The sequence below is a fragment of the Acinetobacter sp. YH01007 genome (assembly GCF_013420425.1).
GTDB lineage: Bacteria > Pseudomonadota > Gammaproteobacteria > Pseudomonadales > Moraxellaceae > Acinetobacter > Acinetobacter towneri.
Genome location: NZ_VOYC01000022.1, coordinates 1 through 50,250, shown reverse-complemented (window position 1 = coordinate 50,250; position 50,250 = coordinate 1). Strand labels below are relative to the sequence as shown.

Sequence of the window (50,250 nt, the reverse complement as noted above, 5' to 3'; positions counted from 1 at the left end):
CGGTTCTAATGCGTTTAGGTTTACCTCGCCATTCAATGAGCTGATCAAGTCCTCTCAGCACACGTTCTGCTGGCAACGAAAAGTCAATCAATATATCCAATGACTCGCGATTATAGTCATCAATCACATTGTGAACTCGATAACTACGTCCATCACTGAGTTGATCATACATAAAGTCCATTGACCATGATTCATTCTTAGCTGTCGGTACTGCAAGGGTTTCAGGCTGTTCTCGTTTAATCCGCTTATTAGGCTTGATTCTTAAATTAAGCTCAAGCTCCTTATAAATGCGATAGACACGTTTGTGGTTCCACTGATAGTTTTTGATATTACGTAGATACAAAAAGCAGAGTTTGAAGCCCCAAGTCTTATGTTCATTGGTCAGTTTAATCAGCCAATCTGCGATTTGAATATTCTCCTGATCCGAACGAGCTTTATAGCGATAACACGTTTGACTGACTTTAAAAATTAAGCAGGCCATGCTGATTGAAATCTTAAATTGCTCAGTAGGTTGCTGAGCAAGTGACTTTAGCCGCTCATCAGCATACATGCGTTTTAAACGGGCATTTTCAGCCTCAAGTTCTTTAAGCCGCGTCATCATTGAAAGATCCATGCCGCCATATTTGGACTTCCACTTGTAGAATGTAGCAGAGCTCATACCATGTTCGCGGCACAAGTTCGGTATGGGTGTTCCTGCTTCAGCTTGCTTCAAGATACTCATGATCAAGCTGTCTGAATACTTAGATGTTTTCATAGAAAATCTCCTTAAATCAAGGTTATTCGATTTTCTACTTTTAAACGCAATTATTTTTAGGGGGGGATTACCTGAGGATGGCTAAAATTGAGAGATGTCCCCAAAAAAAATTTAAGGCATTTAGACATTTGATAAAAGCTTCCCCATACAAATCGTTAATTATTTGGGTGATATTTTATAAATTTTTTCATAGATATACATAAAAGATGATTGAAAAATTAGAATTTTTATTTTTCAATCAAATGCTTATAGAGATATTGATCTATAAGATGTTCATCCATACGTATGTTTAATCCATTTCCAACCCAAACAATCACTTCTTTTTGTTCCGTCACTGCAAGTAAAGAAGTTGCTGGACCTAGACTTCCAACTCTGTAATACATTTTGGGTAAGTGTTGTGATTTTTGATAGGAACGAAAGACAACGCCATTACAAGTTTCAAAGTCATTCAATCGACATTGTTTTGCTGCATATTCAGATATTGAAAAAATATCTAAAACTGAGTTGTTTAACATATTCTTAACCAATATTGCTAAATTTTCCGCACTTCCAGTTAAGCCACCAACTGCAGATAAAGCATAAAAATCCATTTTTTGTATAAATTTTTCATTCAGAAAATAGCTATTTGAGTAATCATAATCCACTTCGTCAGAAAACGATTTTCCATTCGAAAATTTTATTTTGTATTCATTCAAACCATAATGGCGAATTAGAAATTCACGAAATGGGTCACCTGTTACCCGCTCTATTAGTACACCCAGTAAACATGAATTTCTATTATCATAACTATATCTAGCATCAGGATTAAAATCCAATACTATATCTTTTAAATACTCAATATTATAAGGACACCATGATGATTGGTGTAAATCAAAAAAAGGGTCTGGGCTTTTTTTTTGATCAAACCCAGATCGATGTTGCAATAAGTCAATAACTTTAATTTTTTGAATTCGCGGATCTTTAAAATTACTGAGTTCAGGAAAATATTGAATAAAATTTTCTTCCAAGTTAATTTTTTTTTGCTTGACTAAGTCCAAAATTGCATGATGCGTAAGCACTTTAGTGAGACTTGCATATTTAAATCGGGTGTTATGTTGAATCCTTTTTGCTCCAAATGCGGGACTACCACTGATACAATGATACTTATTTCCCTGTTGATCGATATACATAAGCTGATTCGACAAAATATCGTCATCATGGATAATATGTTGCAATAACTGATGCATCCAATCCGGAGCAGAATCGCTACAGTTAATACCTGTTTCTGCAAATTTAGCCATAATAGTTCGCGCAAATGTTCTATCACCTATTTTTGTAATAAAAATGATTAAATACAAAAATACGATTAACAGAACAATGAAAAATAATTGGTTTTTTAGCGAATTTTTAACCATTTTTTTACTTTTGCAAAAAAGCCGTGTTCTTCTACCCATGCATGGTACTGCTGATATTCAGGAAAACATAACAAATGTTTTTCTTCCGTTTTCGCTCTAAAATAGTAAATTAGACTAATAGCTGCCATCGCTAAAAAATTATGAATTAAATCAAAACCCATTACACCAAAAAAAGGTACAGTATATGCCCACCAATAAATATTCTTAAACAGATAAGCAGGATGTCTAAAATATCTATACAAACCGGTATTTACTAAACCACGCCAAGTTAAATTAGAAAATTTAAAACCAAAATGTGCATGCGAAAACCAGTAAAGAAGCCAGGTTGAAATAATTAAAAATAGCCACGGGTAATAGTACCATTGGCCTTTAGCCCAATCCCCCCAAGTATAGTCATCTATTTGTGATAATAACATTTTATATAAATACAAAAAAGGAGGATAGCAAATAATGCAGATCAACCAACCAGATAAACTTTCATCAACACTTTTCACTTCGTTGTTAAACCAATGAGATACAAAAGTATAGCCAAATAGTGCAATAATCACATCTGCTGTTAAACCTATTAAGTAAAAATAGTAATCAAGTTGCTGAATATTAATTTTTTCTATAGTTAAAATTTCTGTTAAGCAAATACAAACAGAACCATAAATAAATGTAAGAAAAAATATTTTAACCATCATTTTTAATAATAATAATTTCTTATTTCCATAATAAATCAAGTCATTCTTTTTCTTATAACCGAATACAACAAGAATCAAATAACTTATAATGATTACAGGTGAGAATAATAAAACATTTGAGAAGTAATAAGAAAATATCGTTTGACCAAAATATTCACTCATTAACATAGCATAAAGCAATGAAATGAGCAGAAAAACTATAAACTCAATAAAGGCAATTTTTATAAAACTATAGTTTAGGTTGATTTTAAATTGATGTTTTTTTACAAAAATTAAAATAACAGTTAAAAATGATAAAATAGGAATTAAAGCCACTATAATTTCTAAGTTAAGAAAGTTATCAAGTTTTTTAAGCAAAAAACAATAAAACAAAAATATAATTATCACTGTCAAACTTTCTTTCATTATAAAATCCTGCATTTATCAATAAAAAAGGTCACTCATAAGAGTAACCTTTTTAATAACTAAAATTTAGTTAATTAACCACCAGCAGCAGCAGCAGCAGCAGCAGCAGCAGGAGCAGCAGTACCTAGTGTGCAAGTACCTGTACCAGCATTACAAGTTGTTGCTCTTAATTCTGAAGCTGCCCCGCGTGCTCTAGGTGTAAATGTTAAACTTGCACCAGAAGCATAGTTTGCTGTTGTTACACTTTGACCTGATTCGCAAGCATTGCCAGATGTGAATGTTGGAGGTGTATCGCCATTTGCGGCTAAGCCAATAGCTGAGCCAACGTAAGCTTTAGCTTCAGCTAAACACGCACTGTTTGCAGAGCGTTGCGTATAGTTTTGATAAGCAGGAAGTGCAATCGCAGCCAAAATACCAATAATAGCGACCACAATCATGAGTTCGATGAGCGTGAAGCCCTTTTGCATTGTATTCATAACATTCTCCACAAATGTTTGTTAATTTATTTATAAGCTTTGCAAGCTAATTTATATTTAGCACTAAACGTGCCAACTTTTATTATAGACAATTTACACAGAAAAACAGCATCTTATACATAAAAAAATTCAGATTATAAATTTTGCTGTATATTTTTGTTAAAAAGTGACAATTATTGTCAGGTTTGATTTTGTACTTTGGACAAATATTGTCATTGTGTGACTTTTATCACACTTTTATGGTGCTAGTTTTTACTTTAACTGTATTAAGGATTCGTACATTGACTTAGCAAAGAAAAGAGCCTGAGCCATACATTGAATTATTATATATAACGCAAGTTTTGCTACTGTTTGACAAGATCTCATTTAATGAGTTTAGGTGGTTCTAATTTTTATAAAATTTAAATTAAATTATTTTAATTTAACTCATTTATAGAATTGGCTAAAATACTTAAAAATGGATATTTTTACTACAAATTGAACCCTTTAGTTTGAGTTTTAAACTTTTAGCAACCATATTGTATATCGTATATGTGAGTGGAAAATAATGAATAAAAATAAAGGCTTTACTCTAATTGAGCTGATGATTGTGGTCGCTATTATGGGTATTCTGGCTGCGATCGCACTGCCTGCTTATCAGCATTATGTGCGTAGTTCTTCTGAAAAATCCTGCTTAATGGAACTAAAAAACTATGCCAATCACACATTTTATGCAATCAACGATTCTGATAATAACACCAGTCCTGTTGTGCCTGTAGCTTCTGCCTGTCAGCAAATAACAGATGCATCTGCATGGACTATAGATACTGCGGATAAAACCTTAATCGGTATTCCTAAATATAGTGGTGCCAAAAACTCACAATGTGATTTAAATAGCGCTCCGAGCTGTGCGCTTGTGCCTTAATTTATCATTCCAATTAAACTTGCCACACAAAGCACTATCATCTTGCCTAAAAAAATATAAGATAGAGCCAGTTTTTTGGTCTATTTTTTCTATGAAATCTGCATTGCTACTTTTAGCTGCCATACTCATCTCCCTTGCATGGTTATTGCCCATTCACTACCGTCCGTGGGTCACCTATACAGGTGAACTTTACGCATTTTTTGCCTTGTTTGCTCTCGCAGCCTGTCTATTCAAAGAAAAATTACAGATACCAAAAATCAGCCTGCCCTTACTAGCACTGTGCAGTGTTCCACTCATTCAGTGGGGCTTTGGCTTAGTCTACTTCTTTGACAAAGCCTTGCTCAGCAGTGTGTATATCTTCAGTTTTTGGTTAGCAATCATTTTTGGCTACAACCTCACGCAAAATAACAGCGAACGTGAACGCATCTTTACAGGTTTTAGTTATGTGTTGCTTGGCGTGGGAAGTATGACCGCATTCATGGCAATTTGCCAGTGGCTGACACTGGATCAATACCTGCCAATGATGGTGGATATAAAAATTGGACAACGCCCATATGCCAATTTCGCCCAACCCAATAACATGGCGACCTTTTTGGTAATGTCACTCATGGCATGCCTCTATTTATACGAAAAACAAAAACTTAAAACCGTGTGGATTGTGGTTGCTGCTGCCATGATTTTGGTCGGTGTGGTATTGAGTCAATCACGGACTTCATGGTTGGCGTCGCTGTGTCTCTTGATCTATTTGGGCTATCAACAATACCGTGGTGTGATGCGGATTAAATGGCGCTATAGCTTACTGTGGTTTGCCGCATTTATCGGGTTAATTTTTATTGCGCCTTCTTTCAGTCAATTACTCGCGCAAAGTGCAGAACTTTCGGTGCAATCTCGTGATGTGGTGCAACGTGCTACAGGCGATATGTCGCGTTTGGCGATTTGGCAGCAAATGCTCGCTGCAATTGAACATCAACCGTGGTGGGGCTATGGTTGGCATCAAACCAGCGTGGCGTATGTTAGTATTAGTGAATTTGTGCAAGGTCCTGTGTGGATTCGCAGCGCACACAATTTCATTTTGGACTTTTTACTTTGGAATGGTGTGTTGCTGGGCGTGCCATTTTTGGCGTATTTGGGCTATTGGGGCTACCAGTTGCATAAATATACCCAGTCGGTTGAATCGGTTGTTGGTATTTTGATGGTTGGTGCATTTAGTGTGCATGCCATGCTGGAATTTCCACAAAACTATGCCTACTTCTTGCTACCTGTAGGTTTTATTATCGGCATGGTTCAGTCACAACGTGTGGTAAAAAGCTTCACTTTATCTGCAATTTATTTACGCACGACTTTTGTGATTGGCGGATTGTTGTTGATGCTGATTTATCGTGATTATGAAGTGATGGTGCCAAAACTGAATCAGTCGGTACGCTATGAACAAACGCCTGAAAAAATTACCCATCAAGACCGTATTTTTGTACTGGAAGAATTTAACCGCCGCATTGAGTGGATTCGTTTAAATCCATATAGCCAACAAACGCCTGAACAATTGCAGGATATTCATGAAATTGTGTTGAATTATCCAACCACCTACGATTTATTGAAATATGCACGAGTATTGGCGTTTAACGGTTATGAAGCAGAAGCCAAAAAGCAATTGTGGTTGTTAAGTACTTTGCGTAAGGTCAATGTGGATTATGCGACTTTATTGGATGAGGCCGCGTCACGCTGATTTAAGTATTCTATTTAAAAAAATATGCTTGTGTGGCTTCCCCCTTTGAAAAAGGTGAGCCATATATGGCGCAAGGAGGGGGATTCAAAAAATATAAGCCAAATATGGTGAAAATCCCTCCTAACCTCCCTTTAAAAAAGGGAGGAACATTCATCATAAAATTTATTTATTGTGCAAACATGCTTTTCAAGCTTCCCCCTTTATCAAAGGGGGATTGAGGGGGATTGAGGGGGATTTGAAAAAGGTGAGCCATGTATGGTGCAAGGAGGCGGATTCAAAAACTCATACCTCAAGAAGAAGTCCTGCTTGTAGATGAGAGTTCAGAGCATAAACTAAATTTCTGAAAAATTCGTGATTTTTACTGTGCCATCGGGAAAGCGTGCAATCACTTCTAATTGACCTCCCATTGCTTCAATATGGCTGCGTAAAGTAGAAACATACATATCGGTACGCTTTTCTAATTTTGCAATTGCAGGTTGTTGAACGTTCAGTAAATCGGCCATGACTTTTTGTGATAGCCCGCGTGCTTGACGTAGTTCTTGCAAAGGCATTTCACTCATTTGCTGTTGAGCAAGTTGGTGTGCTTGTTGTTGGGAGTCGGCAGACATTTTTGCACGTAGAGCAGTAAATTTTTTTGCCATTAGATTAAACCCTCTTTTTTCAATTGATTAAGATGATCATCATATAGATGCTCTGCAATAGGGATATTGATCTCATACCAACGGTCATCGCCAGTTTTATCACCAGCAATCAGTAAAATTGCGGTACGTCTTGGGTCAAAAGCGTACAAGGTACGAAGTGGGCGACCTTGATGTTGCGTTCTTAATTCTCTCAGGTGATCGTACTTTTGCGTACCATGAATTCCACTGCTATGTGGGAATTTTAGATTTGGACCAAAAGTTTCAAGAAGTTCTACTGAAGCAGCAATTGATATTTGCTCTTGCTCTGTCAGAGTTTCCCACCATTGTTCAAACTCATCGGTATATTCGACATCCCACATGATTTATTATACTCTTTATATTCCATTGATGGAATGTTGTTGTGTTAGATAAAAGACAATTTCAACTCAGCCTGATTTTGAATCATCTTGCTGTGGTAAATGGTTGATTTTTTTGTATAAATATTTGTTTTACATTGTTTTTATTTATTTTCTTGAAATATAGATATTACCAAGCTCATGCAGACTTATAAGAAGAACTCAGCCTGACGACTATACAAAAATTATATTAACAAGCGCGTTAAATATCGTCAATTGACTAAGGCATCGCTAAGGTTGAAGATACCAATGTTGAAAATCTCTCCCAAGCTCTCTTTAAAAAAGAGAGGGGTATTCATTATGAAATTGATTTCATGTGTGAAATTGAAGTAGCGTTGAAATTTTGCTCTTGCTCGCAGGTGGAGATAAATCTACACAGCAAAATGATATTCGTACAGCACTGAAACTGGCAAAAGAAATACGAGGTGAAGCATGATTGTTGAGTTAAAAAAATGGGACATACAGGATCATCTTAAAACTGATGAAGATAGACAGGCTTATCTTGAAGCGGCTTTAGAAGAGGCGGGGGATGATCCTGTATATATTGCGCATATTTTGGGTGATATTGCTAAATCGTATGGCATGACTAAACATGCACAAGAAACGGGTTTAAGCCGCGAAGGGCTATATAAGTCTTTTGGAAAACAGGGAAATCCTAGTTTTGTGACGGTGAGTAAAGTGGCAAATGCATTGGGTTTAAAATTGACGTTCCAGCAAATATCATAAGTTCAAAGAATCCCAGCGGATGAATCTTTATCTCTTACTTTAAAAGCATGATTCAATCATGACCTAGATGAACTAAAAACCTCTACCAAACCCTAAAAACAAAAGACTGGAAAAACCAGTCTTTTGGGCGATCTAAACTAGATGAATTTTAGAGTTGGCTTTGAATATAATTTTCAATGCCTACAGTTTCAACCAAATCAAGCTGTGTAGTTGCCCAGTCTAGGTACTCTTCTTCTTTCTCTAAAATTTCCTGAACCAAATCGCGAGTTACATAGTCCAGTTGTTGCTCTGCTAAAACCACCGCTTTTTGAATCGCTTCAATATTTTCTTGGACTTTACGCACATCGCAATTCAGCACTTCAACTGTATGCTGACCGATATATAATTTGCCCAAATGTTGTAAATTTGGCAGACCTTCTAAAAATAAAATACGTTCAATAATTTTGTCAGCATGCTTCATTTGGCGAATCGACTCTTTATATTCAGCCGAGCCGAGTTGTTCAATGCCCCAATCATTAAACATACGTGAATGTAAAAAATATTGGTTAATCGCAGTCAGGTGATGATACAAAACTTGGTTGAGTTGATTAATCACATCACGATTGCCTTTCATTGCAGCACTCCATCAACAATTTCTGCCTTAAACCGCTTAAGGCAATCTATATTTCTATCTTAAACAAGACTGGGCAAAATGGCGAGTGATTTATAGAACGGCAAATGAAAATCGCAATCAAAAACAATTAGCTAGGCGGTGTTAAGAAATGTAAGACAAGAAAAACCCGCTGTAGTCGAAAGCGGGAGAGGAAACACCGAGTAAAAATTATAATACATAAATGCGGGAGAACAATAAAACGTCAGCTTTAGGCAGCAACAGCAAGACGAGACGCAATTTGTGCAATTTCATCGCTAATGATGGCGCGAGTTTCAGGCGCACAGCGACCACAGCAAGTGCCTAAGTCAAACATATCGCGAATTTCACGATAGCTGTCTGCACCATTGGCAACGGCTTCTTTGATGTCTTGATCTGTAATACCACGGCATAAGCAAACGTACATGAATGCAACCACAATAATGAAATAAGATAAGAGTTATTATTGATAATTATTATCGTTTGTCAATAAAAATCATTTGAAAAGTCATTTATTGTAATTGGGTTTTTGAATTAAAAAATGCCACTTAATAGGTGGCATCGTTTATTTGTTTTTAAGTATCTGAATGATAATGACTTATGGGTTGATAATCATCACACCATCCATTTCAACCAAAGCACCTTTAGGCAAGCTAGCCACACCTAAGGCTGCACGCGCAGGGTAAGGTTGTGCAAAATATTCACCCATAATCTGATTGACCAATTGGAAGTGTGATAAATCCGTCAGGAAAATATTGAGCTTGGCAATATCGGCCAAAGAGCCACCCGCCGCTTCGCAAACGGCTTTTAAGTTATCAAATACGCGGCGAATTTGCGCTTCAATGCCTTCTACCAATTCCATGCTGTATGGGTCTAAACCAATTTGACCTGATAAATAAACAGTATTGCCCACTAAAATGGCTTGAGAGTAAGTACCAATTGCTGCAGGTGCATTTTCAGTATGGATGACTTGGCGAGACATTGATTTCTCCTAAAATAATGTACGAACATCATAGACCATCAGACTGCATCACAGTAGTCTTATTGGTAAATAATGCGAAAAGTAGTGTCTGTACTGTGTAGGCGAATTGCCTTGCCAAGCCTTAACAGGCTTTGGCTTCTTCGGCAATGCTGATGGGGCGCGCTAAACGGCTAATCCGTGGGAAACCGTAGTGCATACGCAAATCACGAATAATTTTGGCAATTTGCTTACGGTTATTGACCACAATATTCACATAGGTTTTGCCATCGTGGCTGCGTACCATCTCTACACCCGTTTTGGCCTTACGACATTGATAGATCAAATCGGAAATTTGTTCGTCATTCATATCCATATCAATGCTGAGGTAAGCGGTAAAACTCACGTCATCGACATCTTCTGAAGTCCATTGTAGTGGCATGATGTTTTCAGGATGTTGATGCTGCTCATGCAGTAAGTTGTTGCAGCGCGCACGATGCACAATCAAACCACGACGTGACAAGTTGCCCTGAATCGGGTCGCCTAGCACAGGGTTGCAACAGTGTGCATATTTCACATCAATGCCTTCTGTGCCTTGAATTAGACGGTCAGAATGTTCGTTGCTGTCCTGATCAAGTGCGTAAATGTGGTTCGCCACCAACTGCGGCAATAAATCACCCACTGCAATTTGCTCAAATAAACGGTCTTTGGAGTCGATATGACGCCATTGCAACACATTCAACCAATCTGCTTCGGTCAAGTCTTGAATCGAGTGATTAAACAATTTCAGCGCACGGTTCAGGGCTTGCTGCCCCACCAAACGCTGTTCTTCAATATCCTGATCACGCAGAATGTTTTGTAAGGCACGACGGGCTTTTTGGGTATTAATAAAACTCAGCCAGTCTGGGTTTGGTGTGGCTAAAACATCGGTGATGATTTCGACCACTTGCCCGCTAATCAGTGGCGTCGACAGTGGTTTGCTTTCACCATTAATTTTTGTACCGACTGCGTGGTTACCTAAGAACAAACTGGCTGCATAGGCAAAATCAACAGCGGTGGCACCTTGCGGCAATTCATGTAAATGTCCGTGTGGGGTATAAACATGAATTTTCTCTTGGTGCAGATAATCCAGTAAATCGCTAAATGTAGTTTTGGCACATTCACCATCAATCAACACATTCAAGCTTTTCATAGAGGCTTGAATGGCAGAACGACAAGCTTGTGGTGCGTTTTCACCCAAGACCACACCAAAACGTGCGGCTTTACGCATTAATTCGGTTTGAATGGTGAGTGATAAGGTAGTTTGCTCACCTTTTAGACGCATCATCAGCGATTGGTTGCCACCTGGTAGTGGGCGACGGATATGGTCTTCGTAATGCAAGACCTGAAAGCTGTCACGTAAAATATCGGCCAAACGGTCACAGTCAGCAATACTTTGTAAAATAATTTCGAAGGCGTGGCTGTGGGTCAGTTCTTGTAGATCAATATCGTTTTTAACAAAGTGACGCAGTAATTCAATATTGTTATTTTTCTTTTTAATCCGACCGGTAATTTGATTGTCTTGCAGTAGGTCGGCAAGGTTTTGTTCCCATTTGGACTGGTATTCACAGCGTTTTGGCTTGGTGTGCAAAAGGGCGGCTTGCACATCGTTATACATATCTAAATCAAGGTTTTGATAACACAGATGTTCAAGGTTATCTGCCATTTCATTCATACCCACGATACGTGCCATGGGTACAAATACATCAAAGGTTTCTTGAGCGATGCGTGCGCGTTTATCTGGTCGCAGCGCATCTAATGTGGTCATGTTGTGATAGCGGTCTGCTAGTTTCACAATAATGACACGTGGATCCTGTAAGGTCGCTTGCAGAATTTTACGGAACGATGCGGCTTTGTTGTATTCCTTGTCGCTGGAATGGCTGAGTTTGGTTACACCATCGACCAGCTCGGCAACGGTACGTCCAAATTTCTCTGTGATGTCATCTTTGCTGTAGTCAGTATCTTCAATGACGTCATGCAATAGGGCAGCAATGAGCGTGTCGGCATCCAAACGCATGTGCGCCAAAATACAACTGACCGCAATCGGGTGTAACACATACGGTTCACCACTTTTACGGGTAACGCCATCATGCGCATGCTCGGCATAATCGCAAGCCGTAAGCACCTGTTCGACTTCACTTACGCTAAGGTAAGGTTCGATCATGGCTTGAAGCTGTTGTTTGGCTTGGCTGACCATCGTGCCTGGCATATAACACCCTTTAAAATACAAGTGATAACGAATCTACAGTTAGACCTTATAATGAAAAGCATATTGCATGACTTGTCAATTTTTTTCATGCCAAAATAGTGATAAATTTGGCACTAAATTAGGGTCTGTTGACACTTCGTCTATGTTTGCGACGTGAGAGATATATCTCGCAAGATTTTTTAGCTGATATAAGGCATGAGACAGGAAATTTAGTCATTCTAAATGACTGACTCATAACGCAATAGCAGCAAAAAATATGCTCGTTCCGAAGGACTGTGGCTAAAACTTTCTCAGATTGCGTTATGAAACTTGGCAATAGTCTCGCTATTCCCTTCGTTTCATGCCTGATCTGCTCAGTTTTAGCCTACAGCGCAAACCATTTATGAAATGTCAACAGACCCTGTGGTCTTAATCCTTATGTTATAACGGTTTTTAGCGCAAGATTAAAGTTCAGACAACAAAAAAGCCTAGTAAAAAACTAGGCTTTTTCAGAAAGTCGTTCTTATTGGAAAGAAAAACCATCTAAATTCAAGTTATTTGCTGAAAGTGCGAGGTCAAGACTCGAAGTTTGATAGTCTTGATCACGTTGTTTCAAAATGTCTTTGGAAACGTGACCTTCTGCAATTTCACGTAAAGCAACAACGGTAGGTTTGTCGTTGTCCCACTCAACGGTAGGTTCTATGCCTTGACGTGCCAATTGACGCGCGCGCTTGCTTGCCACTAGTACAAGCTCAAAGCGGTTGTCTACATGGTCTAAACAATCTTCAACGGTAACGCGTGCCATAAGAATTCTCGTTCGAATAATAAATTTAAACAGACTGTGCAGTATAAGGTGCTTTGCCTATAGACTCAAGTTTTAATCACGCGCTTGGCGGGCTAATTAACTTTTGAATCAAGGCTTGATGACGATGCGCCTGCTGTGCCATCACCAAACGATTGGCGGTAATCACAGATTCTAAATCGTGCAGAGCCTTATTAAAGTCATCATTAATAATCACATAGTCAAAATTGACATATTGTTGCATGTCTTCAACTGCGCAGCCTAGACGATGTTCAATTACATCGACTGCATCGGTGCCACGGTTAGACAAACGCTCGCGTAAATCAAACTGACTGGGTGGAAGAATAAAAATTTGCTTCGATTCAGGAAAAAGATTGCGTACTTGCTGAGCGCCTTGCCAGTCAATTTCAAGTAACACATCGTGACCTTTGGCTAACTGCTCTTTAACCGTGGCTTGCGCGGTGCCGTAATAATTGCCAAACACCTCTGCATACTCAATAAAACCGCCTTGTTCTACCAAGTCGATAAAATCTTGTTTTTGCGTGAAGTGATAATGCACACCATCGAGTTCGCCGGGACGTTGACCGCGTGTTGTGTGAGAAACTGAAACGTGTAAATTATTCACACGCTCAAGCAGGGCTTTAACGAGGGATGTTTTGCCTGTTCCTGAAGCGGCAGAAACGACAAACAATAGACCCGACATGATATTTTTCCTGATATGATAAAATATCTTCTCTATTTTAGAGTAGACGCCCCTTAAACAAAATAGCCAAGATGGCTTTTGTTGGCATAAATTTTAAACATCCCACCTATTTAACTTCAACATAGAGGGTTCTATGGAAATTGTATTGGCGAATCCACGTGGTTTTTGTGCAGGTGTAGACCGAGCAATTGCGATTGTAAATCGTGCCCTTGAGTGTTTTAACCCACCTATTTATGTGCGTCACGAAGTGGTACACAATAAATTTGTGGTAGATGACTTGCGTCAGCGCGGTGCGATTTTTGTCGATGAGCTAGATGAAGTGCCCGATGACAATATCGTGATTTTTAGTGCGCATGGCGTATCTAAAGCAGTGCAGCAAGAAGCGGAGCGTCGTGGCTTAAAAGTATTTGATGCGACTTGTCCGTTGGTCACCAAAGTACATATTGAAGTCACCAAATATGCGCGTGAAGGCACAGAGGCGATTTTAATTGGTCACGAAGGACACCCCGAAGTTGAAGGGACGATGGGTCAGTACGATAAGAAAAATGGCGGCGAAATTTATTTGGTAGAAGATGAAGATGATGTGGCTGCACTTGCGGTTCAGTATCCAGATAAAGTGGCTTTTGTGACACAAACCACCTTGTCGATTGATGATACTGCCAAAGTGATTGATGCCTTGCGCCAAAAATATCCAAATATTCAAGGACCGCGTAAAGACGATATTTGTTATGCCACTCAAAACCGTCAGGATGCAGTGCGTGACTTAGCCAATCAATGTGATGTGGTGTTGGTGGTTGGTTCGCCAAACTCATCTAACTCTAACCGTTTACGCGAACTTGCAGAGCGTATGGGGAAACAAGCCTACTTGGTGGATAATGCCGATGAATTAAACCAAGCATGGTTTAAAGCAAATACAAAAATTGGTGTAACTGCGGGCGCATCTGCACCAGAAATTTTAATCAAACAAGTGATTCAGCGTTTGCAAGACTGGGGTGCAACCGCCCCTGAAGAGCTGGCAGGTCGTGAAGAAAACATTACCTTTAGTTTGCCTAAAGAGTTACGTATTCCTGTAACACAGGCTTAAACTGCGAAGCATATAACACTTTAAAAAATTGATGAAAAATAGGTAGATAACCGTTGTATGACGGTTATCTGCTTTTTTATGCCTTTTATCCTGAAGTGTGAGGGTTTTGTAAAGTTGTTGGTTATTATTTTTAATAGGGCAAAGTCTGTGTCTTGGGGGGAGTATGCAAAGAAAAGAAAACGGGTTCACCTTAATTGAGTTGATGGTGACCATTGCGGTGTTGGCGATAGTGGCTTCAATTGCTGCTCCATCATTTTTGGATACTCTTGCATCTCAACGCTTAACCACAGCTAGTAATGAAATAGTTTCTGTATTTTCTGAAAGCAGAAGGCAAGCAATGGTTTTGAATAATACTGTTGCAGTCTGCTTAAGTAAGGATTCAGCTAAAACAAGCGTAACAGAAACAGCTTGTATCACTCAGCTTTTGCCTACGGCAAATGTGAATCAGGTCATTGCTCAAAAACGGGTACAGCTTGTGAACATCTCAGAAAAAGTGGATGTGGAATCTGCAGACTATGGTGTTGTTTTTAATGCAAATGGGACAGTTTCATCTCCAATAACAATAGAAGTATGTTCTAACGGTAAAAGTAAAACTGTGAGTGTGGCTTTAATTGGAACATTAAGCCAATCTAAAGGAACTTGCTGATGAAAAAAAATCAGATAGGCGTAGGCATGGTTGAGGTTTTAGTTGCCTTAATATTGTTGGCTATTGGTGTTTTAGGTTATTCCGCATTGCAATTGCGAGCGATTGATGCGGGCGATGAAGCTTTAGTTAAGTCTCAATCTGTCATGTTGTTACGTGGGTTGACTGAAAGCATTCGTGTAAATACGCAGGGGCAGGGGAGTTATCCTGCGGCAGTAAGGTCGTATGCATCGAAGAATGCACCTTCAGCGCCTAAAAGCTGTTTGAATTCAACTTGTACACCTGCACAAATGGCAACTTATGATGCCTATTTGGTTGCACGTGCTGCAAATCAAATAGGTGTTGTAGTTAGTATGCATCAATGTCCTGGGGTGCAGTCAGTGCGTAGACAATGCTTATTTGCAGCATGGGGAGATACAACAGTTTCTGCCAGTAGTTATGCGGGGTGCATGAGTACAACGGGTGTGTATGTCGCTAATGCGAGATGTGTAATGATGGAGGCATACTAATGAACAAGAAGCCTCATCATCTTAAATATAGTCAAAAGGGTTTTACTTTAATTGAACTCATAGTTGCACTTGCACTGGGTTTGTTAATTACAGCAGCTGCAACTCAATTGTTTCTAGGCGGTGTTGTCTCAACGCGTATTCAACAAGCTAATGCTGAACTTCAGGATAGTGGCGTATTTGGACTAGAGTATGTGGCGAGAGATGTGCGCTTGGCTAATTATGGAAATATTAGTAACCCTGAGTTGACGAATACAACCCCTATGGGAGGGATTGTATTTTCACAAGGTGGAGCAAATTCCAATGTATCTGAAGATATTGGGGAAACATCGGTTACTCGGCAGGGACTAGGGTCGAACGCTTCTGAAAACAGTGATCAATTAACGATTCAGTTTATCGCACCAAACAGAATGTTCAATTGCGAAGGTGAAGAGGTTCAAGCGGGTGAATATGTGATCCAACGTTATTTCTTGCGAAAAGATAATAATGGTGCAGCTACGGATTTAGCACTTGCTTGCGATGCAAATAAGCATGGTGTTACCTCTGCCGCAGGTATTGCAAACTTTGGTGGAAATAATGAAGGGCAGGTGATCATGCCTAGAGTTGATCACCTTCGTTTTTATTTGGGCACCATGACTAAAGATAGTACGCATACCAATATCACCTATGCATATTATAGCATTAATGACTATATTGCTGCCGTCAATGCTGCACGTAGTAATGGAGAACCTCTTCCTAGAGTTGTATCAGTAAAAGCTGTAGCTGTCGTAAGATCTATGGATAACACTAATAATGAATTAATAGATGAAACTAAGCCAGTTCAGGGGCTTGATAGTGCAGTAACTCTTACTGCGGCAAATCAAACAAAGCATTTAAGACGAACTTATATCACAACCATTGCAATACGTAATGGAATGGGAGACGCATTATGATCAACAATCACAATTTTTCTTCCCAACGTGGTGCGACGCTAATTGTTGTGATGATGATTTTATTGATCTTGACATTTGTAGGCGTTTTAGCAATTAGAGTTGCAATGTCAAGTTTAAATATTTCAACTCATACACAAGTTGGTCAGTTTTTAAGCCAAACTGCAGATACGCCAATTAATCAGGTATATACGGGTAATTTGTCGACCTTAGTTGATTTGAGTGGCGTGATTGGTTACGCATTGCAAGATAGTAAGTTGGAGCCTGGGAATGAATACAACTTTTGTTTCAAGCCAATGTCTAATGAAAAATTTGGCTCAACCTTAGGTGTTGCAGTTAAGCGACCTCCTGTGAGTAATACAGCTAAAGCTTCTGGTTTAGCATCGGGCGGTAGCGACGGTTTTTGCGATTTAGATAAAGATTTTGGAAGCAGTCGTGAAGCGGTAATTACTCAGGTTGCTGTAACTATTCCTACAGATGCAATTGTTGACTTAAAACCAGGTGCTTTGTTGAGTCGAGGGACAAACCTAAGCTTAGGCACGATTATGCCTAGAAATGTGGTTGAACAACAACGTGTACGTGTTACTACCACATCTATTGTACCTAGTTTTTCGCATGATCTGAGCGCTGCTCAAAACTGTATTGGTACAGGTAGTGGGTCTGTTGGCTATATTAGCGATGATACAGGTGGTGATACACGCGGTTTTGAAACGATTGCAAAATGTTTGGCGAAACTTGGCGTGCCAGTGAACTCACAAACTCAGGAGTTTAACTTGCAGACGATCTTTAATCAGACTAAAGATCCTTGATGAAGAGGATAACATGATGAAAAAGCAAACTTATAAATTAGCTGGTGTCTTAGGATTAAAGAACATGAATTTACGTCCATTGGCTGTCGCTTGTATGTCGTTTATGGGTACTTGTGTGTTAACAGCATCTGTGGCACAGGCCAGTGATTTACAAATTTATGCAACTCCAACTGCAGGTCAAAAAACCATTGTGATGATGTTGGATACATCAGGGTCGATGGGAGGTACGGACCAAGGGCAAACAGGTTCGCGTTTAACGCGGTTAAAAAATGGAATGTATGCCTTATTAAATAGTGATGAACCTGTTTTACGGGAAACTAAAGTCGGGTTGGGGAATTACTCATCTGGTGGTGATGGGCGTACGGGACAGATTTTGGTAGAAGCAGATAAAATGGGTCCAGTGAATTCTGCTCATAGACAAAAATTGAAAGCTGCTATAGACAATTTAAGAGCTTCAGGCGGAACTCCAACAGCACACGCCTATGCTGAAGCAGCTGCTTACTTGATGGGAACCAACACTTTAAAACGAGCAACTATTAAAGTGGATAAATTTAAGACAGAAACGAAGTCTGAAATTGTTGGTTATTCGTGTACAAATACATCATATCCTAATTTATACGGAAGTCGTTGCTATGATAGAAAGTGGGATTATTCTATAACGGCATCACCCAATTATAAAAATGTCACTCGACATTATCAATGTGCTTCATGGAGAACTACAGATTTTATTAATGAAGTACAGCGATGTTCTTCTACTGGGTGGAGTGAAGTTTCTGGTATTCCGAATGGCTATGAGCAAGACGGTGTGTATTATATAGAAGAAGTTCAAGCACAAGATAGCAATTATAGTGGTTTTAATAAATCAGAAAAAGGTGCTATACGTGATGATTTGAATTATATTTCTCCACTTCCTGCTGCAGCCCAAAGACAAAGTTGTGATGGTCAAGGGGTGTATATTTTGTCTGATGGTGAGGCAAATAACTCACGAACAAGTTATGCAGAACCGATCATGCAACAAGCGCTCAATGATACAGGGTTTCGTTGTTCGGATGCTGGCTTAAGTTCCAGTGGGTCTGGTGCTTGGCATTGTATGGGGGAGTTTGCTAAATACTTATTTGATAAAACTAAAAACCCAGCGGGCGTGTCTATTCAAACAGCATTTGTTGGTTTTGGTAGCGATTTTAACGGATTATCTAAGACACATGTACAGCAGGCATGTAAGATTAGCTCTCGTACACAAGACGACCGTCGTTCTAATGATGCTTGTTCACCGACTGCAGACACAGTACATAGATTGACTAAGCCTGGCTATGGTAATGGTGGCTATTTTGAAACACAAGCTACAAAAGGAGTAACCGACAGTGTTATTCAATTTATTAAAAATTTGGGGGATACTAAAATTGAACCTTTACCGACAGGTGCAATTTCAGTTCCTGTAGATGCACTGAATCCGAATGGCTTTCAACCTTACGGTTATTTACGTGCCTTATCACCAAATCCTGGACAGCCTGTTTCAGTTTGGGCGGGTAATCTGAAAAAGTATAATATTGTAAATGGTGCACTTGCAGATGGTGCAACGACTGTATTTACTGAATTGGGTAAATTTGATTTAACCACGCGAGATATTTGGAATAATACAGGTGTTGCAGATGGTGGATTAGTCGATCAGGGTGGGGTGTATTGGAATTTACCAATGCCAACACAAGAAGTAGAAGCCATAACTGCTAACCCATTAACAAATACTCGTGCTGTGCCTAAAATTCAAGCAAACCCGAATGCAATCCGTAACTTGTTTACTGATGCTGCTTCTGTTTCTGCTGGTCAATTGACAGCAGCAACACAGGGAGTATTGTTAGAAATACCTGCAAAATCGGGTGCTACAACAGTGAGCGGCGAGTACATTTTAGACAAATTTAACAATCAAGCTGTACTCGAAGATTTTCCATTATTGTTGAAATACAAACTTTTAAACTATTTAGGCTATAACCTAGATTTAACCACCCCAACAGAATTGCCAACCCAGTTAAACGTACCGACACAACCCTTTATTAGTTTAGGTGGAAGTATTCACTCTTTCCCAGTGCAATTAACTTACTCTGGTGAGTTGGATGTCAATGGTGATTTAACCTCGGTACGTCAGCAATCGGTTTTGTATGGCAGTATGGAGGGTGGTTTGCATGTGGTTGATGCTCGAACTGGTATTGAACAAACTGTTTTTGTTCCATCTGAAATTTTAAATAATCCTGATGCATCTAGAGCTTTGCGTTTTGGCGAAGCTGGGACTGTACAACATGGTATTAGTGGTGCATGGATAGCCGATCCTGCTTATAAAGCGGAACGAGGTACGGGTACGGGTTCGTCTGTTGTAATTGCCAGAAAAATGAATGTTTATGGCGGGATGCGTATGGGCGGTAAAAGTTATTATGGGATGGATTTAATGAATCCAAGAAAACCAGAATTACTTTTTAGAATTGGTGCAGATCAGAGTGGTTTTTCAAGAATGGGACAAACTTGGTCTAAACCTGTAGTCGCAAATATTCGGTACCAAGATAAAATTCGTCGTGTTTTGATCGTTGGCGGTGGTTATGATCAATGCTATGAATATCCACGATTTAGCTTAGGTAGTGCAAATCCTGCTGAGTTTGGTGGTGGTTGTAATAAAACTGCTGCGGAAGGTAATGCAGTTTATATTGTAGATGCACAAACAGGTGAGCGTTTATGGTGGACAAGTAATACGGGTTCAAACTTAAATAATGCCAATTTAGTCCATAGTATTCCATCACGTATTAGTACTTTAGATCGTGATGCGGATGGTTTAGTAGACCACTTGTACTTTGGTGATTTAGGTGGGCAAGTTTTTCGTATTGATTTGAATAATGCGAAAGGTACTACAGCAAGTGGGTTTGGGAAAAATGTTATTCGCTTGGCAAATTTAGCAACGACCAGTACAGGTTCTGCTGTAACTAGCGGTGATGCACCACGTTTTTATCAGCCACCAACGATTACCATACACGATGAAGGGAGTGATACCTTTATTGTGGTTGGAATTGCATCAGGTGACCGTAGTACACCACTTGATGTTGCTCCAAGTCGAGGACGAGAGAGCTTAAAACCATTCGATCCTATTCAGAATAGACCTACTAATAAAGTCTATGGATTGATTGACCGTGACTTTATTGAGCCTGAATTAATTAGAGGTAACTATACAAGTTTTAAATCTCAAAATATAACATTGGACCAATTACAGCCAAACCCTCAAAATTTAAATGCATCACTAATTCGGAATACCTTTTTAGGTACGGGGTCAGGTGTTAAGCAAGGCTGGTATCGTTCTCTTTCAAGCAATTACTTGGGTAGTGAAGTGGCAGGGAGAACACCTGGAGGGGTAAAAGCATTTGAAGAAGAGCCTATTGCAATCAAAGGAAATTTATTTATTCCTGTATATGATCCAGAAGGTACGGGTGTTGAGGATGCTGACCCATGCCAACCAAGAATTGTTGGTGAATCTAACCGCCAGCAATATTGCTTACCGTTTGGCATATGTTTGAAAAATGGGTTAAAGGATACTGATTCTGAAAAGCGTACGGGCATGATTATTGAAGATGGTAAAAATAAGAATGTCCTTGGGGCAGGTATTCGTGGTATCACTTTAGGTCCAGTAGGTGGTGGATCGGGCAGTGGTTCTGGAGGTCCAAATACAAATAGTTGTGGAACATTGACATTGATTGGCAATCTTCAAGGAGCGGGCGAGTGGGAATGTTTACGTGTTCTTAATCCTGTACGATGGTATGAAAAAAATGTCGCACCTTAATAGTATTAATAAAGGTAACACTGTGGCAAAGTGCCATAGTGTTGCTTTTAAAAATGGATTCACATTGATTGAGGTTATGGTGGTAGTTGTGATACTTGCGATTATTTCTGCTATTGCCTTACCATCTTATGTGGCTTATACCCGTAAAGCTGCAGCATCGCAAGCTGAACAAGAGATGCAAAAAATTGCAGAGCAATTGGAGAGGCATAAATCTCGTAATTTTAGTTATAAGGGGTTTGATCCCAATTATATATATGGGAGTAATGCTCCGATGACAGAAGTTACCTTAAAAGAGTACTCGATCACGATAAGAGATATGAATACTGGAAAGCTTCTCACCTCAGCGGATGCTGATATGCGGGGGAGAAATTGGTCAATAAAGGCGGAAACAACAGATAGTCAAAATTATAATTATTTATTTACGAGCACAGGCATACGTTGTAAATCTAAAGCTTCTATCTCGACTTATCAATCATGTCCAGGAACAGAAACATGGTAGTTAAATATAAACAAGGTTTTACGCTTATAGAGATTTTGATTGTTGTAGCAATTATTGGTATTTTGGCGATGATTGCTTATCCTTCTTATACGCAATATGTGATTAAAACGAAAAGAGTTGATGCTCAAAGTAAGATGATGGAAATATCTCAGAAGCTTATGCAGTATAAAACTGCGAATGGAACTTATTCTGGGGTGAGCTTAACCGATAGTAAAATTTATGGAGCAAGTGTATTTCCTGCGACAGGAGATTCAACATATACATTTGATTTATCAGTTCCGAATGCTAATAGTTGGATATTAACTGCAACACCTGTGAATACAAGTACTCAAAATGGAAATGGCTCAATAGCTATAAACAGTCAAGGACAAAAGTGTTGGACTAAAGGTTCAAGTTGTCTACCAACTGCTGCAACAAAATGGGAATAATTTAAATTCAAACCTGCGGATAAATACGTTTAGATCTTTCATTCAGGGCAAAATTCACGTAAAATACTGCCCTCTATGAAAGGGGTTTGAAATGTATCGATGGTCGATACAGGGATAATCCGTAAAAACTATAAGGTTGTATCATGGTAGTTATTCGTCTTACTCGTGGTGGTGCTAAAAAGCGTCCATTCTATCAAATCGTTGTAACTGACAGCCGCAATGCGCGTGACGGTCGTTTCATCGAACGTATCGGTTTCTTTAACCCAACAGCTCAAGGTAAAGCAGAAAAACTTCGTTTAGATGCTGACCGTTTTGCTCACTGGGTTGCACAAGGTGCTCAACCTTCTGAACGTGTTGCTTCTTTAGCTGCTCAAGCGAAGAAAGCTGCAGCTGCTGCATAATTTAATGAATTAAGTAGTAGGTAGCCCATGACACCAACACAGAATGTGCCCGAAGATCGTATTCAGATTGGACAGCTACGTTCAGCTTATGGATTAAATGGGTGGCTCTGGGTCTATTCCAATACAGAACCCATGAGCAACATATTTGACTACCTGCCTTGGTACATTGAAACCAAAGCAGGTTGGCAAATGGTCGATGTAAAACGTTGGAAACCACATGGCAAAGGCTTGGTGGTCAGCTTAAAAGGTGTGAGTGATCGTACCGCAGCAGACAACTTGGTTGGCGCAAATATCTGGATTTCAAAAGCGCAACTGCCTCAACCAGGCGTGGACGAGTATTATTGGTCTGATTTAAAAGGTCTAACAGTGTTAGGTCTGGACGATGACGAACAAGAAGTGAACCTCGGTCAAATCCATGAATTGTTTGAAACAGGTGCCAATGACGTGATGGTAGTTCGCGCAACTGCCGATAGCGTCGATAGCGAAGAGCGTATGATTCCATGGCATAAAGATGTGGTACAACGCGTTGATCTCGAAGCGGGTCGCATCTACGTAAATTGGGGCGTAGATTATTAATCCATTCAGGATTCGCAGAGCAGGAAAATAGAGGAGTCTGCGGTGTTTTTTGCAGTCATTACGCTTTTTCCTGAAATGTTTGAAGCGATTACAGCTTACGGTATTAGCGGACGTGCAGCAAAACGTGACTTGATGCAAATTCATTGTATTAATCCACGTGATTATGCACAGGGCAACTACAAACGGGTGGATGAACGTCCATTTGGTGGTGGTCCAGGTATGGTGATGATGGCAGAGCCTTTGGCGCAAGCAATCCAGCATGCCAAAAATCTTGCACAGCAAGCGGGTGCAGTTCATGTGCCAGTGGTGTATATGTCACCACAAGGCAAAACCCTAAATGAGACTGCAGTACAGCAATTCGTTGAATATGATGGATTAATTGTATTGTGTGGTCGTTATGAGGGTGTCGATGAGCGTTTAATTCAGCATTATGTCGATCAGGAATGGTCGATTGGCGATTACGTTTTATCGGGCGGTGAACTACCAGCGATGGTGTTGTTAGACAGTATTATCCGGAGACTTCCGGGTGCAATGTCTGATGAACAATCTCATGTGCAAGACTCATTTGTGGATGGTCTTTTAGATTGCCCACAATATACCAAGCCAGACCATTTTGAAGGGTTGGATGTGCCTGAAGTATTAAAGTCGGGTCATCATGCCAATATTAAAAAATGGCGGTTTTTGCAGCGTTATCAACGGACTTTAGAGCGTCGACCTGAGTTGATTGAAAAAGTTGAGTTGAGCAAGCAGCAAAAAAAATGGCTAAAAGATTCGCAAGGGTAGACCAAATAATTGGTTTATCTAAGCACCATGGCTACAGGCAGTTGGTTTGTAGTCTTAAATAGGCTCTTTATGCATTGAAGCGGTCAGGCATAAAGGGAAAGTCAATCGGGCCTATGCGCTTTAGCCTCTAGACCCAGTGGAAATCAGACCTCTTCTGACCCACACATACTGGAGATACCCCATGAGTGGTAAGCATCCTTTAGTACAAGCTGTTGAAAATGCACAGCTTAAGCAAGACATCCCAGCTTTTGCACCAGGCGATACAGTTATCGTTCAAGTAAAAGTAAAAGAAGGTGATCGTGAGCGTCTTCAAGCATTTGAAGGTGTGGTAATTGCGAAGAAAAACCGTGGTTTGAACTCTGCGTTCACAGTACGTAAAATTTCTAGCGGTGTTGGTGTTGAGCGTGTTTTCCAAACTCACTCTCCAATCGTTGCTAAAATTGAAGTGAAACGTCGTGGTGACGTTCGTCGTGCTAAACTTTACTACCTACGTGAACTTTCTGGTAAAGCTGCACGTATTCGTGAAAAGTTGCCAGCGCGTAAACAAGGTTAATTTTAACTTTGCTTTACTGCAAAAAAATGCGCCCTTGAGGCGCATTTTTTTGTCTGATCGTTGAGTTTATAAACCTTGTAATTTTAAACGGTTGGCATGTTGACGATAGACATCGACAGGGTCTGGGGCAAAAATACTTTTTAAACCCAGCAGTTGGTTTACTTCATCTAAATGATTCCAATAGTAATTGTCACGAATGGTTTTACCAAATTTGGCACTACAGCGTGAAACCAGACCATCGTTATCACGACCCGCATCAATCAATAAACTGGTTGCCAGCATGGCTGAGTCTGGATCTAATAAGTTGGTGACTGCGGTATTGCCTGTAAATGAATAGAATTGAATGCCTTTTTCTTGATAAGCTCCCTCACCACAACTTGTCGTTGGCATACCCATCGGGAATTTGCGGTTAAATTGTGCAGAACCCGCCAAACTTAAACTATTTGCGCCTGCCAGTGAGTCATGCGGATAGCTATTGGGGTCTAAACCTTGCGCCCAAGTAATGGTTTTAGAAACCAAATTAACCATATCGATTAATGGTTTTTCTAAGGCCGAACCTTGGACTTTTAGAATAAAGTCGGCCACAGGTGAGCCTTTATTTGGTGAACCTACAGCAGTTAAAGAGGCGACTTGAGCAGGCATGACGCCTGCAACATAACGAATGGTTGGACCGCCGTGTGAGTGACCCACTAAGTTGACTTTGCTTGCGCCTGTAATGGCTAAAATTTCATCGACTTGTTGTGCCAATTGTTCGCCACGAATTTCCGATGAATTAAAAGGGGATACGCGGGTTGCCCAAGTGTTGGCGCCGTTACGTGCTAAGTCGGGTAAAATTTGATACCAATAATCGACACCGAGTTGATCGCCACCAATATTGATAAAACCTGCCATACCGTGAGTAAACACAATCGGATATTTGGTTTTGGCATAACTGGAGATCACGAAGTTAGATTTGACCTGTTCTGCATTGGATGCGTGCGCGGTACTGAGGGTACTGGCCGCGATTAAGCCTGCAATGAATAATCCATATTTCATATAACATCCTCTATTTTATTGTGCTTTCCTAGCATGACAATATCTATTGTCAAATATTATTATTCAGGAAATTTGCAAGATTGCAAGTTCTGAATGATTAATGGTTGTTGAAAAAATAGTTGGTTTAAAAGGTCTTCCTGCACGTGAATTTCAAGCACAGGAAGATGGTTTTGCCAAGATTGAAATGAGTTTTACTATTACAAGCCTTGTAATTTCAATCGGTTGGCATGTTGTCGATACAGTGCAACAGGGTCAGGTGCAAACAAGCCTGTTAAACCAAACATCATGTTGGCAAGGTCGGTATGATTTAGTCGGTAGTTGTCACGAATGACTTGTCCAATGTGGGTACTACAACGTGCGACCATGCCATCGTTGTCTAAATTGCCATAAGACAGTGGGCCGAGTTGCATTAAAATAGTGTCGATATCCAGTAAATTGGTGGCTTGAGCGACACCTGTCCATGAATAGTAATGAATTCCGCGATCTACTTTGGCACCGCTGCTGCTGCAATTTGCGGCCAAGGCTGTGGTTGGAAAACGACGGTTAAAATCTGCAGACGCTGTTTCAGTTAAAGAAGCCATCGAGGCATCAAAATCCACAGGCATGTCTGGCTGTTGCTGCGCCCAAGTAATGAGAGGCGCCACCATATAGTCGCCTAAAATATTAAACGCGGTACGAGATAAACGATTATTTTGAATATCATCGGCAACTTTGGAGCCACGGAATGTTCCTGCAACACCGGTAATTGATGCCACATATTCAGGTTTGGTCGCAGCTACATAACGTACTGTTGGGCCACCATGTGAGTGACCAATTAAATTGACTTTGGATTTTCCAGTGATTGCCATGACTTCTTCGACTTGGGCAATCAGTTGTTCACCTCGAAATTCAGTACGATGTGCAGGGGAGAGTTGTGCAGCAAAAACGGTTGCGCCATTACGTGCCATATCTGGCAAAATTTGATACCAATAATCCATATTAAAGGTTTCATTGCCAATGCGTGACCAACCGAGCCAGCCGTGGACCATAAGCAATGGATATTTGGTTTTGGCATAGTCAGATTTGGCCTGTTCCTGAATAGGCAACACGCTTGAAGCCGCTTGAGCGACACCCATTGAGCCGAGCAAGCAGCCAGTGACAGCCAATGTAATTGCCTGTATGTTAGAGATGATGGTCATAAAACAATCCTGTGTTCTTTATTTTTATTACAAGTGAAGTGGTGGCTTCGCTTCCCTCCTGAAAGCTTCAGATATGCAAGTTGCCGTTGCTTGCGGCACGTTATTGTGAGTCATCCTCGACTATTTTTTGTACGCTCAGGTATTTTTTCATGCGTAATTTAGAAAAAACATATCATTTGGGGACAGTTATTGCGCATTGTCCCAGAGATTTGTAAATCTACATGCATCTTGATATCTATTTAATATTTATAGACATTTGTATATTAAATCGTTGTGGTGAGTTTGTACTAAAACAGCTTTTCAGGCATAAAAATGGGGCATGTTGCATGCCCCAGTTGTTCTATGCAATATGTTAGTCAGCAAAAGGTAATTTTCCACCTTGATCATGTACCTGTTCAAAGGTTTCTAAACGCAATTGCTCTTGTGGATTTTGAAAATGCTGTCCGCGTAATTGTTTCACGGCTTGTTGCTTGGCTTGATCATTCATTCCACTTTGCATGATTTGATCACGCGCACTTAAATAATCCTCTACTCGTGATTTCCACTGACTGCGTTGCCCATCTAATTGTTCTAAACGTTGGGTTGCTTCTGGACCAACCAGATTTAAACGCATTTGGCGGATTTCAGCAGCAGAACCACCACGTGCTTTAATTGCCGCAGTCAAGCTGCGTAAATCTTGCAAGGTGTTCAGCTGTTCTAAATTTTCTTGCCAATCTTGAGGTAATTGTTTAAATAATTCCTGCAATTGTCGTGCTTTTTCAGCTTCAGATAATTTTTTATCATCCATGACTGCCATGCGCTTTAGGGTATATTCGTGATAGGCATCTTCCGTACCAAATAAACCTTCAATTTCATAATCAGAAAAATATTGTTTACGCAGATTTTGCATGCTGCTAAAAATGCTGCGGTAATATTGCGGATCTTCCTGATTTAAATTCGGTGCTTGCAGTTGTCCAAGCGCATTGCGATAGTCCAAATAACGCTGCCATAAATCTAAAATTTGCGATAAGGCAGGCTCTTTATGCCCTTGTTGAATATAGCTTTTAAAATCACCACGAATCTGTTCAATGCTTTTTTCGCCATATTGGGTAATAAAATATTCAAAACAGTTACGGGTTTGCTCATTCACAATCAGACGATTACTTGCATCCAGTTTAAGCTGACAATTGACTTCGGTGTCCTGCTGACTTGGGCTTAAAAAATTTGCAGCAGGGTTATTTTGCATGGCTTGCTGCATGCTCAAAGCTTGAGATGTTTCATCATTTGAGCTTTGCTGGGGTGATGTATCGGGGGAGTTTGATTGTGGCATCAGCCAATACACCAAAGTTGAAATGAGCAGTATCACTACGCCTAAAACAATCCATATTTTATGTTTCTGCATTCCAATGCACCTGTATATCCATTTTATTTTTTTAATCCTAAGCCCCAAATATGCCATAAAAGTAAATCGCTGTTCTAGAAATGTTGTCATTTATCGCGGCAGATTGTTACCATGACGCAGTTTTGCTTTGACCTATGTGTGCTATGAAATCATCTGCGGCTAAAATCCAGCGTCGTGCCATTAGTGGTGTATTTTTATTGAATAAGCCTTTGGGCATCAGTTCCAATGCAGCATTGCAAAAAGTGCGTTGGTTATATCGGGCGCAAAAAGCAGGACATACGGGAGCATTAGATCCATTGGCTTCGGGTTTACTGCCGATTTGTTTGGGTGAGGCGACCAAATTTTCGCACTATTTACTCGATTCGGTGAAATGCTATCAAACCACCATTCAATTGGGACACAGCACCACCACGGGAGATGTCGAGGGTGAAGTGCTGTTGCAGCAGGCTGTACCTGCATTGAGCCAAAAGAGCATTGAACAGGTATTGGCACAATTTCAGGGCGATATTATGCAAGTTCCGCCCATGTATTCTGCCTTAAAAAAAGAAGGGCGTCCGTTGTATGAATTGGCACGACAAGGCATTGAAATTCAACGTGAAGCGCGTCCAGTCACAATTTATGCCATTGAGTTACTGTCTTTTACTGAACAGAGCATCACTTTGGATGTGACTTGTTCTAAAGGCACGTATATTCGTGTTTTAGGTGAAGACATTGCCAAAGCCTTGGGTACTTATGGACATTTGACCTATTTGCATCGGATTAAAACGGGACATTTTGACCTGATTCCAAGTTATAGCATTGAATATTTGGAAAGTTTAAGTGAAGCAGAACGTGAGGCTTTATTGCTGCCTGCGTATGCACCTGTGCAGCATTTTCTACACATTCAAGTCCCTGAAGGACGCGCTGAATATTTTAGTCGTGGCATGGAAAGTAATATTGACCATCCTGCAGCAGCGCAAGTGTTGGTCTTTGATGGTGAAAAGTGTTTAGGTTTGGCTGAAGTTACAGATAAAAAGCGCTTGGTACCGAAACGGGTTTTAAATCTCTAAGCTTTGTTCAGATACATAACTTGAATAAAGTGAGTAAGTGAATTAAAGCTTTTTATACAAATAGTTGCAGGATTTTGGATTGATCCTCTATACAGTACTTAGAGGATTAAAACGAAATTAAAAAACTGACTCCAAAACCGATGTGGATGTGCGAGTAGATTTTTATCAATCTGTTCGCCGCGCATGGGTAAAAAACAGAGGTCTGCACATGAATATTTTTGAAGCTTTACGCCAAAGTCACGACATTCAACGAGATTTAGCCCGCCAACTGACGCAAACTTCAGGTGATAGCCCTGAACGTAGAGCGGTATTTGAACAACTTAAAAATGAATTATTTGCGCATGCAGTGGCAGAAGATCGCTATTTTTATATTCCCTTAATGATGACTGATGCGGGTTTAAATATCACTCGCCATGCTTTGGCAGAGCATCATCAAATGGATGAATTACTCGAACAATTAACCGAAACGGAAATGAGCAACACGGGTTGGCTGGCAATTGCCAAGCAACTGTCAGATAAAGTGCATCATCATTTAAAAGAAGAAGAACATGGCTTTTTTCAGCAGGCAGGCAAAATTTTGTCTGAACAGCAAAAACAAAGTCTAGCCAAGCAATATTTGGCAGAATATGAAAAATACCAACAGATGTCTAAAAACAGCTTGGTTTAAACATTCTGGTTTAAATATTCTGTGGCTGTTTGGATTTTTTTACTGCTCTAAAAGTAACGCCGACCGAAGCTAACATAATGCAGCACAAAGCCAGCCATTGCAGGCTGGTGATTTTCTCACCCAATAAAACTAAGCCTGTCAGTGCAGCCAAAGCAGGCGACAAACTGGACAGTGTGCCATAACTCATTTTGCTGAGTTGTTTCAGCGCTTGTAAATCTAAAGCATAAGGAATAGCGGTGGCGAGTACTGCAATAGCAAGTGCTTTGCCCCAATATTGAGTTTCAAACAGAGCGGGTGCATTGTTATACAATCCAAATGGAATTAAAGCCAAAGCCGAAATACTGATGGCGATGGTCAGCGCGTGCATGCCAATATTTTGCTGCACCACTTTTTGCCCAAAATAAATATAAAAAGCCCAGCACAATCCTGCACCTAAGGCACATGCTGTACCAAACAGACTAAAATGATCACCTTGCGCTTTCCCCCAAGGCACCATAAGAATAATGCCTAAAATTGCCAACAATACCCAGACATAATCTTTACGGTTTTGAATGGACAATAAAGCCAGCCCCAAAGGCCCGACAAACTCTAAACCCACCGCAATACCTTGTGGCAATTTGCCCAACGACAGATAAAACAGAATATTCATTAAGCCCAAGGCGGCGCTATAGCACAATAAGTCACGCCATTTTAAGTGTGCGAGTCGTGACAGAATTTGCCATGAGCGAAACATGATTGCCACAATTACACTGGCAAAGCACAGTCGCAAAATCGTCACAGTAAGCGGGTCAAGCACCTGAAACAATTGTTTGGCAAAAGAAGCACTGATTTGATAGGAGATCATGGATAAAACCATGAACAACACCGCAGTGAGTTGGGCGTTTGGCATGGGGCAGAAAAATACTCAACAGTGTGGAAATGGGAAGGTCAGGCAGATTATAGCAAGTTTAAAAATACAGGGCTGTGGCAACTCAAGGTTACTCATAGATCAGGCATAAAAAACCACAGTGCTAAGACTGTGGTTTTTTGTAGCACCAGCGTGTGGTCTTAGAACAAGACACGTACGCGAATTGTGCCTTCAACTTCGTGTAAAGTATCTAGTGCTTCTTTAGATGCAGTCGCATCAACATCCATCACTAAATAACCGACATCACCTTTGGTCATAAGTGATTGACCAGAGATGTTGATGCCGTGTTCAGCAAACAAGTTGTTGATTTTAGACAATACACCTGGAATATTTTGGTGAATATGCAATAAACGGTGCTTGCCTTCAGTCAATGGCAGTGCAATTTCAGGGAAGTTCACTGCAGACAAAGTCATACCTTTATCTGAATATGCAACAAATTTCTCTGCCACTTCTAAACCAATGTTCGCTTGCGCTTCCATGGTCGAACCACCCACGTGCGGTGTTAAAATCACGTTTGGTAGGTTACGTAGTGGGGAAACAAATTCTTCACCATTGGCTTTTGGTTCTTTCGGGAATACGTCAACTGCAGCACCTGCAATATGACCAGACTTGATGGCATCTGCCAAATCTTCAATCACCACACAAGTACCACGTGCCGCGTTAATGAAAATTGCGCCTTCTTTCATTTGTGCAAATTGTTCTTTTGCCATGAAATTGCGGGTAGAGGGTACATCTGGAACGTGTAAAGAAACCACGTCAGCATTTGCCAATAATTCGCCCATAGAGCCAACTTGACGTGCATTACCTAACGGTAACTTGGTCACAGCATCATAATAAATGACCTGCATACCCAAGCTTTCAGCCAATACTGAAAGTTGAGAACCGATTGAACCGTAACCCACGATACCTAAAGTTTTACCACGTGTTTCAAATGAACCTACAGCAGACTTGTTCCAGCCACCTGCATGTGTATCGGTTGATTTTTCAGGTACGCGACGTAGCAATAAAATTGCTTCAGCCAATACCAATTCTGCAACCGAACGGGTGTTTGAATAAGGGGCATTGAAAACTGGAATACCACGTTCCATTGCTGCAGTTAAGTTCACTTGGTTTGTACCAATACAGAAACAACCTACCGCAATTAGTTTGTTCGCAGCTTCAAAAACTTCTTCAGTTAGCTGTGTACGTGAACGAATTCCGATGAAATGCGCATCTTTAATCGCTTCTTTTAACGCATCGCCCTCAAGCGCTGTTTTACGATAATCGATGTTGGTATAACCCGCTGCATTTAACACGTCGATTGCGTTCTGGTGTACGCCTTCTAACAACAAGAAACGAATTTTATCTTTAGGTAGTGAAAGATGTTGGCTCATTACGGCTCCGCTACAAAGGCCAAATTTAGTGGCGGTATGATAACATAGGAGATGGGTCGATATACATTTCCTTTATGACCAAGAGTGCAGGTATTTTTTGTCAGATATAATCTCTTTCAGAAATATTGCCCAAAATTATCCTGTTCTTACCACGTTATATTATCGGAATTGCCAATATTCACAGGTTTTTCAAAAAAATCGCTTATAATAAGCGGCACACATGAAAGCCAACCCACGCTGTTGCTTTGATGCACATATTTAGTCTGCAGTATCTTCAAATTGATCAAGATATGCAGACAGTCGCTTTTCTTCCTGTTTAATTCTTGCTAGGTCTGCAAACGATGAATGCTCCAGTCGCTTTAACCCCTGAGTTATTGACCCAATTAACGGCAATAGTCGGTGAAAACCGTATTAAAACGGATGCCGATAGCCTCCAAAACTGGGGTCGTGACCATACAAAGCATTTTGATCCGAACCCATCGGTCATCGTTTTCCCATCAAGCACAGAGCAAGTACAAGCCATTGTAAAATTGGCGAATCAGTTTAATGTGGCCATTACTCCATCGGGCGGACGTACAGGTTTATCTGCGGGTGCGGTGGCAGCCAATGGTGAAATTGTAGTCAGCATGGACAAGATGAACCAAATCTTGGAATTTTTCCCTGCAGACCGTATGGTACGTGTGCAAGCGGGTGTGGTGACTGAGCAACTACAAAACTATGCCGAAGAACAAGGCATGTATTATCCAGTCGATTTTGCATCTTCAGGTTCTTCACAAATTGGCGGTAATATTGGTACCAATGCGGGCGGTATTAAAGTCATTAAATACGGCATGACCCGTAACTGGGTGTTGGGTCTGACTGTGGTAACAGGCAAAGGAGATATCCTGCGTCTGAACAAAGGCATGATCAAAAACGCAACAGGTTATGCGCTGCAACATTTATTTATTGGCGGTGAAGGCACACTTGGCTTAGTGACCGAAGCTGAAATTAAGCTAGAACGCCAACCGCAAGATTTGCAAGTGATGGTGTTGGGCGTACCTGATTTTAATTCGGTGATGCCTGTATTACATGCTTTCCAAGCTAAAATTGATCTGACTGCATTTGAATTCTTTGGTGAATTGGCGATGCAAAAAGTCTTGGATCATGGTCATGTGCAACGTCCATTTGAAACCCAATGTCCATTCTACGTGTTACTTGAATTTGAAGCGCCATTTGAGCCAATTATGGACAAGGCGATGGAAATTTTTGAACACTGTATGGAACAAGGCTGGGTGATGGATGGCGTATTGAGCCAAAGCCTAGACCAAGTTGAAAGTTTATGGCGTTTGCGTGAAGACATTTCTGAGTCGATTGCACCGTTTATTCCATATAAAAACGATATTTCAGTATTGATTACTCATGTTCCTGCATTTATTCAGGAAATTGATGCAATTGTGGCAGAAAACTATCCTGACTTTGAAATTTGCTGGTTCGGCCATATTGGTGATGGTAACTTGCACCTGAACATTCTTAAACCTGCCGATTTAAGCAAAGACGAATTCTTTGCCAAATGTCAGGTGGTAAATAAGTATGTATTTGATACTGTGAAGAAATATGATGGTTCTATTTCTGCAGAACACGGTGTAGGCATGACCAAAAAACCATATTTGGAATATTCACGTTCAGCTGAAGAAATTGAATATATGAAAGCGTTGAAAAAGGTTTTTGACCCTCAAGGCATTATGAACCCAGGCAAATTATTTGATTTGTAATTCCTTTCGCCTTTCATTTATTTAAGTGAATTGAAAAACGCATCCTCGTGATGCGTTTTTTTATGCCGCTGTTTTAATTTTACATTTCTGTTCTAGCGTTTCTGCTCGAACAAGGCATCATAGAAGCATAAATAATAATCAACATTTTGGAGGAGTTATGTTGCGTTTAATCACGGTTTCCGCATTGGGTGTTGCGTTATTGTCAGGCTGTGCGACTACACAGAATATTATTTCACAAGTTACGCCTGCAGAAACACCTTTGGCGCAGGTACTCAAACAACGTCCAGATTTGCGTAAAGAATTGGCTACCGTTGAAATTCGTCAATACTTTAACCGTGTCGAAGCACCAACTGCGGCAGAAGTAAAAATTACCGAAACAGGCTTAATGGATGATTCGGTACGTTCAATTCGTAGTATTTATCACTTTAAAAATATTAATGGACAATGGCAGCAGGGTGATGTGCAAACCGCTTACTTATGCGCACGTGGTAAAAATACCAAGACTTTCCAAAGCAAAAAATGTCCTTAAATTGCTGTAGGGCTTAGGTAAATCTTGCATGATGTTCTAAAAATGCAACAAAGCGTCTGTGGATAATACTCGTGTTATCCACAGCTTTTATTTAGGATGACTTCATTCGATTCAAAAACGTGTGAGCGCAGCATGTCCATCAAAACGCTAGCATTTCTACACTGTAATGATCGCCTCATTGCCGTGGGTAGTTTTATCCTGTACTTTCGGTATTTTCATATTATGAATTGGGCAATACCGTATCGCCTTAACCCGCTGAAGGAGGTGATGCCTAACTTGGTCTGATGTCACATCAAGTGCCGCAATTTATTTAACGGACTTAAAAAATGCGCCATAAATTTGCCATTCAACTCTGTTAAACTGCAGCTCAATTTTCTATTTTTATGGGCTAAACGCGGCTGACTTGCATCGTTTTGTCCTTTATAACTCATGCCACAGCAGCAAAAAAATACCATTCAACGTGCCACACTCATGTTTCCCTTGGCTTTGGTCTTGTTTGAGTTCGCGGTTTATATTGGCAATGACTTGGTTCAACCCGCAATGTTGGCCGTCACACAAGATTTTGGTGTCAGTAGTGCATGGGCAGCTTCGTCCATGTCATTTTATTTGCTGGGGGGTGCTTGTGTGGCGTGGTTATTGGGGCCACTCTCTGACCGTTTGGGACGCAAAAAAGTATTATTGGGCGGCGTGGCATTTTTTACCCTAACCTGTTTATTGATTTTATTGACTCAGAACATTGAAAGCTTCCTTGTTCTTCGTTTTTTTCAAGGTTTTGGTTTGTCAGTCATTAGTGCAGTCGGTTATGCGGCTATTCAGGAAAACTTTGCAGAACGTGATGCAATTAAAGTCATGGCGCTCATGGCGAACGTCTCTTTACTTGCTCCCTTGCTCGGCCCAGTCTTAGGTGCATTTATGATTGAGCATGTTTCTTGGCATTGGGGTTTTATCGGCATAGCACTGTTGGCATTTTTGAGTTGGTTTGGACTGAAAGCCAAAATGCCTGAAAATCAGCAGCGTATTCCCAAACCTCCATTTCGAGATGTATGGGATGATTTTAAACAAGTTTTTCAAAATACCAGATTCTTAGGTTTGACATTGGCGCTGCCCTTATTGAGCATGCCTTTAATGTTGTGGATTGCGTTATCTCCTGTGATGTTGGTGGAAGAGTTAGGCTTTAGTAGTCTGCAATACGGTTTGGCGCAGTTTCCTGTTTTGGGTGGTTTGATTTTAGGCAATCTGGTACTGATGAAAGTCATTGACCGTTTACCTTTAGGAAAAACAGTCTTGATTGGTTTACCTTTAATGTTGTTGGGTAGTGTGCTGATCGTATTGGGGGCAATTTGGCAAAGCTATTTTGTTTGGTGTTTGGTGATTGGTATGAGCTTGATTAGTTTTGGTGAGGGAATGAGCTTCTCAGTCTTATACCGTTTCGCCTTAATGTCATCGGAAGTGTCTAAAGGTACTGTTGCTGCTAGTGTTTCAATGCTATTGATGCTGTGCTTTTTTATTGTGATTGAACTGGTGCGTGTTTTATATATGCGGTTTGATATTTGGGCGTATAGTTTGGCTTGTTTGGTGCTGATAACGCTCTGGTTTAGTTTGCCACGCATGATGCTTAAACAGGTGATGCAGGAGCGAGTTGCTGCAGGGCAGTTTTAAGGGGTTAAATTTTTCAGCTGCATCATAAAACAAGGTGATGTGGCATCATCTTGCAAACATTTGATTTATAAATTAAAGTTGAGAAAATGTGTAATATGATGAAAGCTGAAAAGGACTTGCAGATTAAGCTTGTACTGGTTGTTCCATCTTTTTCAATTTAGCATCAAAAACAAATGGGCCAAAAGGTAAAATTGAAGCAATTAAGCCCAAAATAAACATTTTAAGAGACCATTTTTGTTTTTCGCAAACCACAAAAAGCACTACTAAAAATGCGATAAACAATACGCCGTGTCCCATACCTACATATTTCACTAAAATTGGGTTATCGAACAAATATTTCATGGGCATAGCAATAAATAACAACAATAAGAATGAAATACCTTCTAGGAACCCAACCCAACGTAATGTTTTAATATTCATGCCCAAATCTTTTTCATGTCGATAAAACAGCAGTGTAGCGCAAATAGTGACAATAGCAAAGACGAGCTGTTGCGAGCTCTGCACATTGATGAACTAGATACGATGGCTGCAAAATTGAGCTAATTTTGTGCAAGTTAGTAGCAAGTTATTCAAAAACGAGTAAGTGTGGTTATGAAATACGACCGATATAAAGCAAGAAGAGCTGCATTGAGTGTCGTTTGAGAATAATCCTAAAAAAGATAAATTTTACTTTTTGCGGATAAGTCGAAAGGCATGTGTATAACCCTTAACTTATCCACAATTGGTAATAAATGTTTTATTGAAAATGCATCATGCTCGCTTAAATAATCCCACAGGCAATTCGCTCACCGCCGCCGCCCAATGGTTTTGGATGGTCAGCATAGTTATCACCGCCTGCATGAATCATCAAGGCCAACCCTTCAACTTGTGCCAATGTTAAACGGGGTGCAATCACAGTCACTTTGGCTGTTCCGTCGTTTGCAACACTTAAAGCCGGTAAGTCCCCTAAATGTCCTGTCAGCGGTGTACCATGATTCGGGATATTTTTGGGATTAAAATGTCCGCCCGCTGCCAAAGCAGCAACCATTTTTCCATCTTTTTCTGCTACTGCACATGAACCTTTTTCATGGATATGAAAACCTCGTTCGCCTGCAGGGAGTTGTTGGAGTTGGGGGTGAATGACTAAGCCTGCTGCACTGTCACGCAGTTCAACCGTACCTAATTCCTTGCCAATCCCTTGTGCTGAAACAGCATGCATTTTTAAGATTTTAGATTTTTGTTGTGTGGTCGCGGTGGTGCTGCAACCCATAAGTACTAGGCTGCTAAAAGCAGCAAGACTGGCAAATTTGAGTATTGAGCGCATAAAAGACATCCTGTTTGTTGTGCATAATATTTAGGGATGTCTTGATTGAAGCAAAGTTAGCTCCGTTACAATACAACGTTTGCGTAGTAGTATGTATGTACTGTGTTGAGCTGATTTATTCAGATCAACACAGCCATGTGAGCAATATGATCAGTAAAACAGCTTAATCAAGCTTTGAATTGGATGATGAATCGTCTTCAGGGAGATCATGCGCAAGCGTGGCTTTGGGCAACATTAAAGCTTCGGGCTGGTTGTTTTCATGCAACCATTCACGCCAAATGGCCAGTAACACGGCCAAAATCACAGGGCCAATAAATAGACCAATTAGACCAAAACTGGCAATTCCACCTAAAACTCCAAACATGATTAACAGGAATGGAATTTGAGTTGCACCTGAAATCACCAAAGGACGAATCACGTTATCGGCAGTGCTGACCACACATACGCCCCATGCCATCACGCCAATCGCTTCCATCGTATGCCCTTGGCTAAATAACCACAGCGAAACCGAACCATAAGCTAAAGGTGGGCCAAACGGAATTAAGGCAAATAAGAAAGTCACAATGGTTAGCACCATTGGGTTAGGTACCCCAGCGACAAAATAGCTCACGCCTGCGAGTAAAGCCTGCGCAATTGCAGTGAGTCCAACGCCATAAACCACAGCACGTGTGGTTTCAGAAATAGTATCTAAATAGTGATGAATACGTGGCCCAATCACCATTTCTAGCGCTTTGCTGACTTGATGCAAGATGGTGTGACCATCGCGGTAGAAAAAGAATAATGACAGCAGGGCAAAACCCAGTTTGATCAGGTTTTTGCTGACTTCATTAATCACCACTTTACCGTAATTCAAATGCCCTTGAATCCATAAGGAAATGGATTGCACAATGCTGTTCGGATCGTGATTAATTTCTTTAAGGGTGCGGGTGACTTCTTTACCAATAATAGGTAAATTGCGAATGAAATCAGGGACATTTAAGTGTCCAGAAAAGACCTGTTTTTGTAATTCGTAATATAAGTTGCGACCTTCATGTTGCAGGATAAAAATGGCAAAAGTGAGTGGAATGCCGACCACCAACGTGACCATCAGCATCATTAAGGCTGCGCTAAGCGTAGGACGATGACCGCATAAACGTAGCACCGACTGATATAGTGGCCAGCTCATATAGGCAATGATTGCTGCCCAAACAACAGGAACAATAAAATATTTGAGTATGTGAAAACCCAAAAAGATCAGGACAAAAAACAGTCCAAACAATAAAATTTTTTGTAATGTTGGCGCGTACTGTTGCACTGAATTCACTGAAACATTCCTAAGGTCATGTGCCATATTAACTGAAAAAAAAGCTCCCGAAAACGAGAGCTTGGTAAGTTCTGGTGAATAAGTTCTAAACGGTGGCGATTCTAGGCTTTAAAACCATTGAGCAGGGTCATCTACAATGGCATTCAGTACAGGCTGCCATTGATCTTGCATTTGCAGATAAGTTTTTTGGGTTTTATCAAAAATACTTAAACCTTGCATTGCCAATTGTCCATAGGCTGCACGTTCTGAAATCCATGCCACAGGCTGTTGCTCGATTTTCTGGAAAAAATCCTGAATATCTTTAGAGCTGGCAGAGTTGGGTTTGACCCGATTGGCCAACAGCAAAATTTGGACTTTGCCTTTACGAATCCGCTTAATGTCTTGTAAGTGTTTTAAGAAGCGACGGGTGGAGTCAATGTCAAAAAATGAAGGCTGTAGAGGTGTGATAATGGCATGTGCTTCGCTAATCAGCTGCTCGGCATGCTCACCCGATAACGCACCAGGTGCATCAATAATTAAATATTCAATGTTTTTGGGTGCATCGCCAATCGACTTTTCATGACGCCAATCTAAACTTTGAATTGGAGCGGCTGTTTCTGGTCGTTGTTTTAACCATTGCAGCGCAGATTTTTGATTGTCGGCATCCGCCAAAGCAACTTTATAGCCTTTTTGTGCAAGCGCAGATGCTAAACTAATAGCCGTAATGGTTTTTCCACAGCCACCTTTTTGGTTGGCAATTAATATAGTTTTCATGACCCTCGAATCGATTTTAATCTGCTCATCCCTAGCATATCATTGTTTTGTGCTCGGAATATGACAGTTGACAAAAGTCGTATCGAGTTCTGCAAAAAAGGTTTAGGAAGGTTTTATGTCAATCTGGATGGCGATGCTGATTGGTGCCTGTATAGGCGTGGTGCTGACCACCTTAATTTTAAGCAATAGCCGCAATGGACGGATTAAAGCCGAGTATGAACAATATATTGCAGAAATTGAACTGTCACATCAGCAGGCATTATTGCAGGCACAAAAGCGCAGTGTAAATACCAGTCGTGCGGTACTGAAAGGCAAAATGGCAGAGCAATTAGCACCGATTATGCCTGAATTTCAGTATTTACCGAGCGATGCCAAATTTTTAGGTGATCCTGTTGATTATATCGTGTTTGATGGCTATACCGATTATCGGGATGGCAATGGGCATGCCGAAGATATTGCAATCGTCCTAATTGATATTAAAAGTGGTGGCGCACGTTTGACCAAAGGTCAGCAAGCAATTGCGCAGGCCATTCAGCAGGGCAGACTGCGTTTTGAAACCATTCGGATTGATTTTGAGGATTGTGATTAAAGAGGTTTATGTACTCGCGCCAATAACATGCGCTGTGCAAGACTGGGGATATCTGCAGCATCAACATATTGGATTTCACCCAACTCAAAACCAGTTTCCAGTAGGGCAATTTCAATGTCACGGTTTAAGTGACAGCCATCTGCAACTTTCTTTTGAATTGGTGTGAGCAGATGTTGTAAACGCTGAACATTCAAATTTTGTCGATTTAAAACGTGTTCTACGAGGTGCAAAGTGCCGCCCGGTTGTAAGACACGATAAATCTCTCGCAAGCTTTGTTCTAGGTCTGGAATACTGCACAACGTCCAAGTGGATACCACATGCTGTAATTGATTATTTGCAAAAGGCAGTTGTTCTGCACTTGCGGTGATCTGCTCAACCACGAACGGTGCTGCATCAATTCGTTCCTGCGCCAATTGGAAAATTGCTGCATTGGATTCTAAGGCATACAGGGTATCTACACCTTGATAAAAAGGTAAATTTAAACCCGTACCAAAGCCAATTTCCAAAACCTCGCCCGATACGCCCAATAAAAGCTCACGTCGTAAATCCATTAAGGATGGAGTTTGCATGACCTGATTCAGCAAGTGCGGGAAAATATGTTTTTGATAAAATTTATAGAGCATGTGCAGATCTAATTATTGATTTTTATGCCGATAAGCTTAGCTGAAATTACAGGGTTTTTGCCATGTCAGAATGAGCCAATGACTGCATTTTGTTACCAATTTCAACTATTGTATTCATGATCTGTGATTAAGATAAATATAGATAGATGAATTTAATAGGCAGATTTTAAGATGAACACGCATATTTCGCTAAAACTCACGGCATTGTTACTGACTCTGGCTTTGCCATGTTCCGTCTATGCTGCGGTCGAGCGTAATATTGCCAAAGGCTTGCCTCCTGTCATGAAAGGTCAGTCGATTGAAGTGTTGCAACCTTTTAAGGGTGATTTTCGAATTTTGGGTTCAAAAACCTATCAAGATGATGCCCAAGCCAAATTTTCTCCGATTGATTATGCGGTGAGTTGGGGCTTGTTTGCTGAGCCTGAAATTGCCCGTCATATCACAGTCAATCAATATGACCGCTATTTAAACTGGAAAATAGACCGTTTACCTGTGCCTGCTGAACAAGCCATGCAAATGGTATCTAATATGCACATCATTCCTGCCAACCCAAAAATTGCCAAAGACATTCAAAAAGTAAAACGAGGTGATTTGGTACGTTTAAAAGGTGAGTTGGTTGAAGTGAAAGATCACGACTTGGTTTGGACATCCTCTCTTACACCCACCGATACGGGGGATGGTGCTTGTGAAGTATTTCGCGTTAGTTCAATTCAGTGGATTGAAAAAGTCAAAAGCTGAGTGTGATGTTTAGTTTAGAGTTTGAATTGTAGATACTTGCCGAAACTGTATCTCATACACGGTAAACAGCTTGAGTATTGCTCCACGTGAAACGTACACATCCCTAATAAAAAACCGCATGATTAGGTTTAACTTTCATGCGGTTTTTGCTTGGTTAAAGTTGTTTTTATTTGGCGCTGAGGGCTAGCGTTTCAAACTGAACGCCATCCCAACCGTGCTGCATAAACTGGCGGATATTTTGATGATCAGTTCCATCAGGTGTTGCAAGTACTGAAGCATAATGTTCTGCAAATAGGCTGAGGGTTTGCGCCTGATCTAAGCCATTGAGTTTCGCAAATGAAAATATTTTGGCACTGCCCTGATTTTCATTGGCGGCGTTGAGCTGTTGCCCATTTTTGAAAGCAGTTGGCGTGTAGGTGTAACGTGCTTCAATAAATGAGAGCACATCGGTAAATATTGCAGTGCCTGCTTCAAGTTGCGCCAATAATTCCTGAGCCATCCTGTCCTCCATTGCGCCTAAAAATAACATGCAGACTAGCGCAATTTTTATGGCAAAGTCTATGTGTTTTTTGAGTGTACATTCGCATTTAAAATCATGATTCTTGTATAGTGTGATCAGGTTTTAATTGTGCGGTGATGGTTCATTCATCTCACTTTTTTTCATTAGGATTCAAAACACAATGAATTGGCTTTTGGTAGCAATGGGCGGTGCAATTGGCGCAAGTTTACGTTATGCCGCAAGCCTGTATTTATTTAAATCGGCACAGCATTTTCCATGGGCAACGTGGTCGGTCAATCTGTTTGGCTGCTTTTTGGCAGGTGTATTTTTTGCATTGAGTCAGAAATATCCTGTGTTGCAGCAGGAAGCCCGCTTATTACTGATGGTAGGTATTTTAGGTGGCTTTACCACTTTTTCCAGTTTTAGTTTGGAAACTTGGCAACTCTTAAGACATGGACAGCAAGGTATGGCGTTTAGTTATGCGCTTTCCAGTGTGGTTTTGGGAGTGATGTTGCTGGGATTGGGTTTTTATGTGATTCAACAGTTTTTAAAACATTAGATTAGGGTCTGTACCAAATCAATCGTTGAGTAGAAAAATCCATTAGATAAAAATTATAAATAAAAAGAAGCCCAAGCTGGAGGAGAGTGCTTGGGCTTTGAAGATAGAGGATATCCCATCGTTTCGATGAGCAATCTTGCTATGTTTAAAATATAAAACAGAAAACTTAACTGAATATGAAGTGATTGTGAGATTTTGCAATAAAACTCAAGCTTAGCGTTTGAAACGTGCAAAGCGTTTGTTGAAGCTCGCGACACGTCCTTCATTACTGGTTTGACGTTGTTCACCTGTGTAGAACGGATGCGATGCGCTTGAAATATCCAAAGTCACATAAGGATATACCTTGCCTTCATATTCTTTACTTTGGCTGCTTTGCAAGGTGCTGCCAATCACAAAATAGGCATTGGCGTTGGTGTCGTGGAATAAAACTTCACGATATTCTGGGTGGATATTCGGGCGCATGAGATTTCTCCAAACTAAGTGTGTAATTTGTGAAATGTTATAACATAACAATTAATTTGGCAAATAAAACCCACATGCATTCTTTCTAGTGAGTTTTACATCAAAAATTATCCAATCCCTTTTTAAACCTGTTGTATAAGGGCTGTCATTGAGGGAATAGTGTCTGCACAGATTAAATAATTTTTTCTATTGGAAGTGAAAAGGCATCGTAAGAACAAGTTTGACCCATGCCATTTTAAGGCATAAAATGGCATTCAGTGGTATGTATGGAGTAGATGATGACAACATTGGTAAAAAAACGGGTTCAATACACGGTTGATCAGGCAATTATGGAATCGGCAGAATACATTATGACAAAAGTTGGTCTGACGCCTGCCACTGTAATGAGCATGGTTTACGCTGAAATTGCACGAACTGGAAAAATACCTGTCACGACTCAAGTGAGTGACGAGGATTTGAATACAGCAAGATTAATCGCGATGAGCCATAATGTTCCTAGTGTAAAAGTGTCTAGCGCTGCGGATACTGCTGCTTTTTTAGAAGATGATGGCGGCTACTAATGACCCAACAACTCTATTGGGCTTATGTTGGCTTTACAGATATTGCCGAGGGTAAGACCAGACCTGTGTTGTATATTCGCCAAACGGACACCGACTATGTTGTATTCCGTTTAAGTAGTCAGTACGAAAATAAGTCTGCTTTTATTAAAAGCAAATATGTGGAAATTAAAAACTGGCAACAGGCTGGTTTAAAAAAGCCATCGTGGATTGATACAGTACAAACATATCAGCTGCCTATCCAAAAAACACAACTCACTTATATTGGACAACTGTCTGCCGATGATCTGGAATGCTTAATCAAACACCTTGAAATTCAATAATTTGAATTTCATCGTTTCAACTTGAATGAATCGGTTTAGATAACAAAAAATCCTCCTACATTTGGGAGGATTTTTTGTCTGGATTATAATTTTAGTTACGGAGCATAAAACAGATTGGGCTTTATTTTCAGCATCCTTTGCTGAGTCCAAAGTTGAGTCTAAGCTCGCGGTGGAACCAACTCCTCAAAAATATCATTTAAATTATCATGTACTTTTAAATGAATTAAATTCCAATAATGCCCTGAAACAGTTCGATTCACCATTAAGGTATCGGGAGAAGGCTTAAACACATCCCAATATTTCAATGAACTTTTGACCAACTCAACGCCATCATGATGGGCAGAATTTTCAGCAAAATCATAATGTGTGGTTAGCGGACGCATCAGCACTTCTAACCATTGCAAATATAAATCTTCAGGGAATTTACCCAATGCAGAAATTGCCTGCAGTGCATCTAGATGCTGTTCAATTTCGGCAATATCTTGCGCACGCGCAGCATGAATCAGTTGTCGAAAATGATGCACTACATCATTCGATAGAGTTTTGACGCCGCCATAATCATAAATCACCACAGAACCATCTTGGCGGAACGCAAAGTTGCCCGGATGCGGGTCGCAATGAAAGCGTTTTAAATAAAAGATTTCTTGACCCATGGCACGCAATAAACGTCGTCCCAAAGTGTTGCGGGTACGCTGTGACCATGTGCTTGCCGTTTCTATATTTTCACCTTGTTCCAAACTTAAGGTGAGAATATGCCGCGAAGAATAGTCTTTAAACACTTGTGGGATAATAATTTTATCATCCAAAGCCGCGTGAAAGGTACGCGCTACTTCTAGGTTTTGTGCCTCAATCTGGTAGTTCAGCTCATTGTCTAAACTTTCCTGAATTTCCTGAAATAGACGGTCTTGTAATTTACGGTCTATTTTAAGTACACCCATTAAACGCAGTGCCAAACGGACTTGTTTCAGGTCACTTTCGCAGGCTTCATCGACCCCAGGATATTGCACTTTGACCACCACTTGCTCGCCATTGGGTAAAATGGCTTTATGCACTTGCCCAATAGATGCGGCTGCAAACGGAGTTTCATCAAAGTGTTTAAAAATTTTGTCGAGCGGTTTACCGAGTTCTTTTTCAACTTGTGCCTTAATTTCAGCAAAAGGCATGGCAGGTGCTTGGCGCTGTAATTTACTGATGGCTTTGGCAACTTCAGGCGGAAAAATATCTTTATATTGCGAGGCAATTTGCCCGACTTTCATCACCGCACCTTTCATTTCGCCTAAGGTATCAGCAATTTGGATACCAATATCCTGAAACAATTGGCTGCGTGCCGCATTTTTTTGTTCTTCATCTGCGGTGAGGTTTTTAATCGAGTTCGATACCGTTTTGGTTGCAATACTTGCTGTCATGCTCGCAAGTTTCATAAAGCGACGACCAGGTGTACGCGCCGTTTTTGCCATGCGATGTTCCTCAAGATCATCTTTACTATCTTTTGATCATAAGTGTTCGTGAGCAAAATGCCTACTTTTAATTGTTAAAGTATTTTTTGATCACAAGACCCACGTGCCAAAACGTATTTTGGCATGTAGGTGAGTAGGCTGAGGTTTATGCTGTAAATTGGCGTTCCAGTCGTTGATTGTTGAAATATAAACGGGTCAGAAGTAACACACAGGCAATGCTTAAACCGACAATCAGCCCGACCCAAACCCCTGCAGCGCCCATACTGCTGTAACGAGTTAAATACACGCCAATGGGGAAAGCCACAACCCAATAAGCAAGCATGGTAATCCACATTGGGCCCTGAGTGTCTTGCATGCCACGCAAACAACCTGCTGCGCTAATTTGCCATGCATCCATGAGTTGATAGGCAATCGCAAATAATAATAGAGACATCGTCACTTGCGCCACTTGCGGGTCGCGGGTGTAAATTGAAATGATTTCAGGACGGAAAAACCACATCAGCGTCATTGTAGAAAAGGCAAATACAGTTGCAGTTGCAAAGCCTAAGCCTTGTACTTTACGCATGGCGTGAATATTTTGTTCGCCATAATATGTGCCAATACGAATGGTCAGGGCAATTGCCAAAGACATGGGAATCATAAATAACTGAGATGTGACTGACATGGCAATTTGATGGGCTGCCAGTTTGGTTTCTCCCAAAGGACTGATTACAATGGCGGCAGTACTAAAAATACTCACTTCAAAGAAAATGGCTAAACCAATGGGCAGTCCTAACAGCAAAATACGTTTAATCCAGACCGCATCAATCGCTTCCCATTGGCTAAATACCTGCGTGCTTTGATAGGCGCGACTTTTAAAAATATAAAATGCCAAAGTTATAAACATTAACCATTGCAAAATGGCGGTGGCAAAACCGCAACCCGCACTGCCCAGTTCAGGCAGAGGCCCCCAGCCATACATAAACATAAAGTTCAGCGGAACCAATAAAACCAATGCCAACAGACTAATTACAGTCACAGGGCGTGGATAGCCCAGTGCTTCTGAATAACCGCGCAAGGCAGCATACATGGTCACGGCAGGCATCCCAAAACCAATGGCATGTAAAAATAAGCCTGCTTTGGGCTGTAAATTTTCAGGCACACCAAATAATGGCAATAGTGCAGGCATGAGCTGTAAAATCAGCGCTGCAATCACACCTAAAATAAACGCAATCCATAAAGACTGACGGGCGATGGTGGCAATTTTTTCTGGGGTACGCGCGCCTTTAGCCTCGGCGACTAAGGGTGTGGTAGCAATCATAATGCCACTGAACAGCAGCATAATGGGCATCCACAAACCGACCCCAACAGCAATAGCAGCTAAGTCGGTGGCAGACATGTGACCTGCCATAATGGTATCAATCAGACCTAAACCTGCTTGCGCAAATTGTGTGACCAAAATTGGAATCATCAGTTGAAAAAGCTGTTTTAATTCAAAACGGGTCGTGGTCACAGAATGTATATTTGACACAAAAAATCTCAATGCATGAGGTGCTTAGCGTTTGGGTATTAGCGTTGTAAAGTGAGAAGCACACCAATAAAAATCACCACGCTACCTAAAAGACGTTGCCAATTGATACTGACTTTTTCAGTGCCCAAGAACCCAAAATGATCAATCAGCATTGATGTGACCATTTGTCCAAAAATAATCACCCCAGATAAAGTGAGTAAACTTAGTTTTGGAGCACTATAAATACTCATGCTGATGGCATAAACCCCTAGACATCCGCCAATCCATAAATACCAAGGAATGTTGAGCAAGGTGCTGAGGTTGGGTTTCTCGACTTGTTGAAAAAATACCAGTATGGCTAAAACTATTGTACCAACCAAAAAAGAGAAAAGGGCAGCTTGTAGCGGAGAATATAAATATTCACGCAATTGGCTGTTGATTGCAGTTTGAAATGCCATTGCAATCCCGATGCCCATCGCCAGTGGCAAAATTAAGAGTAATTGGCTGGATATCTTCATCATTTTCACATTTTTTCTTATTAAACAGATTCTAGTCTAAAGCAAATTCTAGGGAATACATCAGTGTCCTGCTGTAGTCATGTTAAAATCTGTATCACTGTTTTGATTTTGCATTGAGCCTGTCTTTGAACCCACTTCATCCCATTGATATTCCTTTATCTTTATATATTCACATGCCGTGGTGCGTGCGTAAGTGTCCGTATTGTGATTTTAATTCTCATGCTGTGCCTGACGGTAAATTGAGTTTAGATTTAGAGCAAGAATATCTACAGGCTTTGCTGGAAGATTTTAAAACTCAGACTCAGTTTGCGCAGGGTCGAAAAATCCACAGTGTCTTTATTGGCGGTGGTACACCTTCGCTGATTTCAGCACAGGGTTATCAATGGTTATTTACACAGCTTAAAGCTGTGCTAGCTTTTGAAGATGGTTGTGAAATTACGTTGGAAGCCAATCCGGGAACAGTGGAGCATGATCCCTTTGCAGATTATTTGGCTGCAGGCATTAACCGTTTGTCGATTGGCGTGCAGAGTTTTAATACTGAGCATTTAAAAAAATTAGGGCGTATTCACTCCAATGATGATGCGATTGCCGCAATTGGCTTGGCGCGTGAAGCGGGCTTTCAGCGAATTAATGTCGATTTAATGCATGGCTTGCCTGAACAGACTTTGCAGCAAGCACTGCAGGATTTAAAACTGGCAGTGGAACATGGTGCAACGCATATTTCATGGTATCAATTGACTATTGAGCCTAATACTGTTTTTTTCCGCACTCAGCCAATTTTACCTGTAGATGATGTCTTGGAAGAAATTCAAGCGCAGGGTGAAGCCTATTTAACTGCGCAAGGTTTTGTGAATTATGAAGTGTCTGCATGGCGTAAAGAGTTGCCGTCTGCACATAATTTAAATTATTGGCAGTTTGGCGATTATTTGGCGATAGGTGCGGGGGCGCATGGCAAAGTGACTTTGCATGATGGTGTGTATCGCTTCCAAAAAACCCGTTTGCCGAAAGATTACTTAGCCAAAGTACCTGCGGAAAACTTGCAGTTTAAAGCAATTGCAGCCGATGAGTTGCCATTTGAATTTATGATGAATGCACTGCGCCTGAATGATGGGGTTGAGGCAAACTTGTATACTGCCCGCACAGGTTTAAACTTGGATGATTTGCAGGATATTTTAAATACATTGCGTCAGCGGCAATTGTTGCAGGATGATCCGAAACGATTGGCATGTACTGCGCAAGGGCATGTGTTTTTAAATTCGGTGTTGGAAGCGTTTTTGTGATTTGAGTTCAGCTCAGGCATCTGTCCTAACGCTTATCGAATATTGTGCTAGAGCGACAGCTTGTGTCTTGCACTGCATGCTATTTAAGGTAAATTTTGTTATTGTAATGGCTTTGTTATTGTATCGCCTTGAAGGTTTGAGATGAACTCTACTAGTCCAAAAGTTTTAAAGGCTCATGATGAATTAGTGGTAAACAAAGAGGAAAACCTTTCCCTCTTTGAATCAATCCCTTTTTATCCAGAATACCCAAGTAAATTTAAATTTATTGACCTATTCGCAGGAATTGGTGGATTTCGGCTAGCGTTACAAAATCTTGGTGGCGAGTGCGTATTTTCATCAGAAATAGACCTATATGCCCAAAAAACATATTCCGTCAATTTTGGTGAAACGCCTTATGGTGATATCACTTTAGAGTCTACTAAAAATGCGATACCTGATCATTTCGATATTTTATGTGGAGGCTTCCCTTGTCAGGCTTTTTCAATTGCAGGTAAAAGATCTGGATTTGAAGATACACGCGGTACGCTATTTTTTGACGTTGCGGATATTATAAAACGGAAACAACCTAAAGCTTTCTTTTTAGAAAATGTTAAAGGCTTAATTAGTCATGATAAGGGAAATACACTTAAAACTATTTTAAAAACATTAAGAGATGATTTAGGTTACTACGTTGCTGAGCCTCAAATTATAAATGCTAAAGATTTTGGTGTTCCCCAAAATAGAGAGCGAATTTTTATTGTAGGCTTCCATAAAGATACTGGAATTCAAAATTTCTCTTATCCACAACCATTAAATAAAAAAACCTGTTTTGCCGATATAAAGGAAACTCAGGTTGTACCTACTAAATATTACTTATCTACACAGTATTTAGATACCTTGGAAAAGCATAAAGCTCGACATGAAAATAAAGGAAATGGTTTTGGTTACGCTATTATTCCAGATCACGCAATTGCCAATGCCATAGTTGTAGGTGGAATGGGGAGAGAGCGTAATTTAGTTATAGATCATAGAATTACAGACTTTACTCCAACTACTAGAATTAAAGGAGAGGTAAATCGGAAAGGTATTCGGAAAATGACGCCAAGAGAATGGGCACGGTTGCAGGGGTTTCCAGATCATTTCAAAATCGTGGTTTCAGATGCCTCAGCCTATAAACAATTTGGAAATTCTGTTGCTATTCCAGCGATACAGGCAACTGCAAAAGAAATATTAAAAGCATTGAAGATTGGTGAGTATGATTACAGCAAATAAGGGGGAATGGAGTGAACTCTATGCCCTTTTTAAATTACTATGTGATGGGGAGTTAAGTGCGGGTGATGAAAACTTAAATAAAATAAATAATTTAATTTATCCTGTAATTAGAATTTTACGTCAAGAACATCATCATTTATTCACTTATGTACCGCATAAATCAGAGGGTATAGTAGAGATTTTGCGGGGCGAAGATGTTTTTCAGATACCATTACAGGAACTCAGAGATATTACTCAGTTTTTGCTGGCAGAATTACAGAAAAAGCAAACGGCATCATTTACTATTCCAGATGTGGAAAACTTTATATCCAGATACCAATCAAATAAGATTAAAGCAAAATCTAGTGCGAAAAGTGATATTAGAATCGTAATTTATGATGCAAAAATTGGAACAATGCCTGAATTGGGATTTAGCATAAAGTCAAAATTAGGTAAACCATCCACATTGTTAAGTTGACAAAAATAACTAATCATGCGAAAAAGTTTTTTTAGTTAACAGATGTTCACACATGCCTCGAATTGTTTCTGTACCACTTAGTTTAGAACAGCGAGAACGACTCATTTTTCTGGCCAAGC

Annotated in this window: 54 protein-coding genes and 3 pseudogenes; 30 read left to right on the top strand and 27 right to left on the bottom strand. The window is 40.4% G+C overall.

Annotated elements, in window-relative coordinates:
* The 4 genes from FTT74_RS11795 to FTT74_RS14035 all read right to left on the bottom strand — a co-directional run.
* A partial coding sequence (locus tag FTT74_RS11795) for a transposase (RefSeq protein ID WP_179989081.1) occupies positions 1-754 on the bottom strand: 754 nt, incomplete at its 3' end.
* Positions 755-981: 227 nt separating this feature from the next.
* The gene (locus FTT74_RS11790; protein ID WP_179989080.1) at positions 982-2,187 is read right to left on the bottom strand and encodes a serine hydrolase; all 1,206 of its coding nucleotides are present in this window, start codon (positions 2,185-2,187) and stop codon (positions 982-984) included.
* The gene (locus FTT74_RS11785; RefSeq protein ID WP_179989079.1) at positions 2,130-3,236 is read right to left on the bottom strand and encodes an isoprenylcysteine carboxylmethyltransferase family protein; all 1,107 of its coding nucleotides are present in this window, start codon (positions 3,234-3,236) and stop codon (positions 2,130-2,132) included. Before FTT74_RS11785 ends, FTT74_RS11790 begins: the two co-directional genes overlap by 58 nt.
* Before the next feature lie 74 nt (positions 3,237-3,310).
* On the bottom strand, positions 3,311-3,703 hold the full coding sequence (locus tag FTT74_RS14035; protein ID WP_373683484.1) for a prepilin-type N-terminal cleavage/methylation domain-containing protein: 393 nt from the start codon (positions 3,701-3,703) through the stop codon (positions 3,311-3,313).
* 556 nt (positions 3,704-4,259) lie between these two features.
* On the opposite strand from FTT74_RS14035, the pseudogene FTT74_RS14065 reads away from it, so the two are divergent.
* A pseudogene (locus FTT74_RS14065) lies at positions 4,260-4,359 on the top strand (type IV pilin protein); the annotation flags it as partial.
* A 348-nt stretch (positions 4,360-4,707) separates the two neighbouring features.
* Positions 4,708-6,339, top strand: coding sequence for a PglL family O-oligosaccharyltransferase (locus tag FTT74_RS11770; protein WP_179989076.1), 1,632 nt, complete (start codon positions 4,708-4,710; stop codon positions 6,337-6,339).
* Between the two features lie 332 nt (positions 6,340-6,671).
* On the opposite strand, the gene FTT74_RS11765 is transcribed toward FTT74_RS11770, so the two are convergent.
* On the bottom strand, positions 6,672-6,980 hold the full coding sequence (locus FTT74_RS11765) for an XRE family transcriptional regulator (protein ID WP_179989075.1): 309 nt from the start codon (positions 6,978-6,980) through the stop codon (positions 6,672-6,674).
* Positions 6,980-7,339: a type II toxin-antitoxin system RelE/ParE family toxin gene (locus FTT74_RS11760; RefSeq protein ID WP_179989074.1), complete on the bottom strand. Its 360-nt coding sequence runs from the start codon at positions 7,337-7,339 to the stop codon at positions 6,980-6,982. Before FTT74_RS11760 ends, FTT74_RS11765 begins: the two co-directional genes overlap by 1 nt.
* A 468-nt stretch (positions 7,340-7,807) precedes the next feature.
* On the opposite strand from FTT74_RS11760, the gene FTT74_RS11755 reads away from it, so the two are divergent.
* Entirely contained in the window at positions 7,808-8,101 is a 294-nt protein-coding gene (locus tag FTT74_RS11755) for an addiction module antidote protein (RefSeq protein WP_179989073.1), read from the top strand.
* Positions 8,102-8,249: 148 nt separating this feature from the next.
* On the opposite strand, the gene bfr is transcribed toward FTT74_RS11755, so the two are convergent.
* The 6 genes from bfr to gmk form a co-directional block, all read right to left on the bottom strand.
* Positions 8,250-8,714, bottom strand: coding sequence for a bacterioferritin (bfr, locus tag FTT74_RS11750; protein WP_131260631.1), 465 nt, complete (start codon positions 8,712-8,714; stop codon positions 8,250-8,252).
* A gap of 247 nt (positions 8,715-8,961) precedes the next feature.
* On the bottom strand, positions 8,962-9,156 hold the full coding sequence (locus FTT74_RS11745) for a bacterioferritin-associated ferredoxin (RefSeq protein WP_004974511.1): 195 nt from the start codon (positions 9,154-9,156) through the stop codon (positions 8,962-8,964).
* A 171-nt stretch (positions 9,157-9,327) separates the two neighbouring features.
* Positions 9,328-9,711, bottom strand: coding sequence for a RidA family protein (locus FTT74_RS11740; RefSeq protein WP_179989072.1), 384 nt, complete (start codon positions 9,709-9,711; stop codon positions 9,328-9,330).
* Between the two features lie 121 nt (positions 9,712-9,832).
* On the bottom strand, positions 9,833-11,935 hold the full coding sequence (locus FTT74_RS11735) for a bifunctional (p)ppGpp synthetase/guanosine-3',5'-bis(diphosphate) 3'-pyrophosphohydrolase (RefSeq protein ID WP_179989071.1): 2,103 nt from the start codon (positions 11,933-11,935) through the stop codon (positions 9,833-9,835).
* A gap of 502 nt (positions 11,936-12,437) precedes the next feature.
* Positions 12,438-12,719, bottom strand: a complete 282-nt coding sequence (gene rpoZ / locus FTT74_RS11730; protein ID WP_004809957.1) for a DNA-directed RNA polymerase subunit omega — start codon at positions 12,717-12,719, stop codon at positions 12,438-12,440.
* 76 nt (positions 12,720-12,795) lie between these two features.
* Positions 12,796-13,419: a guanylate kinase gene (gene gmk / locus FTT74_RS11725; RefSeq protein ID WP_004974513.1), complete on the bottom strand. Its 624-nt coding sequence runs from the start codon at positions 13,417-13,419 to the stop codon at positions 12,796-12,798.
* Positions 13,420-13,552: 133 nt separating this feature from the next.
* On the opposite strand from gmk, the gene ispH reads away from it, so the two are divergent.
* The 12 genes from ispH (at position 13,553) to rplS (ending at position 24,441) form a co-directional block, all read left to right on the top strand.
* Positions 13,553-14,503 (top strand): 4-hydroxy-3-methylbut-2-enyl diphosphate reductase, encoded by a 951-nt coding sequence (ispH, locus tag FTT74_RS11720; RefSeq protein WP_179989070.1) that lies wholly within the window; start codon positions 13,553-13,555, stop codon positions 14,501-14,503.
* Between the two features lie 163 nt (positions 14,504-14,666).
* The gene (locus tag FTT74_RS11715) at positions 14,667-15,149 is read left to right on the top strand and encodes a GspH/FimT family pseudopilin (RefSeq protein WP_154321236.1); all 483 of its coding nucleotides are present in this window, start codon (positions 14,667-14,669) and stop codon (positions 15,147-15,149) included.
* Entirely contained in the window at positions 15,149-15,655 is a 507-nt protein-coding gene (gene pilV / locus FTT74_RS11710) for a type IV pilus modification protein PilV (RefSeq protein WP_178866799.1), read from the top strand. The genes FTT74_RS11715 and pilV overlap by 1 nt, the downstream gene beginning before the upstream one ends.
* Positions 15,655-16,584 carry a PilW family protein gene (locus FTT74_RS11705; protein ID WP_257221856.1) on the top strand — a complete coding sequence of 310 codons (930 nt, stop codon included), beginning with the start codon at positions 15,655-15,657 and terminating at the stop codon, positions 16,582-16,584. Before pilV ends, FTT74_RS11705 begins: the two co-directional genes overlap by 1 nt.
* Positions 16,581-17,390: a hypothetical protein gene (locus FTT74_RS11700; RefSeq protein ID WP_179989068.1), complete on the top strand. Its 810-nt coding sequence runs from the start codon at positions 16,581-16,583 to the stop codon at positions 17,388-17,390. Before FTT74_RS11705 ends, FTT74_RS11700 begins: the two co-directional genes overlap by 4 nt.
* Positions 17,391-17,454: 64 nt before the next feature.
* Positions 17,455-21,201, top strand: a complete 3,747-nt coding sequence (locus FTT74_RS11695; RefSeq protein WP_179989067.1) for a VWA domain-containing protein — start codon at positions 17,455-17,457, stop codon at positions 21,199-21,201.
* Positions 21,188-21,700: a type IV pilin protein gene (locus FTT74_RS11690; protein WP_178866805.1), complete on the top strand. Its 513-nt coding sequence runs from the start codon at positions 21,188-21,190 to the stop codon at positions 21,698-21,700. Before FTT74_RS11695 ends, FTT74_RS11690 begins: the two co-directional genes overlap by 14 nt.
* Positions 21,694-22,128 (top strand): type IV pilin protein, encoded by a 435-nt coding sequence (locus FTT74_RS11685; RefSeq protein ID WP_154320273.1) that lies wholly within the window; start codon positions 21,694-21,696, stop codon positions 22,126-22,128. The genes FTT74_RS11690 and FTT74_RS11685 overlap by 7 nt, the downstream gene beginning before the upstream one ends.
* Before the next feature lie 143 nt (positions 22,129-22,271).
* A complete protein-coding gene (gene rpsP / locus FTT74_RS11680) occupies positions 22,272-22,529 on the top strand; it encodes a 30S ribosomal protein S16 (RefSeq protein WP_004974526.1) in 258 nt (85 codons plus the stop codon).
* Positions 22,530-22,556: 27 nt separating this feature from the next.
* Positions 22,557-23,105: a ribosome maturation factor RimM gene (gene rimM / locus FTT74_RS11675; RefSeq protein WP_096901260.1), complete on the top strand. Its 549-nt coding sequence runs from the start codon at positions 22,557-22,559 to the stop codon at positions 23,103-23,105.
* Between the two features lie 42 nt (positions 23,106-23,147).
* On the top strand, positions 23,148-23,888 hold the full coding sequence (trmD, locus tag FTT74_RS11670; RefSeq protein WP_179989066.1) for a tRNA (guanosine(37)-N1)-methyltransferase TrmD: 741 nt from the start codon (positions 23,148-23,150) through the stop codon (positions 23,886-23,888).
* A gap of 181 nt (positions 23,889-24,069) precedes the next feature.
* Entirely contained in the window at positions 24,070-24,441 is a 372-nt protein-coding gene (gene rplS / locus FTT74_RS11665) for a 50S ribosomal protein L19 (protein WP_004974529.1), read from the top strand.
* A 66-nt stretch (positions 24,442-24,507) separates the two neighbouring features.
* On the opposite strand, the gene FTT74_RS11660 is transcribed toward rplS, so the two are convergent.
* From FTT74_RS11660 to FTT74_RS11650, 3 genes are all read right to left on the bottom strand, one after another.
* Positions 24,508-25,476, bottom strand: a complete 969-nt coding sequence (locus tag FTT74_RS11660) for a triacylglycerol lipase (protein WP_179989065.1) — start codon at positions 25,474-25,476, stop codon at positions 24,508-24,510.
* A gap of 197 nt (positions 25,477-25,673) precedes the next feature.
* Positions 25,674-26,591, bottom strand: coding sequence for a triacylglycerol lipase (locus FTT74_RS11655; RefSeq protein WP_257221858.1), 918 nt, complete (start codon positions 26,589-26,591; stop codon positions 25,674-25,676).
* A 415-nt stretch (positions 26,592-27,006) separates the two neighbouring features.
* The gene (locus FTT74_RS11650) at positions 27,007-28,035 is read right to left on the bottom strand and encodes a lipase secretion chaperone (RefSeq protein WP_179989063.1); all 1,029 of its coding nucleotides are present in this window, start codon (positions 28,033-28,035) and stop codon (positions 27,007-27,009) included.
* Between the two features lie 143 nt (positions 28,036-28,178).
* Here FTT74_RS11650 and truB point away from each other — a divergent pair, with 143 nt between their 5' ends.
* Together truB and FTT74_RS11640 are read left to right on the top strand one after the other, a co-directional pair.
* On the top strand, positions 28,179-29,084 hold the full coding sequence (truB, locus tag FTT74_RS11645) for a tRNA pseudouridine(55) synthase TruB (protein WP_154320279.1): 906 nt from the start codon (positions 28,179-28,181) through the stop codon (positions 29,082-29,084).
* A 208-nt stretch (positions 29,085-29,292) separates the two neighbouring features.
* Positions 29,293-29,751 (top strand): hemerythrin domain-containing protein, encoded by a 459-nt coding sequence (locus tag FTT74_RS11640; protein ID WP_179989062.1) that lies wholly within the window; start codon positions 29,293-29,295, stop codon positions 29,749-29,751.
* 10 nt (positions 29,752-29,761) lie between these two features.
* Here the strand turns inward: FTT74_RS11640 and FTT74_RS11635 are convergent, their stop codons facing one another.
* Together FTT74_RS11635 and serA are read right to left on the bottom strand one after the other, a co-directional pair.
* Positions 29,762-30,640: a DMT family transporter gene (locus FTT74_RS11635; RefSeq protein ID WP_179989061.1), complete on the bottom strand. Its 879-nt coding sequence runs from the start codon at positions 30,638-30,640 to the stop codon at positions 29,762-29,764.
* Positions 30,641-30,798: 158 nt separating this feature from the next.
* Complete coding sequence (serA, locus tag FTT74_RS11630; RefSeq protein WP_104852617.1) at positions 30,799-32,031, bottom strand: phosphoglycerate dehydrogenase; 1,233 nt, start codon at positions 32,029-32,031, stop codon at positions 30,799-30,801.
* Positions 32,032-32,372: 341 nt separating this feature from the next.
* Between serA and FTT74_RS11625 the strand changes: the two genes are divergently transcribed.
* The 4 genes and pseudogenes from FTT74_RS11625 to FTT74_RS11610 all read left to right on the top strand — a co-directional run bounded on the left by FTT74_RS11625 (position 32,373) and on the right by FTT74_RS11610 (position 35,970).
* The gene (locus FTT74_RS11625) at positions 32,373-33,782 is read left to right on the top strand and encodes an FAD-binding oxidoreductase (RefSeq protein ID WP_004974544.1); all 1,410 of its coding nucleotides are present in this window, start codon (positions 32,373-32,375) and stop codon (positions 33,780-33,782) included.
* A 157-nt stretch (positions 33,783-33,939) separates the two neighbouring features.
* A complete protein-coding gene (locus FTT74_RS11620) occupies positions 33,940-34,311 on the top strand; it encodes a hypothetical protein (protein WP_004974545.1) in 372 nt (123 codons plus the stop codon).
* A gap of 138 nt (positions 34,312-34,449) precedes the next feature.
* Positions 34,450-34,559: pseudogene (locus tag FTT74_RS11615) on the top strand (pirin family protein); the annotation flags it as partial.
* A 181-nt stretch (positions 34,560-34,740) separates the two neighbouring features.
* Positions 34,741-35,970 carry an MFS transporter gene (locus tag FTT74_RS11610; RefSeq protein ID WP_167846350.1) on the top strand — a complete coding sequence of 410 codons (1,230 nt, stop codon included), beginning with the start codon at positions 34,741-34,743 and terminating at the stop codon, positions 35,968-35,970.
* A 123-nt stretch (positions 35,971-36,093) separates the two neighbouring features.
* Here the strand turns inward: FTT74_RS11610 and FTT74_RS11605 are convergent, their stop codons facing one another.
* The 4 genes from FTT74_RS11605 to FTT74_RS11590 form a co-directional block, all read right to left on the bottom strand.
* A complete protein-coding gene (locus FTT74_RS11605; protein WP_179989060.1) occupies positions 36,094-36,390 on the bottom strand; it encodes a DUF3817 domain-containing protein in 297 nt (98 codons plus the stop codon).
* Between the two features lie 340 nt (positions 36,391-36,730).
* Positions 36,731-37,273 (bottom strand): superoxide dismutase family protein, encoded by a 543-nt coding sequence (gene sodC, locus FTT74_RS11600; RefSeq protein ID WP_179989059.1) that lies wholly within the window; start codon positions 37,271-37,273, stop codon positions 36,731-36,733.
* 163 nt (positions 37,274-37,436) lie between these two features.
* Positions 37,437-38,576, bottom strand: coding sequence for an AI-2E family transporter (locus FTT74_RS11595; RefSeq protein ID WP_131260611.1), 1,140 nt, complete (start codon positions 38,574-38,576; stop codon positions 37,437-37,439).
* A 108-nt stretch (positions 38,577-38,684) separates the two neighbouring features.
* Positions 38,685-39,329 (bottom strand): ParA family protein, encoded by a 645-nt coding sequence (locus FTT74_RS11590; RefSeq protein ID WP_004974554.1) that lies wholly within the window; start codon positions 39,327-39,329, stop codon positions 38,685-38,687.
* Between the two features lie 115 nt (positions 39,330-39,444).
* On the opposite strand from FTT74_RS11590, the gene FTT74_RS11585 reads away from it, so the two are divergent.
* Complete coding sequence (locus FTT74_RS11585) at positions 39,445-39,918, top strand: Holliday junction resolvase-like protein (protein WP_004974557.1); 474 nt, start codon at positions 39,445-39,447, stop codon at positions 39,916-39,918.
* Here the strand turns inward: FTT74_RS11585 and FTT74_RS11580 are convergent.
* Positions 39,915-40,541: a class I SAM-dependent methyltransferase gene (locus tag FTT74_RS11580; protein ID WP_179989058.1), complete on the bottom strand. Its 627-nt coding sequence runs from the start codon at positions 40,539-40,541 to the stop codon at positions 39,915-39,917. The genes FTT74_RS11585 and FTT74_RS11580 overlap by 4 nt on opposite strands.
* Positions 40,542-40,712: 171 nt before the next feature.
* On the opposite strand from FTT74_RS11580, the gene FTT74_RS11575 reads away from it, so the two are divergent.
* The gene (locus tag FTT74_RS11575) at positions 40,713-41,279 is read left to right on the top strand and encodes a hypothetical protein (RefSeq protein WP_179989057.1); all 567 of its coding nucleotides are present in this window, start codon (positions 40,713-40,715) and stop codon (positions 41,277-41,279) included.
* Positions 41,280-41,445: 166 nt separating this feature from the next.
* On the opposite strand, the gene FTT74_RS11570 is transcribed toward FTT74_RS11575, so the two are convergent.
* A complete protein-coding gene (locus FTT74_RS11570) occupies positions 41,446-41,778 on the bottom strand; it encodes a HopJ type III effector protein (RefSeq protein ID WP_179989056.1) in 333 nt (110 codons plus the stop codon).
* Between the two features lie 181 nt (positions 41,779-41,959).
* Between FTT74_RS11570 and crcB the strand changes: the two genes are divergently transcribed.
* Positions 41,960-42,337, top strand: coding sequence for a fluoride efflux transporter CrcB (gene crcB, locus FTT74_RS11565; protein WP_131260607.1), 378 nt, complete (start codon positions 41,960-41,962; stop codon positions 42,335-42,337).
* A 213-nt stretch (positions 42,338-42,550) separates the two neighbouring features.
* Here crcB and FTT74_RS11560 read toward each other — a convergent pair whose 3' ends face one another.
* Entirely contained in the window at positions 42,551-42,799 is a 249-nt protein-coding gene (locus tag FTT74_RS11560) for a type B 50S ribosomal protein L31 (protein WP_004974599.1), read from the bottom strand.
* A gap of 278 nt (positions 42,800-43,077) precedes the next feature.
* Between FTT74_RS11560 and FTT74_RS11555 the strand changes: the two genes are divergently transcribed.
* Positions 43,078-43,359 carry a type II toxin-antitoxin system RelB/DinJ family antitoxin gene (locus tag FTT74_RS11555; RefSeq protein WP_136144463.1) on the top strand — a complete coding sequence of 94 codons (282 nt, stop codon included), beginning with the start codon at positions 43,078-43,080 and terminating at the stop codon, positions 43,357-43,359.
* Positions 43,359-43,679: a type II toxin-antitoxin system PemK/MazF family toxin gene (locus tag FTT74_RS11550; protein ID WP_131260605.1), complete on the top strand. Its 321-nt coding sequence runs from the start codon at positions 43,359-43,361 to the stop codon at positions 43,677-43,679. Before FTT74_RS11555 ends, FTT74_RS11550 begins: the two co-directional genes overlap by 1 nt.
* Positions 43,680-43,837: 158 nt before the next feature.
* Here the strand turns inward: FTT74_RS11550 and FTT74_RS11545 are convergent, their stop codons facing one another.
* From FTT74_RS11545 to FTT74_RS11535, 3 genes are all read right to left on the bottom strand, one after another.
* Positions 43,838-45,136: an AarF/ABC1/UbiB kinase family protein gene (locus FTT74_RS11545; protein ID WP_004974602.1), complete on the bottom strand. Its 1,299-nt coding sequence runs from the start codon at positions 45,134-45,136 to the stop codon at positions 43,838-43,840.
* Positions 45,137-45,281: 145 nt separating this feature from the next.
* Entirely contained in the window at positions 45,282-46,646 is a 1,365-nt protein-coding gene (locus FTT74_RS11540) for an MATE family efflux transporter (protein ID WP_373683430.1), read from the bottom strand.
* Positions 46,647-46,684: 38 nt separating this feature from the next.
* Positions 46,685-47,146 (bottom strand): DMT family transporter, encoded by a 462-nt coding sequence (locus FTT74_RS11535; protein WP_131260603.1) that lies wholly within the window; start codon positions 47,144-47,146, stop codon positions 46,685-46,687.
* Positions 47,147-47,268: 122 nt separating this feature from the next.
* Here FTT74_RS11535 and hemW point away from each other — a divergent pair, with 122 nt between their 5' ends.
* The 4 genes and pseudogenes from hemW to FTT74_RS14025 all read left to right on the top strand — a co-directional run.
* Positions 47,269-48,423: a radical SAM family heme chaperone HemW gene (hemW, locus tag FTT74_RS11530; protein ID WP_179989055.1), complete on the top strand. Its 1,155-nt coding sequence runs from the start codon at positions 47,269-47,271 to the stop codon at positions 48,421-48,423.
* A 141-nt stretch (positions 48,424-48,564) separates the two neighbouring features.
* Positions 48,565-49,674, top strand: a complete 1,110-nt coding sequence (locus tag FTT74_RS11525; RefSeq protein ID WP_179989054.1) for a DNA cytosine methyltransferase — start codon at positions 48,565-48,567, stop codon at positions 49,672-49,674.
* Positions 49,658-50,131 carry an HpaII family restriction endonuclease gene (locus FTT74_RS11520; RefSeq protein ID WP_257221855.1) on the top strand — a complete coding sequence of 158 codons (474 nt, stop codon included), beginning with the start codon at positions 49,658-49,660 and terminating at the stop codon, positions 50,129-50,131. The genes FTT74_RS11525 and FTT74_RS11520 overlap by 17 nt, the downstream gene beginning before the upstream one ends.
* 52 nt (positions 50,132-50,183) lie before the next feature.
* Positions 50,184-50,250, top strand: a pseudogene (locus FTT74_RS14025) (helix-turn-helix domain-containing protein); the annotation flags it as partial.

Coding starts and splice junctions, on each gene's coding strand:
- FTT74_RS11655 (WP_257221858.1), bottom strand. CDS start 26,591: ATGGGTGTCGCTCAAGCGGCTTCAAGCGTGTTGCCTATTCAGGAACAG.
- FTT74_RS11650 (WP_179989063.1), bottom strand. CDS start 28,035: ATGCAGAAACATAAAATATGGATTGTTTTAGGCGTAGTGATACTGCTC.
- FTT74_RS11550 (WP_131260605.1), top strand. CDS start 43,359: ATGACCCAACAACTCTATTGGGCTTATGTTGGCTTTACAGATATTGCC.
- FTT74_RS11610 (WP_167846350.1), top strand. CDS start 34,741: ATGCCACAGCAGCAAAAAAATACCATTCAACGTGCCACACTCATGTTT.
- gmk (WP_004974513.1), bottom strand. CDS start 13,419: ATGTCGGGTCTATTGTTTGTCGTTTCTGCCGCTTCAGGAACAGGCAAA.
- FTT74_RS11695 (WP_179989067.1), top strand. CDS start 17,455: ATGAATTTACGTCCATTGGCTGTCGCTTGTATGTCGTTTATGGGTACT.
- pilV (WP_178866799.1), top strand. CDS start 15,149: ATGAAAAAAAATCAGATAGGCGTAGGCATGGTTGAGGTTTTAGTTGCC.
- FTT74_RS11575 (WP_179989057.1), top strand. CDS start 40,713: ATGAACACGCATATTTCGCTAAAACTCACGGCATTGTTACTGACTCTG.
- FTT74_RS11660 (WP_179989065.1), bottom strand. CDS start 25,476: ATGAAATATGGATTATTCATTGCAGGCTTAATCGCGGCCAGTACCCTC.
- FTT74_RS11755 (WP_179989073.1), top strand. CDS start 7,808: ATGATTGTTGAGTTAAAAAAATGGGACATACAGGATCATCTTAAAACT.
- FTT74_RS11545 (WP_004974602.1), bottom strand. CDS start 45,136: ATGGCAAAAACGGCGCGTACACCTGGTCGTCGCTTTATGAAACTTGCG.
- FTT74_RS11790 (WP_179989080.1), bottom strand. CDS start 2,187: ATGGGTAGAAGAACACGGCTTTTTTGCAAAAGTAAAAAAATGGTTAAA.
- FTT74_RS11745 (WP_004974511.1), bottom strand. CDS start 9,156: ATGTACGTTTGCTTATGCCGTGGTATTACAGATCAAGACATCAAAGAA.
- FTT74_RS11715 (WP_154321236.1), top strand. CDS start 14,667: ATGCAAAGAAAAGAAAACGGGTTCACCTTAATTGAGTTGATGGTGACC.
- rplS (WP_004974529.1), top strand. CDS start 24,070: ATGAGTGGTAAGCATCCTTTAGTACAAGCTGTTGAAAATGCACAGCTT.
- crcB (WP_131260607.1), top strand. CDS start 41,960: ATGAATTGGCTTTTGGTAGCAATGGGCGGTGCAATTGGCGCAAGTTTA.
- FTT74_RS11685 (WP_154320273.1), top strand. CDS start 21,694: ATGGTAGTTAAATATAAACAAGGTTTTACGCTTATAGAGATTTTGATT.
- FTT74_RS11690 (WP_178866805.1), top strand. CDS start 21,188: ATGTCGCACCTTAATAGTATTAATAAAGGTAACACTGTGGCAAAGTGC.
- FTT74_RS11590 (WP_004974554.1), bottom strand. CDS start 39,329: ATGAAAACTATATTAATTGCCAACCAAAAAGGTGGCTGTGGAAAAACC.
- FTT74_RS11740 (WP_179989072.1), bottom strand. CDS start 9,711: ATGTCTCGCCAAGTCATCCATACTGAAAATGCACCTGCAGCAATTGGT.
- FTT74_RS11525 (WP_179989054.1), top strand. CDS start 48,565: ATGAACTCTACTAGTCCAAAAGTTTTAAAGGCTCATGATGAATTAGTG.
- FTT74_RS11620 (WP_004974545.1), top strand. CDS start 33,940: ATGTTGCGTTTAATCACGGTTTCCGCATTGGGTGTTGCGTTATTGTCA.
- FTT74_RS11770 (WP_179989076.1), top strand. CDS start 4,708: ATGAAATCTGCATTGCTACTTTTAGCTGCCATACTCATCTCCCTTGCA.
- truB (WP_154320279.1), top strand. CDS start 28,179: ATGAAATCATCTGCGGCTAAAATCCAGCGTCGTGCCATTAGTGGTGTA.
- FTT74_RS11765 (WP_179989075.1), bottom strand. CDS start 6,980: ATGGCAAAAAAATTTACTGCTCTACGTGCAAAAATGTCTGCCGACTCC.
- ispH (WP_179989070.1), top strand. CDS start 13,553: ATGGAAATTGTATTGGCGAATCCACGTGGTTTTTGTGCAGGTGTAGAC.
- sodC (WP_179989059.1), bottom strand. CDS start 37,273: ATGCGCTCAATACTCAAATTTGCCAGTCTTGCTGCTTTTAGCAGCCTA.
- rpsP (WP_004974526.1), top strand. CDS start 22,272: ATGGTAGTTATTCGTCTTACTCGTGGTGGTGCTAAAAAGCGTCCATTC.
- FTT74_RS14035 (WP_373683484.1), bottom strand. CDS start 3,703: ATGCAAAAGGGCTTCACGCTCATCGAACTCATGATTGTGGTCGCTATT.
- rimM (WP_096901260.1), top strand. CDS start 22,557: ATGACACCAACACAGAATGTGCCCGAAGATCGTATTCAGATTGGACAG.
- rpoZ (WP_004809957.1), bottom strand. CDS start 12,719: ATGGCACGCGTTACCGTTGAAGATTGTTTAGACCATGTAGACAACCGC.
- serA (WP_104852617.1), bottom strand. CDS start 32,031: ATGAGCCAACATCTTTCACTACCTAAAGATAAAATTCGTTTCTTGTTG.
- FTT74_RS11640 (WP_179989062.1), top strand. CDS start 29,293: ATGAATATTTTTGAAGCTTTACGCCAAAGTCACGACATTCAACGAGAT.
- FTT74_RS11560 (WP_004974599.1), bottom strand. CDS start 42,799: ATGCGCCCGAATATCCACCCAGAATATCGTGAAGTTTTATTCCACGAC.
- FTT74_RS11625 (WP_004974544.1), top strand. CDS start 32,373: ATGAATGCTCCAGTCGCTTTAACCCCTGAGTTATTGACCCAATTAACG.
- FTT74_RS11570 (WP_179989056.1), bottom strand. CDS start 41,778: ATGGCTCAGGAATTATTGGCGCAACTTGAAGCAGGCACTGCAATATTT.
- FTT74_RS11735 (WP_179989071.1), bottom strand. CDS start 11,935: ATGCCAGGCACGATGGTCAGCCAAGCCAAACAACAGCTTCAAGCCATG.
- FTT74_RS11555 (WP_136144463.1), top strand. CDS start 43,078: ATGACAACATTGGTAAAAAAACGGGTTCAATACACGGTTGATCAGGCA.
- FTT74_RS11760 (WP_179989074.1), bottom strand. CDS start 7,339: ATGTGGGATGTCGAATATACCGATGAGTTTGAACAATGGTGGGAAACT.
- FTT74_RS11585 (WP_004974557.1), top strand. CDS start 39,445: ATGTCAATCTGGATGGCGATGCTGATTGGTGCCTGTATAGGCGTGGTG.
- FTT74_RS11705 (WP_257221856.1), top strand. CDS start 15,655: ATGAACAAGAAGCCTCATCATCTTAAATATAGTCAAAAGGGTTTTACT.
- FTT74_RS11700 (WP_179989068.1), top strand. CDS start 16,581: ATGATCAACAATCACAATTTTTCTTCCCAACGTGGTGCGACGCTAATT.
- FTT74_RS11520 (WP_257221855.1), top strand. CDS start 49,658: ATGATTACAGCAAATAAGGGGGAATGGAGTGAACTCTATGCCCTTTTT.
- FTT74_RS11635 (WP_179989061.1), bottom strand. CDS start 30,640: ATGCCAAACGCCCAACTCACTGCGGTGTTGTTCATGGTTTTATCCATG.
- FTT74_RS11785 (WP_179989079.1), bottom strand. CDS start 3,236: ATGAAAGAAAGTTTGACAGTGATAATTATATTTTTGTTTTATTGTTTT.
- bfr (WP_131260631.1), bottom strand. CDS start 8,714: ATGAAAGGCAATCGTGATGTGATTAATCAACTCAACCAAGTTTTGTAT.
- FTT74_RS11605 (WP_179989060.1), bottom strand. CDS start 36,390: ATGAATATTAAAACATTACGTTGGGTTGGGTTCCTAGAAGGTATTTCA.
- FTT74_RS11580 (WP_179989058.1), bottom strand. CDS start 40,541: ATGCTCTATAAATTTTATCAAAAACATATTTTCCCGCACTTGCTGAAT.
- FTT74_RS11535 (WP_131260603.1), bottom strand. CDS start 47,146: ATGATGAAGATATCCAGCCAATTACTCTTAATTTTGCCACTGGCGATG.